Source organism: Caballeronia concitans (assembly GCF_001544615.1).
Classification (GTDB): domain Bacteria; phylum Pseudomonadota; class Gammaproteobacteria; order Burkholderiales; family Burkholderiaceae; genus Caballeronia; species Caballeronia concitans.
On sequence record NZ_FCNV02000007.1, the window covers coordinates 1 to 54,719 of the forward strand.

61 protein-coding genes and 1 pseudogene (1 of these 62 running past the window's edge) are annotated in these 54,719 nt (G+C 64.4%); 33 read left to right on the forward strand and 29 right to left on the reverse strand.

The genetic code is table 11. The annotated features are described in order from the left end of the window. The first annotated feature begins 191 nt into the window (after positions 1-191). From phbB to AWB72_RS16860, 3 genes are all read left to right on the forward strand, one after another. The gene (gene phbB, locus AWB72_RS16850) at positions 192-935 is read left to right on the forward strand and encodes an acetoacetyl-CoA reductase (RefSeq protein ID WP_040049041.1); all 744 of its coding nucleotides are present in this window, start codon (positions 192-194) and stop codon (positions 933-935) included. Positions 936-1,069: 134 nt separating this feature from the next. Next, entirely contained in the window at positions 1,070-1,288 is a 219-nt protein-coding gene (locus tag AWB72_RS16855; protein WP_040049216.1) for a hypothetical protein, read from the forward strand. A gap of 144 nt (positions 1,289-1,432) precedes the next feature. Continuing rightward, the gene (locus tag AWB72_RS16860) at positions 1,433-1,735 is read left to right on the forward strand and encodes a hypothetical protein (RefSeq protein WP_208863153.1); all 303 of its coding nucleotides are present in this window, start codon (positions 1,433-1,435) and stop codon (positions 1,733-1,735) included. 8 nt (positions 1,736-1,743) lie between these two features. Here the strand turns inward: AWB72_RS16860 and AWB72_RS16865 are convergent, their stop codons facing one another. The 6 genes from AWB72_RS16865 to AWB72_RS16890 all read right to left on the reverse strand — a co-directional run bounded on the left by AWB72_RS16865 (position 1,744) and on the right by AWB72_RS16890 (position 8,939). Further along, on the reverse strand, positions 1,744-2,037 hold the full coding sequence (locus AWB72_RS16865) for a DUF4148 domain-containing protein (RefSeq protein ID WP_040049042.1): 294 nt from the start codon (positions 2,035-2,037) through the stop codon (positions 1,744-1,746). Between the two features lie 133 nt (positions 2,038-2,170). Beyond that, positions 2,171-3,952: a dihydrolipoyl dehydrogenase gene (gene lpdA / locus AWB72_RS16870; RefSeq protein ID WP_084592737.1), complete on the reverse strand. Its 1,782-nt coding sequence runs from the start codon at positions 3,950-3,952 to the stop codon at positions 2,171-2,173. A gap of 115 nt (positions 3,953-4,067) precedes the next feature. Then, positions 4,068-5,012, reverse strand: a complete 945-nt coding sequence (locus tag AWB72_RS16875; RefSeq protein ID WP_040049043.1) for an ABC transporter substrate-binding protein — start codon at positions 5,010-5,012, stop codon at positions 4,068-4,070. Between the two features lie 80 nt (positions 5,013-5,092). Further along, positions 5,093-6,115 carry an ABC transporter permease subunit gene (locus tag AWB72_RS16880; RefSeq protein ID WP_040049044.1) on the reverse strand — a complete coding sequence of 341 codons (1,023 nt, stop codon included), beginning with the start codon at positions 6,113-6,115 and terminating at the stop codon, positions 5,093-5,095. 18 nt (positions 6,116-6,133) lie between these two features. Beyond that, the gene (locus tag AWB72_RS16885; protein ID WP_052449727.1) at positions 6,134-7,690 is read right to left on the reverse strand and encodes a sugar ABC transporter ATP-binding protein; all 1,557 of its coding nucleotides are present in this window, start codon (positions 7,688-7,690) and stop codon (positions 6,134-6,136) included. Further along, entirely contained in the window at positions 7,680-8,939 is a 1,260-nt protein-coding gene (locus tag AWB72_RS16890) for an ROK family transcriptional regulator (protein WP_040049045.1), read from the reverse strand. Before AWB72_RS16890 ends, AWB72_RS16885 begins: the two co-directional genes overlap by 11 nt. Positions 8,940-9,172: 233 nt before the next feature. Between AWB72_RS16890 and msrC the strand changes: the two genes are divergently transcribed. Continuing rightward, complete coding sequence (gene msrC / locus AWB72_RS16895) at positions 9,173-9,673, forward strand: free L-methionine (R)-S-oxide reductase MsrC (RefSeq protein WP_040049046.1); 501 nt, start codon at positions 9,173-9,175, stop codon at positions 9,671-9,673. 63 nt (positions 9,674-9,736) lie between these two features. After that, positions 9,737-10,726 carry a substrate-binding domain-containing protein gene (locus AWB72_RS16900; protein ID WP_040049047.1) on the forward strand — a complete coding sequence of 330 codons (990 nt, stop codon included), beginning with the start codon at positions 9,737-9,739 and terminating at the stop codon, positions 10,724-10,726. Between the two features lie 23 nt (positions 10,727-10,749). On the opposite strand, the gene AWB72_RS16905 is transcribed toward AWB72_RS16900, so the two are convergent. Beyond that, the gene (locus AWB72_RS16905; protein ID WP_040049048.1) at positions 10,750-11,931 is read right to left on the reverse strand and encodes a fumarylacetoacetate hydrolase family protein; all 1,182 of its coding nucleotides are present in this window, start codon (positions 11,929-11,931) and stop codon (positions 10,750-10,752) included. 124 nt (positions 11,932-12,055) lie between these two features. Between AWB72_RS16905 and AWB72_RS16910 the strand changes: the two genes are divergently transcribed. Continuing rightward, positions 12,056-12,802 (forward strand): IclR family transcriptional regulator, encoded by a 747-nt coding sequence (locus AWB72_RS16910; protein ID WP_040049049.1) that lies wholly within the window; start codon positions 12,056-12,058, stop codon positions 12,800-12,802. 19 nt (positions 12,803-12,821) lie between these two features. On the opposite strand, the gene AWB72_RS16915 is transcribed toward AWB72_RS16910, so the two are convergent. Then, positions 12,822-13,304: a universal stress protein gene (locus AWB72_RS16915; RefSeq protein ID WP_084592752.1), complete on the reverse strand. Its 483-nt coding sequence runs from the start codon at positions 13,302-13,304 to the stop codon at positions 12,822-12,824. A 96-nt stretch (positions 13,305-13,400) separates the two neighbouring features. Then, positions 13,401-13,640 (reverse strand): hypothetical protein, encoded by a 240-nt coding sequence (locus AWB72_RS16920; RefSeq protein ID WP_040049050.1) that lies wholly within the window; start codon positions 13,638-13,640, stop codon positions 13,401-13,403. A gap of 242 nt (positions 13,641-13,882) precedes the next feature. Here AWB72_RS16920 and AWB72_RS16925 point away from each other — a divergent pair, with 242 nt between their 5' ends. Continuing rightward, entirely contained in the window at positions 13,883-14,338 is a 456-nt protein-coding gene (locus tag AWB72_RS16925) for a response regulator (RefSeq protein WP_040049221.1), read from the forward strand. 28 nt (positions 14,339-14,366) lie between these two features. Here the strand turns inward: AWB72_RS16925 and AWB72_RS16930 are convergent, their stop codons facing one another. Next, positions 14,367-14,789 (reverse strand): hypothetical protein, encoded by a 423-nt coding sequence (locus AWB72_RS16930; protein WP_244285662.1) that lies wholly within the window; start codon positions 14,787-14,789, stop codon positions 14,367-14,369. Between the two features lie 202 nt (positions 14,790-14,991). Then, the gene (locus tag AWB72_RS16935) at positions 14,992-15,891 is read right to left on the reverse strand and encodes a serine hydrolase domain-containing protein (protein WP_159459377.1); all 900 of its coding nucleotides are present in this window, start codon (positions 15,889-15,891) and stop codon (positions 14,992-14,994) included. A gap of 199 nt (positions 15,892-16,090) precedes the next feature. Here AWB72_RS16935 and AWB72_RS16940 point away from each other — a divergent pair, with 199 nt between their 5' ends. Then, entirely contained in the window at positions 16,091-17,518 is a 1,428-nt protein-coding gene (locus tag AWB72_RS16940) for an AarF/UbiB family protein (protein WP_040049052.1), read from the forward strand. Between the two features lie 15 nt (positions 17,519-17,533). Here AWB72_RS16940 and AWB72_RS16945 read toward each other — a convergent pair whose 3' ends face one another. From AWB72_RS16945 to cyoA, 8 genes are all read right to left on the reverse strand, one after another. Next, positions 17,534-18,334, reverse strand: a complete 801-nt coding sequence (locus AWB72_RS16945; protein WP_040049053.1) for an IclR family transcriptional regulator — start codon at positions 18,332-18,334, stop codon at positions 17,534-17,536. 29 nt (positions 18,335-18,363) lie between these two features. After that, positions 18,364-19,089: an SDR family NAD(P)-dependent oxidoreductase gene (locus tag AWB72_RS16950; protein WP_040049054.1), complete on the reverse strand. Its 726-nt coding sequence runs from the start codon at positions 19,087-19,089 to the stop codon at positions 18,364-18,366. Positions 19,090-19,100: 11 nt separating this feature from the next. After that, positions 19,101-20,402 carry an MFS transporter gene (locus tag AWB72_RS16955; RefSeq protein ID WP_052449728.1) on the reverse strand — a complete coding sequence of 434 codons (1,302 nt, stop codon included), beginning with the start codon at positions 20,400-20,402 and terminating at the stop codon, positions 19,101-19,103. A 74-nt stretch (positions 20,403-20,476) separates the two neighbouring features. Further along, positions 20,477-21,004, reverse strand: coding sequence for a 2,4'-dihydroxyacetophenone dioxygenase family protein (locus AWB72_RS16960; RefSeq protein WP_040049224.1), 528 nt, complete (start codon positions 21,002-21,004; stop codon positions 20,477-20,479). Between the two features lie 187 nt (positions 21,005-21,191). After that, entirely contained in the window at positions 21,192-21,524 is a 333-nt protein-coding gene (gene cyoD, locus AWB72_RS16965; RefSeq protein WP_040049055.1) for a cytochrome o ubiquinol oxidase subunit IV, read from the reverse strand. Further along, complete coding sequence (gene cyoC, locus AWB72_RS16970; protein ID WP_040049056.1) at positions 21,524-22,129, reverse strand: cytochrome o ubiquinol oxidase subunit III; 606 nt, start codon at positions 22,127-22,129, stop codon at positions 21,524-21,526. The genes cyoD and cyoC overlap by 1 nt, the downstream gene beginning before the upstream one ends. Next, positions 22,130-24,139, reverse strand: a complete 2,010-nt coding sequence (cyoB, locus tag AWB72_RS16975; protein WP_040049057.1) for a cytochrome o ubiquinol oxidase subunit I — start codon at positions 24,137-24,139, stop codon at positions 22,130-22,132. A gap of 3 nt (positions 24,140-24,142) precedes the next feature. Then, positions 24,143-25,030, reverse strand: coding sequence for a ubiquinol oxidase subunit II (gene cyoA, locus AWB72_RS16980; RefSeq protein WP_040049058.1), 888 nt, complete (start codon positions 25,028-25,030; stop codon positions 24,143-24,145). Here cyoA and AWB72_RS29175 point away from each other — a divergent pair. The 8 genes and pseudogenes from AWB72_RS29175 to AWB72_RS17010 all read left to right on the forward strand — a co-directional run bounded on the left by AWB72_RS29175 (position 24,997) and on the right by AWB72_RS17010 (position 29,958). After that, positions 24,997-25,278 (forward strand): hypothetical protein, encoded by a 282-nt coding sequence (locus AWB72_RS29175; RefSeq protein WP_167550964.1) that lies wholly within the window; start codon positions 24,997-24,999, stop codon positions 25,276-25,278. The two genes, cyoA and AWB72_RS29175, sit on opposite strands and share 34 nt — an antisense overlap. Positions 25,279-25,449: 171 nt before the next feature. After that, a complete protein-coding gene (locus AWB72_RS16985; RefSeq protein WP_052449729.1) occupies positions 25,450-26,184 on the forward strand; it encodes a PA3715 family protein in 735 nt (244 codons plus the stop codon). Positions 26,185-26,318: 134 nt separating this feature from the next. Further along, positions 26,319-26,879, forward strand: a pseudogene (locus AWB72_RS16990) (MFS transporter); the annotation flags it as partial. Between the two features lie 3 nt (positions 26,880-26,882). Next, a complete protein-coding gene (locus AWB72_RS29795) occupies positions 26,883-27,137 on the forward strand; it encodes an ATP-binding protein (protein WP_244285670.1) in 255 nt (84 codons plus the stop codon). Positions 27,138-27,173: 36 nt separating this feature from the next. Then, positions 27,174-27,860: a response regulator gene (locus tag AWB72_RS16995; protein ID WP_040049059.1), complete on the forward strand. Its 687-nt coding sequence runs from the start codon at positions 27,174-27,176 to the stop codon at positions 27,858-27,860. 52 nt (positions 27,861-27,912) lie between these two features. Then, entirely contained in the window at positions 27,913-29,121 is a 1,209-nt protein-coding gene (locus tag AWB72_RS17000; protein ID WP_052449730.1) for an NAD(P)H-dependent flavin oxidoreductase, read from the forward strand. 73 nt (positions 29,122-29,194) lie between these two features. Continuing rightward, entirely contained in the window at positions 29,195-29,413 is a 219-nt protein-coding gene (locus AWB72_RS17005; protein ID WP_040049060.1) for a DUF3079 domain-containing protein, read from the forward strand. 113 nt (positions 29,414-29,526) lie between these two features. Next, positions 29,527-29,958 (forward strand): hypothetical protein, encoded by a 432-nt coding sequence (locus tag AWB72_RS17010; protein WP_040049061.1) that lies wholly within the window; start codon positions 29,527-29,529, stop codon positions 29,956-29,958. 13 nt (positions 29,959-29,971) lie between these two features. Here AWB72_RS17010 and AWB72_RS17015 read toward each other — a convergent pair whose 3' ends face one another. After that, a complete protein-coding gene (locus tag AWB72_RS17015; protein WP_040049062.1) occupies positions 29,972-30,274 on the reverse strand; it encodes a hypothetical protein in 303 nt (100 codons plus the stop codon). A gap of 128 nt (positions 30,275-30,402) precedes the next feature. On the opposite strand from AWB72_RS17015, the gene AWB72_RS17020 reads away from it, so the two are divergent. After that, complete coding sequence (locus AWB72_RS17020) at positions 30,403-30,723, forward strand: HNH endonuclease (RefSeq protein ID WP_040049063.1); 321 nt, start codon at positions 30,403-30,405, stop codon at positions 30,721-30,723. On the opposite strand, the gene AWB72_RS17025 is transcribed toward AWB72_RS17020, so the two are convergent. Continuing rightward, positions 30,690-31,001: a hypothetical protein gene (locus AWB72_RS17025; RefSeq protein ID WP_244285663.1), complete on the reverse strand. Its 312-nt coding sequence runs from the start codon at positions 30,999-31,001 to the stop codon at positions 30,690-30,692. The genes AWB72_RS17020 and AWB72_RS17025 overlap by 34 nt on opposite strands. Positions 31,002-31,386: 385 nt before the next feature. Here AWB72_RS17025 and AWB72_RS17030 point away from each other — a divergent pair, with 385 nt between their 5' ends. The 5 genes from AWB72_RS17030 (at position 31,387) to AWB72_RS17050 (ending at position 37,034) form a co-directional block, all read left to right on the forward strand. Next, the gene (locus AWB72_RS17030) at positions 31,387-32,445 is read left to right on the forward strand and encodes an NAD(P)-dependent alcohol dehydrogenase (RefSeq protein ID WP_040049064.1); all 1,059 of its coding nucleotides are present in this window, start codon (positions 31,387-31,389) and stop codon (positions 32,443-32,445) included. A gap of 150 nt (positions 32,446-32,595) precedes the next feature. Further along, the gene (locus AWB72_RS17035; protein ID WP_040049065.1) at positions 32,596-33,933 is read left to right on the forward strand and encodes a glycosyltransferase family protein; all 1,338 of its coding nucleotides are present in this window, start codon (positions 32,596-32,598) and stop codon (positions 33,931-33,933) included. Between the two features lie 138 nt (positions 33,934-34,071). Continuing rightward, the gene (locus tag AWB72_RS17040; RefSeq protein ID WP_040049066.1) at positions 34,072-34,419 is read left to right on the forward strand and encodes a hypothetical protein; all 348 of its coding nucleotides are present in this window, start codon (positions 34,072-34,074) and stop codon (positions 34,417-34,419) included. A gap of 124 nt (positions 34,420-34,543) precedes the next feature. Beyond that, entirely contained in the window at positions 34,544-36,289 is a 1,746-nt protein-coding gene (gene araD, locus AWB72_RS17045) for an L-arabinonate dehydratase (RefSeq protein WP_087128396.1), read from the forward strand. 13 nt (positions 36,290-36,302) lie between these two features. Continuing rightward, positions 36,303-37,034, forward strand: a complete 732-nt coding sequence (locus AWB72_RS17050; protein WP_040049068.1) for a ribonuclease activity regulator RraA — start codon at positions 36,303-36,305, stop codon at positions 37,032-37,034. Here AWB72_RS17050 and nudC read toward each other — a convergent pair whose 3' ends face one another. After that, positions 37,035-37,976 carry an NAD(+) diphosphatase gene (nudC, locus tag AWB72_RS17055; protein ID WP_040049069.1) on the reverse strand — a complete coding sequence of 314 codons (942 nt, stop codon included), beginning with the start codon at positions 37,974-37,976 and terminating at the stop codon, positions 37,035-37,037. A gap of 172 nt (positions 37,977-38,148) precedes the next feature. Here nudC and AWB72_RS17060 point away from each other — a divergent pair, with 172 nt between their 5' ends. After that, entirely contained in the window at positions 38,149-38,490 is a 342-nt protein-coding gene (locus AWB72_RS17060; RefSeq protein ID WP_040049070.1) for a hypothetical protein, read from the forward strand. A 52-nt stretch (positions 38,491-38,542) separates the two neighbouring features. Here the strand turns inward: AWB72_RS17060 and AWB72_RS17065 are convergent, their stop codons facing one another. Beyond that, positions 38,543-39,070 (reverse strand): response regulator, encoded by a 528-nt coding sequence (locus AWB72_RS17065; protein WP_159459378.1) that lies wholly within the window; start codon positions 39,068-39,070, stop codon positions 38,543-38,545. 265 nt (positions 39,071-39,335) lie between these two features. Here AWB72_RS17065 and AWB72_RS17070 point away from each other — a divergent pair, with 265 nt between their 5' ends. From AWB72_RS17070 to AWB72_RS17085, 4 genes are all read left to right on the forward strand, one after another. Next, on the forward strand, positions 39,336-39,995 hold the full coding sequence (locus AWB72_RS17070; RefSeq protein ID WP_040049072.1) for a glutathione S-transferase family protein: 660 nt from the start codon (positions 39,336-39,338) through the stop codon (positions 39,993-39,995). Between the two features lie 22 nt (positions 39,996-40,017). Continuing rightward, complete coding sequence (locus tag AWB72_RS17075) at positions 40,018-40,725, forward strand: DUF899 family protein (RefSeq protein WP_040049073.1); 708 nt, start codon at positions 40,018-40,020, stop codon at positions 40,723-40,725. A 121-nt stretch (positions 40,726-40,846) separates the two neighbouring features. Next, complete coding sequence (locus AWB72_RS17080; protein WP_084592740.1) at positions 40,847-41,524, forward strand: septal ring lytic transglycosylase RlpA family protein; 678 nt, start codon at positions 40,847-40,849, stop codon at positions 41,522-41,524. Positions 41,525-41,609: 85 nt separating this feature from the next. Continuing rightward, entirely contained in the window at positions 41,610-42,671 is a 1,062-nt protein-coding gene (locus tag AWB72_RS17085) for a phytoene/squalene synthase family protein (protein WP_040049074.1), read from the forward strand. On the opposite strand, the gene AWB72_RS17090 is transcribed toward AWB72_RS17085, so the two are convergent. Continuing rightward, a complete protein-coding gene (locus tag AWB72_RS17090; RefSeq protein ID WP_040049075.1) occupies positions 42,649-43,500 on the reverse strand; it encodes a LysR substrate-binding domain-containing protein in 852 nt (283 codons plus the stop codon). The two genes, AWB72_RS17085 and AWB72_RS17090, sit on opposite strands and share 23 nt — an antisense overlap. Before the next feature lie 104 nt (positions 43,501-43,604). Between AWB72_RS17090 and AWB72_RS17095 the strand changes: the two genes are divergently transcribed. The 4 genes from AWB72_RS17095 (at position 43,605) to AWB72_RS28565 (ending at position 46,448) form a co-directional block, all read left to right on the forward strand. Further along, a complete protein-coding gene (locus AWB72_RS17095) occupies positions 43,605-44,474 on the forward strand; it encodes an alpha/beta fold hydrolase (protein WP_040049076.1) in 870 nt (289 codons plus the stop codon). Between the two features lie 146 nt (positions 44,475-44,620). Continuing rightward, positions 44,621-44,953 carry a hypothetical protein gene (locus AWB72_RS17100; protein WP_040049077.1) on the forward strand — a complete coding sequence of 111 codons (333 nt, stop codon included), beginning with the start codon at positions 44,621-44,623 and terminating at the stop codon, positions 44,951-44,953. A 157-nt stretch (positions 44,954-45,110) separates the two neighbouring features. Continuing rightward, positions 45,111-46,007 carry a fructose bisphosphate aldolase gene (locus AWB72_RS17105; RefSeq protein ID WP_040049230.1) on the forward strand — a complete coding sequence of 299 codons (897 nt, stop codon included), beginning with the start codon at positions 45,111-45,113 and terminating at the stop codon, positions 46,005-46,007. Between the two features lie 216 nt (positions 46,008-46,223). After that, on the forward strand, positions 46,224-46,448 hold the full coding sequence (locus AWB72_RS28565) for a hypothetical protein (protein WP_143754637.1): 225 nt from the start codon (positions 46,224-46,226) through the stop codon (positions 46,446-46,448). A 3-nt stretch (positions 46,449-46,451) separates the two neighbouring features. Here AWB72_RS28565 and AWB72_RS17110 read toward each other — a convergent pair whose 3' ends face one another. Beyond that, on the reverse strand, positions 46,452-47,393 hold the full coding sequence (locus AWB72_RS17110; protein ID WP_040049231.1) for a LysR family transcriptional regulator: 942 nt from the start codon (positions 47,391-47,393) through the stop codon (positions 46,452-46,454). Between the two features lie 124 nt (positions 47,394-47,517). On the opposite strand from AWB72_RS17110, the gene AWB72_RS17115 reads away from it, so the two are divergent. Both AWB72_RS17115 and AWB72_RS17120 read left to right on the forward strand, forming a co-directional pair. After that, on the forward strand, positions 47,518-49,029 hold the full coding sequence (locus tag AWB72_RS17115) for a CoA-acylating methylmalonate-semialdehyde dehydrogenase (protein WP_040049232.1): 1,512 nt from the start codon (positions 47,518-47,520) through the stop codon (positions 49,027-49,029). A gap of 85 nt (positions 49,030-49,114) precedes the next feature. After that, positions 49,115-50,206 carry an NAD(P)H-dependent flavin oxidoreductase gene (locus AWB72_RS17120; RefSeq protein ID WP_040049078.1) on the forward strand — a complete coding sequence of 364 codons (1,092 nt, stop codon included), beginning with the start codon at positions 49,115-49,117 and terminating at the stop codon, positions 50,204-50,206. 4 nt (positions 50,207-50,210) lie between these two features. On the opposite strand, the gene AWB72_RS17125 is transcribed toward AWB72_RS17120, so the two are convergent. From AWB72_RS17125 to AWB72_RS17140, 4 genes are all read right to left on the reverse strand, one after another. After that, on the reverse strand, positions 50,211-52,517 hold the full coding sequence (locus tag AWB72_RS17125; RefSeq protein WP_087128414.1) for a penicillin-binding protein 1A: 2,307 nt from the start codon (positions 52,515-52,517) through the stop codon (positions 50,211-50,213). Between the two features lie 129 nt (positions 52,518-52,646). Then, positions 52,647-52,988 carry a zinc ribbon domain-containing protein YjdM gene (locus AWB72_RS17130; RefSeq protein WP_040049080.1) on the reverse strand — a complete coding sequence of 114 codons (342 nt, stop codon included), beginning with the start codon at positions 52,986-52,988 and terminating at the stop codon, positions 52,647-52,649. Positions 52,989-53,078: 90 nt separating this feature from the next. Then, the gene (locus AWB72_RS17135; RefSeq protein ID WP_040049081.1) at positions 53,079-54,551 is read right to left on the reverse strand and encodes an efflux transporter outer membrane subunit; all 1,473 of its coding nucleotides are present in this window, start codon (positions 54,549-54,551) and stop codon (positions 53,079-53,081) included. Between the two features lie 4 nt (positions 54,552-54,555). Further along, positions 54,556-54,719, reverse strand: the 3' end of a protein-coding gene (locus tag AWB72_RS17140) for an MDR family MFS transporter (protein WP_040049082.1). 1,408 nt of this gene lie beyond the right edge of the window; 164 of the gene's 1,572 nt are visible here — the last part of the coding sequence; its start codon lies beyond the right edge, outside the window; its stop codon occupies positions 54,556-54,558.

The window sequence follows — 54,719 nt, forward strand, 5'->3', positions numbered from 1 at the left end:
GGCCTGGCGTCGCTGTGCATCGGCGGCGGCATGGGCGTCGCGCTGGCGCTCGAGCGTCCGTAAGGCGCGGCGAGCGTGCATCGAGCAAGGGCAGCATGAAGTAAGCATCTCCCGGCGTCGCACAATAAAAAACAGTCGATGCGCCGCCGGGATTGAAACGAGTGGCAAGAACCTGAGAGAGGACTATTAGCATGACTAAGCGAATTGCAGTTGTAACCGGTGGCATGGGCGGTCTGGGCGAAGCAATCAGCATCAAGCTGAACGACGCGGGTTTCGCCGTCGTCGTGACGCATTCGCCGGGCAACACGATCGTGTCGGAGTGGCTCGCGCAGATGGATCGCGAGGGGCGCAACTTCCGTGCTTATCCGGTCGATGTCGCCGACTACGACGCCAGCCAGCACTGCATCGCGAAGATTCAACGCGAAGTCGGACCGATCGATATTCTCGTCAACAACGCGGGCATCACGCAGGACACGACGTTCAAGAAGATGACGAAGGTGAACTGGGACGCCGTGTTGCGCACGAATCTCGATTCCGTGTTCAACATGACGAAGCCGGTCTGCGAAGAGATGGTCGCGCGCGGATGGGGCCGCATCATCAATATCTCGTCTGTGAACGGATCGAAAGGACAGATCGGCCAGACGAACTACTCGGCGGCCAAAGCGGGCATGCACGGCTTCACGAAGTCGCTCGCGCTCGAAGTGGCGCGAAAGGGCGTGACGGTCAACACCATTTCGCCGGGCTATCTCGCGACCAAGATGGTGACTGCGATTCCGCAAGAGATCCTCGATTCGAAGATCCTGCCGCAGATTCCCGCGGGTCGCCTGGGCAAGCCGGAAGAAGTGGCGGCGCTCGTCGCGTTCCTGTGCTCGGACGATGCGGGCTTCGTGACCGGCTCGAACATCGCGATCAACGGCGGTCAGCACATGCACTGATGCACATGCGGCATTGAAGCCGCATCGCCGTATTCTCTTGGCAGCGCGGAGCGTTGGCTTCGCGCTGCGTCGTCAATTCACGAACGAACATCGCCGGCTGCGCGCGCAACGGCGCGTGCCGGCATCACTTCCAAATGGACGATTCCTGCACGGGCGCACGCCCTTATACCGTGAACCAACTCGACTCGGCCATCGCGCACCTCGAACAGGTGCTGAACCTCGATGGCGCGAACTCACTCTTTTCAAAAACCTACTGGCGCGCTCGCGTCGAACAGGCGATGTCGACGCCGGGAGTCATGCCGTCCCAGCATGCGCGGCTTCAACGGCTGATCGACCGGATCGAAACATCGTGAAGCGTCATGACAGCGGCCGGCGCGCATCACGTGCGCCGATCGCTTTCGTATGATCCGTGAAGGAATTCGAGGACGGTTGTACCATGCGTCCCTTTCGAATTTCAGTTTCACGAACGCATGATCGATCTCTTTACAAGCCGCACGATGAGTGCGTCGCTGCTGCTTTGCGCGCTCGCGGCGTGCAGCACCGCGAGCGAAATCACCGCTGGTCCGCAATCCGGCGTCTACAGCGTGACCGGCAAGGCGACCGGCACGCGCATGTCGTGGGTGACCGCGCGAAGCCGGGCGATGGACGCCGCCAACGATTACTGCAAGGAGCGCCAGCAACACGTTCTCGTGCGCTCGGAAAGCACGAGCGGCGTGCGATCGCTCGAAGAACAGACGTCCACCGTCAACTTCATTTGCGTGCCTGAATCGACGAGCGCGGCGAACGCAACCAGCGGCTGATCCGCGCGTTACTGACTCGCTCCTTGTCCGATGCCGGCCTTCTTCTGCGCGTTCTGTAAGTCCTGCGGATACGATGCATCGTCGCGACGCGCCGGGTTATAGCCTGCCGCTTCGAGCTTCTTCAGTTCGGCATTCTTCTTCGCGCGCGCCTCCTTGCGCGCGGCCTTCTTCTGCGCCTTCGTCTGTGGCGCCGCCTGCGTGGTGTCGCTCGCGTCCTGCGCATGCGATACCGGCGCGGCGGCGAGCGCGAACGCGGCCACGATCATCGACACAGTGAGTTTCTTGCCAGTCAGTGCGTTCATATCCTCTCCACGAATTGGTTGATACGTCGCTGCGGGGCTGAACGATCATCAGGCGAAGCCGATCGCCATCGACCGGCTGCATTCGCTGTTGCCCGTGCAAGCGCGGCGGCGAGTCTGACAAAAACGGCGCGCGTCAGATATTCAAGGCGCGCTTGTTCACCGCAAGCGCCGCTTCGCGCATCACTTCCGAGAGCGACGGATGCGGATGCGAAATGATGCCGATATCTTCCGACGCCGCCTTGAACTCCATCGCGACGACCGCCTCGGCGATCAGATCCGACGCGTTCGCCGAGATGATGTGAACGCCGAGAATCTCGTCGGTTTTCGCATCGGCGATGACCTTGATGAAGCCGTCCGTTTCGCCGATGCCGAGCGCGCGGCCGTTGGCCATCATCGGGAATTGGCCGCTCTTGAAATCGCGGCCTTCGGCCTTCAGCGCCTGCTCCGTCTGCCCGACCCACGCAATTTCCGGATGCGTGTAGATCACCCACGGAATGCAGTTGTAGTCGATATGCGGCTTCTGCCCGTCGATGATCTCCGCCACCAGCACGCCTTCGTCCTCGGCCTTGTGCGCGAGCATCGGGCCGCGCACGACATCGCCGATCGCGTAGACGTTCGGGACTTTCGTCGCGCAATGGCCATCGACGGGAATGAAGCCGCGCGCATCCACAGCCAGGCCGATCGAATCCAGCCCGAGATTGTCCGTGTTCGGCACGCGCCCGATGGAGACGATCAGCCGGTCCGATTCGAGCGTCTGCGCGCCGCCGTCCTTGTCGGTATAGGAAACGGACACGCCTTTATCCGACGACTCGACCTTCTCGATCTTCACGCCCAGATGAATGTTCAGCCCTTGCTTCTTGAAGAGCTTGGCGGCTTCTTTTTGCAGCGCCGCGTCCGTGGTGCCGAGGAAGTCGGGCAGCGCTTCGAGAATCGTCACGTCCGCGCCGAGCCTGCGCCACACCGACCCGAGTTCCAGCCCGATCACGCCCGCGCCGATCACCGTCAGCTTCTTCGGCACGGAATCGAATGCGAGCGCGCCTTCGTTATCGGACACGATGCGGTTGTCAACAGGCACGTTCGGCAGATGCCGCGCCTTCGACCCCGTCGCGATGATCACATGCTTCGCGGTGTGGCTGCCGCTCGTGTCGCCGCCGCTCACGTCGATGCGAAAATTGCCGCCGTCCTTGCCCGCGAGCTTGCCGTGGCCCTTGAGCCACGTAATCTTGTTTTTGCGAAAAAGAAACTCGACGCCGCCCGTGATCTTCTCGACGATCGCTTCCTTGCGGCCGATGAGTTTGCCGAGATCGAGACTCACCTTCTCAACGTTGACGCCGTGATCGCTTAAGTGCAGGCGCGCGTTCTCGAATTGCTCGGACGATGCGAGCAGCGCTTTCGACGGAATGCAGCCGACATTGAGACACGTGCCGCCGAGCTTCGGCTTGCCGGCCGGATTGATCCACTCTTCGACGCACGCCACCGACATGCCGAGTTGCGCGGCGCGAATCGCGGCGATGTATCCGCCGGGGCCGGCGCCGATCACGATGACATCGAAGTCGGCTTTTTCGGTGGAAGAGGAGGGCGCGGGCGAAGTCTGCGCGGCGGGTCTTTCAGGCGCGGCGGGCTTCGCTGCGGCAGGAGCAGGCGCGGAAGGAGTGGAAGGTGCAGCGGCTTTGGCGTCGGTGTCGATAGCGGCGAGCAGTTCATCGGCGTGAACGATATCGCCTTCCTGCTTCAGCACTTCCGCGAGCACGCCCGACGATGGCGCGGGCACTTCGAGCACGACCTTGTCGGTTTCGAGCTCGACGAGAATTTCGTCTTGCGTCACGGGGTCGCCCGCTTTCTTTTTCCACGGCAGCATGGTTGCTTCCGTGACGGACTCGGAAAGCTGCGGAACCTTGACTTCGACCCTGGCCATTCAGTTTCTCCTGTGAGCGCTGCTTGCGATGGGACCGCGAGAAGCCACAGGATACGCCGTGTGCCCGGCGGGCGTACGAAACGCCGCGCCCGCCGCGCATGCACGGCAAGACCGCTTAGTGCGGCGACGACCAGCCCTTGTAGCTGCCGACGTTTTCGCGCGTGACGAGCGTCGACGGCATCAGGATCATCGTGCTGCTCGGCTTCTGGCCGTTCATCAGGCCATAGCCGACGCTCACCGCCTGCTGCGCCATCGACCACGGGTCCTGGCTCGCGGACGCCTGGACGAGCGTGTCGCTCTTCAGGGCGGTTTCGATATCCGGCGCGCCGTCCACCGACGTGATCACGATGTTCTTGCGCTGCAACTGCTTTGCTGCGAGATCGGTGCCGATGGCTTGCGGATCGTTGATCGCGAAGACGCCGTCGAGCTTGGGAAAGCGCGTGAGATAGCCCTGCATCGCGTTCATGCCGCCTTCGCGCGAGCCTTTCGCGTCCTGATCGTCGGACAGCACCTTGATGCCGGGATTCTTCGCGAGCACCGTCTTGCAGCCGTTCACGCGGTCGATCACCGCCGACACCTGCGGCCCGTTCTCGATCACCACGTTGCCCTTGCCGTTCAACTTCTTCGCGAGATAGTCGCACGCGAGTTCGCCCGCCTGCACGTTGTTCGTCTGCACGGTGGCGTCCGCGCCCGCCGCCGCGACATCGACCGCGACCACGACGATGCCCGCCGCCTTCGCCTTCTTGATCGCCGGTTCGATGGCCTTCGGATCGACGGCGTTGATGAGGATCATGTCCACGTGCGCCGAGATGAAGTTGTCGATCTGCGTGAACTGCTTGTTCATGTCGTAATCGGACGATACCGACGTGACCTTCACGTTCGGATTGATCGTCTTGGCTTTCGCTTCCGCGCCCTTCGCAATGGTCACGAAGTACGGATTGCCGAGCGAGCCGACCGTGATGCCGATGGCCTTCAGCGGCTTGTCGGCGGCGTGGGCTGAAAGCGACATCGTGAATCCGAGCGCGAGTGCGACGCTCGCGAGTAGTTTCTTCTTGCGCATGTTTGTTGTCTCCGGATGGGTCCGTTCGTGTTGGCCGGACGCGCGCGGACCTGCGCGCGCCCGGATGATGCAGATTCGGATTACGTGCGCGCCGATCCGCGCTGGCGGTAACGATCGAGCGCCACCGCGCCGATGATCACGAGCCCCTTGATGATGTACTGCCAGATGTCCGACACGCCGAGCAGCACAAGACCGTTCGAGAGCACCGCGATGATGAGCGCGCCCACCAGCGTGCCGACGATCGACCCGACGCCGCCGACGAAGCTCGTGCCGCCGAGAATGACCGCGGCGATGGCATCGAGTTCATAAGACTGGCCGAGTTGCAAACCGTTCGCCGCGTAGAGCCGCGCCGCCGACATCACCGCGCCGAGACCCGCGAGCAGGCCGGACATCGCGTAGACGAACATCTGGATGCCCCACACCTTGATGCCCGAGAGACGGGCCGCTTCCGGATTGCCGCCGACCGAATAGATGCGCAGGCCGAGCACCGTTCGCCGCAGGATGAACCACGAAATGATGACGACCGCGAGCGCGATGATGACGAGCCACGGCACACCGAGCACCGTTTCGTTGCCGATGAACGCGAACGGCAGTTGCGGGTTGAAGATGGTCGTGTCGTGACCGATGAGCCGCGCAATGCCGCGCACGGCGGTGAGCGAGCCTAAGGTCACGATGAACGGCGGCAATTTCAGGAGCGCGATGAGCGCGCCGTTGATGACGCCGAATCCCAAACCGACCGCGAGCGCCGCCGGTACGCCGAGCCATCCCATGCCCGGCAGGTTCGATGCGAGCAGCGCCGTCACCGCCGCCGCCGACAGCACCGATCCCACCGACAGATCGATACCGCCCGTCAGAATCACGAAGGTCATGCCCGCCGCGAGCACGATGTTGATCGACGCCTGCTGCGTGACGATCGACATGTTCTGCAGGCTGAAGAAGCCGTCCGTGACGATGCCGAATCCGATGCACAGCAGAATCAGCACCGGCAGCATGCCGGCGGTGCGCATCAGCACCTGCATGCGTTCGCGATGTTCGATGCGCGTCTGGCGTTCGGCCACGCTCGGTGCGCCGACCTTGTCGTGCTGCTTGGTCAAGTTGCTCATGTCTCTCTCCGATATGTGCTATGCCGCCTGATCGAGCGCGGCCCGCGAGCCGGTCGCCAGTTCGATGATGCCTTCCTGCGAGATCGGCTTGCCCGAATGCCCGCCCAGCTCGCCCGCGATTTCGCCTTCGCGCATCACGAGCACGCGATCCGCCACGCCGATCACTTCAGGCAGTTCGCTCGATATCACGATCACGCCGACGCCCGAGCGCGCGAGATCGTTGATGATTCGATAAATCTCCGACTTCGCGCCGATATCGACGCCGCGCGTGGGTTCGTCGAGGATCAGCACGTGCGGGCGCGTTTCCAGCAGACGCGAAAGCAGCACCTTCTGCTGATTCCCGCCCGACAGCGCGCCCGCGTTCACGCGCGCGTTCGGCACGCGAATCGACAGCGCGGCGATCGCGTCGCGCGCACGCGCATTGCCGCGCGCGATGTCCATCACGCCGGCTTTCGCATCGCGCCCGGCAACCGCGACGTTGATGTTGTCGCGCACGCTCATGTCGAGAAAAAGCCCCTGGCCCTTGCGGTCTTCGGTGAGATAGACGAGGCCCGCGTCGATGGCGTCGCGCGGCGTGCGCAGCTTGAGCGGCTTGCCGTGCATCGACACTTCGCCGCGCTTGCGTTCCTCCGCGCCGAAGATGAGGCGCGCGAGTTCCGTGCGTCCCGCGCCGACCAGTCCCGCGATGCCGAGCACTTCGCCCGCGTGCAGATCGAGACTGCAGCCGCGCACGCGGTTGTCGTCGGCGATATCGCGCACGGACAGCACGACGTGGCCCGGATCGTAGGGCGCATGCTCCTTCTTGTAGAAGCCGGAGATGTCGCGGCCGACCATCATGCGCACGAGACTTTCGGCGGACAGTTCGTCACGCATCAACGTGCCGACATACGCGCCGTCGCGCAGCACGGAAACGCGGTCGCTCAACTCGTAGATTTCGGCCATCCGGTGGCTGATATAGATGATCGCGATGCCTTCCGCGCGCAGTTGCCGCACGAGTTCGAACAGGCGATCGGTTTCGCGCGAGGAGAGCGGCGTGGTCGGTTCGTCCATCACGAGGATGCGCGCCTTCGCATGCACCGCCCGCGCGATTTCGACGAGTTGCCGCTCCGCAATCGACAGATCGCCGACGAGCGTATGCGGCTTGAACGCCGCGCCCAGGCGCGTGAGCACGTCCAGACAGCCGCGCTCCATGCCCGCGCGATCCACCAATCGGCCGCGCCGCAGTTCGCGTCCGGCGTAGATGTTTTCCGCCACCGAGAGATTCGGCGCGAGGCTCAACTCCTGATAGATCACGGCGACGCCGAGGGAACGTGCGGCGAGCGGTCCGTCGATGGTGACGGGCTGGCCGTCGATCAGAATCTGCCCGCCGGCGTCGGCCTGATACGCGCCGGACAGGATCTTCATGAGCGTGGACTTGCCCGCGCCGTTTTCGCCCATCAGCGAATGCACTTCGCCGGGATAGACGGACAGGCGCACGTCATTGAGCGCGCGCACGCCTGGAAACGTTTTGCTGATGCCGCGCATTTCGAGCAGCGGCGTGCCGGTGTGCGGCGATCCGGGGGATTCATGCGGCATGGTCGACCTCCTGCGATTTGACTGCCGCAGCGCGATGCAGCCCGACGCGCGGCGAGAAGTTGAAGAACATCGGCAGCGTGGCTGCGCCGATCGCGCCCGCGTCCGGGCCGAAACTGCCGCGCACGATGGCCGGCGTGCCGCGCGCTTCCGGCGCGTTGGCGGTCATCGTCGCGAAAAGACGTTGGATGATGCGGTCGAGCAGGCCGCCGTCGATATCGGCGTCGAGCACGACCATCGGCACGTCGAGCACGCAGAGCGCCGTGCGCAAGGCGGGCGCGAGCGCTTCGATGCAGTCGTCGATCCATTCGTCGACGGCGGGAAGACGCTGCTCGATGCACGCCTGCAAGTCGATGCGGTTGTCCGCCGGCGCGCCGCAATGGCGCAGATGCCGCGCGAGCGCATTGAGCGAGGCCCGCGCGAGCAGAATGTCCCACGCGCCCGGCGGCTGCGGCGCGGAGGGCAGGCGGCTCGGCGGCACGGGAATCACGCCGATGTCGCCCGCGTTGCCGGTCGCGCCGCGCAGACAGTCGCCGTCGATCGCGATGCCGCCGCCGATCGCCGAGCCGAGGAAAAGGTAGACGAAGTCGTCGCAGCGGCGTCCGTGGCCGTAGAACAGTTCGGCGGTCGCGGCGGCGTTGCCGTCGTTTTCGCCGAAGACGGGCAGGCCGATCGCGCGCGACAGCGCGGCGGGAAAGTCGGTTTCGTCCCAGGCGCGGAAGGTGTCGGCGCTGACGGTATCGGCGCTCACGCCCAGTTCGCGCAGCCAGCTGCCGAGGTTGTACGGCTGCGCGACGCCCACGCCCGTCAGCCGATCGCGCTCGGCGACGCTCAAGAGCCCGAGCATGCCGTCGATGTCGCGCTGAACGATTTCGAGCACGTCGGACGGATGCGGCAGCACGGTATCGATTGCGCTGCGGGCGAGCACTTCGCCTGCGAAATTGACGAGCACCGTCTCGATGCTCGTGCGATCCAGCCGCACGCCGATGCCGAACGCGCCGCGCGGGTCCAGCCGCAACATCGACGCGGGCTGGCCGCGCTGGCCGTCGAGCCGCCGTCCGGTGTATTCGATTAGACCCGCTTTCGCCAGCGAATCGACGATGCCGCCGACCGCCGTGCTCGTCAAATTGGCATGACGCGCCAGTTCGGCCTTGGATGCCGGTTCGGTGCGCCGCAGCGTCTGCAGAAGCAGACGCTCGTTGTAACGGCGCACGGTTGCTGAATTGCTGCCTCTGCCGCTCGGGGATTTCACGCGGTGTCTCCGGTGAGTGACCGTCGTCTGCGGCCATTAATTAAATCAAGTTGATTTATTTAAAGACGACGGCGCCTCGATGTAAACGAGGGAAATCCCGAAGAGCGTTGCCGGACGCGGCGTACCGCGTTCTTGCAAACAGTACGCGACCCGGCTTGCAGACGCCTTTCTGCCGCGCGAAACGCCGGAATCCGCGCTGTGCTATCGTCGATGAGACATTTTGAGACGCCGCCATGTATACGATTTCAAACGCCGCGCATGCCACCAAGGCCGCGCAATACGACGACCTCTTGCAGCAGGCTCGCTCGCTGATTGGCGACGAAACCGATTTCATCGCGAACGCGGCGAATTTCGCGTCGCTCGTCTATCACACGCTGCCGGAGCTGAACTGGGCCGGCTTCTATCTCTTCGACGGCGACGAACTCGTCGTCGGCCCGTTCCAGGGCAAGCCCGCGTGCGTGCGGATCGCGCTCGGACGCGGCGTGTGCGGAACGGCGGCGCGCGATCGGAAAACGCAGGTCGTCCCGGATGTCGATGCGTTCCCCGGCCACATCGCGTGCGATTCGACGTCGCGCTCGGAGATCGTCGTGCCGCTCGTGGCAAGCGATGGCACGCTCGTCGGCGTGTGGGACGTGGACAGCCCGCAGCCCGGCCGTTTCGACGAAGAAGACGCGGCGGGGATGGAAGCGCTCTGTGCGGCGTTCATCGCACTGGCGTGGGAAGAACGTCACTAAGCTTGAAGCCGCGCGCGTCTACGCGTCTACAATGGGCCGACCGCCAGTTCCCCGTCCGTCTCCATGAGAAGTCCCGCCCGCCGTCGTCTGCTCGCCGCCTGCGCCCTGAGCGCGTGCGGACTCGCGGCCAGCCGATTCGCCGCCGCGCTGTCCGATGGCAAGGCGAGCGTCGCGCTCGTGATGAAGTCGCTCGGCGATCCGTTCGTCACCTCGATGATCGACGGCGCGAAGAATTACCAGCGGCATTACGCATCGCAACTCGATCTGACGACGCACGGCACGCTCACGGACAACGACGTCGCGGGGCAGGCGCGCATCATCGAATCGCTCATCGACGCGAAGACCAGCGCCATCGTCATCGCGCCGACGGATTCGAAGGCGCTCGTGCCGGTGGCCGCGAAGGCGATCGCGGCGGGCGTCATCGTGATCGCCATCGACAATCCATTCGACGACGCCGCGCAGGAAGCCGCGCACGTGACGATTCCGTTCGTCGGCCCGGACAGCCGGCGCGGCGCGCGGCTCGTCGGCGCATATCTCGGCTCGAAGCTGAAACCGGGCGATGAAGTCGCGATCATCGAAGGACCGCCGAACGACCGCAACGCGCAGGAGCGCACCGTCGGCTTTCGCGAGGCGATGACCGCCGCACAGGCGCGCGTCACCGCGACCGATACCGGCGACTGGACCTTCGAGAGCGGCAAGTCGATCGCGCTGCAAATGCTCTACGCGCGCCCCGGCTTGCGCGGCATGCTGTGCGCGAACGACAACATCGCGATGGGCGCGATCGAAGCCATCCGCATCGCCGGCAAGAAAGGGCAGGTGCTCGTGACGGGCTACAACAATATCGACGCCGTCCGGCCGATGCTCGACGACGGCCGCATGCTCGCGACCGTCGAGCAGTTCGGCGCGCGGCAGGCGGTGTTCGGGCTGGATGTCGCGGTGAAGGCGCTGGTCGAACGGCGGCGTCAGCGGGATTTGTCGCCGTTCATGGAAACGCCGGTGCAAGTGGTGACGAAAGCGGCGCCGACGCGCAATTTCGGGCTGGGCAAAGGCTGAATAGCGGCTTTGCCCAGCGGCGTTCACTCGGCCGCGAGCAGACCGCGCGCCGCCAGATTCCGGTACAACGCGCGCACGCCGAAGGTCCACGGTTCGATTTCGGTCGACAGTTGCACCGTGTTGACGAGCGCGCCGAGCGTCGGCGTGGAGATCGTCACGACATCGCCGAGATGATGCGTGAAGCCGCCGCCTTCGGTATCGCGATCCTTGATCGGCGAGAACATCGTGCCGAGGAAGAGCACGAAGCCGTCCGGATATTGATGATGCGCGCCGTGCGTCTGCGCGACGAGATCGGCCGGGTCGCGGCTGATTTCGCTCATGTGGCTCACGCCTTCGAGCACGAAGTTATCGTCCGCGCCTTCGATGCGCAGCGACAGGCTCGTGCCGCGCACCGTGTCGAGCGTGAAGGTGCTGTCGAAGAGACGCACGAACGGGCCGATGGAACACGACGCGTTGTTGTCCTTCGCCTTGCCGAGCAGAAGCGCGCTGCGGCCTTCGATATCGCGCAGGTTCACGTCGTTGCCGAGCGTTGCGCCGACGATCTCGCCGCGCGCGTTCACCGCCAGCACGATCTCCGGCTCCGGATTGTTCCATTGCGACGTCGGATACAGACCGACCGCCGCGCCGAAACCCACCGACGACATCGGCTGCGACTTCGAGAACACTTCCGCGTCCGGCCCGATGCCCACTTCCATGTATTGCGACCACGCGCCGCGACGTTCCAGCTCGGCCTTCAGCTTCATCGCCGCTTCCGAGCCGGGCTTGATCTTCGAGAGATCCGCGCCGATCAGCTTGTTGATGGTGTCGCGCACTTCCTGGGCTTTGCTCGCGTCGCCGCCCGCCTGCTCTTCGATCACGCGTTCCAGCAGGCTCACCGCGAACGTGACGCCGCACGCCTTGACCGCCTGCACGTCGCACGGAGCGAGCAGGCGCGGGCTGCCGGCGGTCGAATCGAGCGTCGCCTGCAGCAGGTCCTGGACGGAACCGAGCGATTCGCCCGGCGCGTTGCGTGCGATATCGAGCGCGTCCGGACGATCGAAGAGATCGGCGGTCATCGGGGCGGCGCGCGTGATGTCGAACACTTCGCCATTGCGCACCGCGACGACGGCGGGACCATCGACGGGCGCGGGACGCCATACGCGGCCGATCAGCACGGCGTCGGCGAGGTCTTCGGGCAGGCAGGAGGCGATGGAGACGGGCTGCATGAGTGATTTACCGTGCGTCGGAAAAGGGAAATCGATCGTAGCTTGGGGCTGCGTGACTGTCCATCGGGTTGCATGTTTGTCCAATATGCTGGAGCATCGTGCTTCTTTCAGATGACCGGCTCTCATGGAAAAAGCCTACGACGTCCCCGCGCTGCGCCGCGCGAACGACATTCTCGAAGCGCTCGCCGCCGCCGCGAAACCGGTGCGCGCCGCGACGCTCGCGGAGCACACTGGTCTCTCGCGCAGCACGCTTTACCTGATGCTCGACACGCTCGCGCGCATGCAGTGGATCGAGAAGCGCGACGACGGCTACGTGATCGGCGTCGGCCTCTTCGAACTCGGCAACGCCTACGTGCGGCACGACAAGCTGCAGGCGGCGTTTCGCGAGGGCGCGGGCGCGTTCATCAACCAGCACAACGAGGTCGTGCAGCTGGCGGTGCTCGACGGCGTGCAGGTGGTGTATGTCGCGCGCGAGGACGCGCATCGGCCGGTGCGGCTCGTATCGGATCTCGGCTCGCGGCTGCCCGCGCATTGCTGCGCGCTCGGCAAGGCGCTGCTCGCGGGATTGCCGGACGACGCGGTCATCGAGCGATTGCCCGAGCGCCTCGAAGCGGTGACGCCGCGAACCATCACGCGCCGCGCCGCGTTGCTGCGCGAACTGGCGTCGATACGCGTGAGCGGCCTTGCGGTCGAACGCGAGGAAGTCGCCGAAGGGCTCGCGTGCTTCGCGGCCTATGTCGGCACGACGCCGGCGGGCAAGCGCGTCGCGGTATCGACGAGCGTGCCCATCGGCCGGCTCGATGCCAGGCGCGAGAAGCAGATTTGCATCGGCATCGTGCAGCTCGCGGAGCAGTTGCAGCGGGCGTTGTGAACCCCGCGTTGCAGGCCCATCACGCCAACGCATGCGCTTCGGCTTCCTCATGGACTTCCCGCGCGCGATGTGCCGCGATCAGCACGTCGCAGCGCGCTTTTGCGCACACCACGTCGCGCAGGCGCTCGCGGCCGTGCGCCCAGCCGGAATCCGTCTCGCCGCCGAGCACGATGAGGTCCGCGCCCGTTTCGACTGCCGCCTTCGCGATGGCTTCGCCGACCGTCGCGCCCGGCGGCAGCGTCATGCTGATGCCGGTTCCGTCGATGCCCGCGCTCTCGATCTGCCGCACGCTATAGCGCGTGAGCGCGCGGGCGTGGTCGTCAATGAGCGCGGCCGTATCGCGCGTGTTGCAGTCGCCGGTGACGACCGCCCACCACGGCGTTTTATCGACGACATGCAGCGCGGTCAGCCGCGCGTTGCACTCGCGCGCGCGAGCGATGGCGGCGCAAAGGGCGCTCTGGCTGAGGCTCGTGCCTACCGCGACGAGAATGTGCTTATACATGATGGCCTCCGGTTCGGATTGCCGCATCGGGATGAAAGCGGCATGGAGGCATGATCGGCGCGCAGAGTTAGCAGCAAATGAGGGTTCGGCGCGCAGTCATCGCCGCCGCTTCTTCCAGTCGTAACCGGCGGGCGGATCGGCCACGCCCGGCTTGCCGACCGACTGCGGATTCTCGCTGCACAGCGTGACGAAGCCGATCGCATCGCCTTCGGCTTGCCGCTTTCGTAATTCTTCGGCGAAGCGCAAGGCGTCGCCGAGCGCGGTCGGATCGAATTTTCGGTGGCGCGCCTGGCTTTGCGCGCCGGGATCGCCATCGAGCCAGTAGACGACGAACATCGTGTTGCCTCGCTATGTGGGAAGAACCGGCGACGCGCGCGGTCGTGCCCCGTCATGATCCGTTCCATTCGTGGTGCAAAAGCTTCGCAAAGTGTTCCTGCGATGCTCGCGTTCGGGCACCGGGTATTCCCGAAGTGCAAAGCGTGCGCCCCGCTTGCCGCCTGAGAATGCGCCGGGTGCTGCGGCGCGGTACACGGGTTGCTCGATACCACGGTCACTTCGAGGCCCACGACATGCAAACGATGCAACGACAGGCACACATCCCGGAAGAAGCCGTGTGGCAGATTCCCGTGCGCGCCGCCCACCACGATGAGCCGCGCGTACTCGTCGCCGACGACGATCTCGACGCCACCCGCGCGCTTTGTCTTGCGCTCGAAGACGCCGATTTCAGCGTGCGCGCCGTGCACACCGGCCTCGATGCGGTCACGCTCGCGCGCAAGTGGCGCCCCGGCGTGGTGCTGCTCGATCTGATGATGCCGCTCGGCGACGGTTGGGAAGCAGCGGAAGCAATCCGCGCGCTCGATCTTTCGATGATGCTCATCGCCCACACGGGCCGCACGTGCCCCGACGACCGGGCGCGCGCGCAGCGCACGGGCTTTAACGGCTATTTCATCAAACCGACGGAGCCGGAGCGCATGATCCACGTGATGCGCACGTATTTCGCGACGTACGAGCCGCATCGCGCGCGAGAATGTTGATCGTAGGGCGGCGGGAAATTGCGCGCGTTCAGGCGTTGACGCGTCGCGCGGGAATATCGTCGATGGCGACGGCAGTCTGTTCGGTCTCGCACTCGACGTGCTGTTTCAACACGTCATCCCAGTACTGGCAGTAGCCGGCCCAGAACGGCATCTGCGTCCGCGAGCAGGCATCGCTCGGCAGCGGATGCGGCAGCATGCGGCTCAGGCGGCCGACTTCCTTGCGCTTCCATTGCAGCAGCGCGCGCCGCGGGCCGCGGATTGCCGGACACAATTCGTTCATATGCGACACGGCGTGCCAAAAACCTTCGGCGGGGCGCGAGGCCATCGCCGTCAGAATGGCCGTGTTCGGGCGCGGTCCGCGTTCGTGACAAATGATCGCGCCGATTTGCCCGAGGATGAACATCGCTTTTTCGATAGATTGGTCGGCCGGCTGCTGCATGGCGTCCTTCATTTTTGATGATCGTGTTTGGCGCGGGAGGGTGCTGCTTAAGCATCAACGAGAGCCGATGGAAGTCTCGCTTCCGTCGTTCTCGATATTGATACGTTGTTGCGCGACGCCATAAAGATACAGTATCGAAAATGCTTCGCACCGCCGATCGACAAAAATATACGTTTTTGAGATAGCGTGTCTGACGATGAGCCGGGAGAGCGCATCAATCGCTGTCGATGCGCAGCACGTGCCGCTCGAACAACGCGCGGACGCCCTTGTGCACGACGTCGTCATCGCACGTCACGGCTGCGACGATGCGCTCTTCCGGCGCCACGAAGATGAACTGCTCGCCGAATCCCGCCGCGAAGAAGTAGCGCGGCGCGATCCACCAGAGATAGCCATAGCGCGCGTCATGCATCGGCGGGCCGCCTTCGCTGTGAACGGACACGGCGTCGTCTATGAACGATGCATCGATGATCTGCCCGCCACGGTCGAGCATCAGCGTGGCGAGCTTCGCCATGTCGCGTGCGCGCAGCAGGAGGCCGCGTCCGGCGAAGGTGTGGCCGGCTTCATCGGCGATCCATTCGTAGCTGTCGATGCCGAGCGGCGCGAACAGCTTCTCGCGCACGTACTGTTCGAGCGTCCGGCCGGCCACCGTTTCCACCGCGATGGAAAGCAGCTGCACCGCGTGCGTGTCGTAGACGAACTGCGTGCCGGGTGCATGCACGATGGGCCGCGACAGCACGAACGTCAGCCGGTCCTCGCCGCCCGCGAAGCGCTCGCACGGGCCGAGCACGCAATCGTCGATGGCGCCCTGATCCCACTCGAAGCCCGCCGTCATGTTCAGCAGATGCCGCAACGTGATGCTTCGCACGCGGTCGTCCAGCGCGGGGTTGCGCGCGGCGTCGATGAAGTCGCAGATGGGCGCATCGAGGCTCGGCAGCAATCCTTCGCCGAGCGCGATGCCGACCGCGAGTCCCACGACGCTCTTTGTCGCCGAGTTGATGTTTTCGAGCGTCTCGGGCGATGAATCGTGCCGATAGTGTTCGAAAGCTAGCTGACCATCGCGTAAGACAACGAAAGTGCGTACCGCGCTGCCTTCGGCTTCGAGTGCGTGACGCAAGGCAGTGAACGCATTATCCTGATGCCTGGCGCTTGATTCGTTTCTGGATTCTTTTTGCATGAGCGTGAAGGAACGGAATAAGCAGGGAATCGAATAAGCAGGAAACCGAAGCAGTGGCCGCGGCGGGACCGGATCGTGCTTGATGCGCAAGCAAGCCGGATGCCGCAGCCATCGATCGAAATCTATCAGGAACCCAACCGTGCCCGTTCGGCGACTCGCGACGCTGTGGCGTCTTGGCAGGGCATTCGTGCGTGAAAGCCGTTCGACGCAGGACGGCGCGTCGATGCAGCACGTCGCGCGTTTCTTCGCGCAGCACGGCGCGCGCGCCGCGCCGCTCAGCGCGGGCGTGCCGGCGCTCACGCAGTTGCCGCGCGTGCTGACGACGGTGTCGGGCGTGCTCACGCGTCATCCGGCGCTGGCGGAAACGGCGGTGCGCGTGGCGTTGACCGAGATGGACGGCCTCTTCGCGTCCTATGATGCCGAGCAGTTCCGCGTGGCGTGCACGCTCGCGCTGGCCGCCGCGCCGCGCGCCGATATCGACGGCGTGAGCCTTGCGCCACTGCGCTCGGGTATCGCGGAGCAGACGCACGCGGCGCGCATCGCTGGCGTTCCGGTGCGCATCACGCTGCTGCGCGCCGATGCGCGCGAGGAATTGATCGACGATCTCGATCTCGCGCTCGCCGCCGCGCGCTTCGCGGAGCGGCGTTCGACCACGGCGCGCGAACTGCATGCGGCCGAATGCGTGCGCCTTGCACGCGAGAACGTCGATTCGATGATCGACCTCCGCCAGCGCGCCGCTGATCAAAGCTATCTGCGTTACCGTCTGCGCGACGACGACCGCATCGCCGTGCCCGAAGTGCTCTGGGATTTCTGCAGCGACGCGATCTTGACGACGCGCGCGATCGATACCGTGCCGCTCGCCGACGCGCACGCGCTCGCATCGCACGGTTTGCAACAGGCGGATCTCGTCGCGACGCTCATCGAAGCGTTCTTCGAAATGGCGCTCGGCCAGGGTTTCTATCACGCGGGACTGGACGCGGCGGGCGCGCGCGTGAGCATCGAGCCGGGGACGTTCGGGCAGATCGTGCTCGAAGCCGATAACCCGATGACCTTCTTCGCCGCGCACGAGCGCGAGTTCATGGTGGGCGTGTCGAATGCTTTGCTCGACGGCGATCACAAGGCGGCGGCGCGCACGCATCTCGAGCACGGGCGGCCGGACGCGCACGCGGCGCATCACGAGGTGCGCGTGGAAGCGACGTATCGGCGGGAGGCGGAGCGGTTCTCGTCGCCGCAAGCGTGCCGGGCGACGAACGTGTCGCATCTCTTCGGCGCGATCGGCGCGGCGCCCGCCGAGCATAAGTTCAGCGCGGCGCACGGGCGGATTGCGTCGCGAGCCGTGATGCTCTCGCGTTCGATGGAAACGATCGAGCGCATGGCGCACGCCGTCGCGCCGGATGTCGATGTGTGGGTGATCGCGCGTCGCGTGATTGCGCGGCTCGCGGCGGACCAGTTCGGCTTGCACGGCCTCGTCGCGCATCTCGCGCGTGAAGCGACGCACTGGCCGCACATGCTGCCGCGCTTGCCGACGCTCATCGCCAAGCGCGCGGGCGCCGCGCAAAGCGGGTAGGTATCGTCACGCGCTTTAAGCGCGCGTGCCCGGACTCATGCGCTCCGCGATCGCGCGGCACGCTTCGCAGAGCGGTGCGACGTAGGTTTCCATCGGCGTTTCGCTCTTGCGGAACAACGGAATGCTGACGCTCACGCAGCCGAGCGTCGCGCCGTTCGCTCCCACGATCGCGCTGCCGTAGCAGAAAATCTGCGCTTCGTTTTCTTCGCGATCTTCCGCATAACCGCGCGCCTGGCAGGCATCGAGTTCGGCGTCGAGCGCGCTTCGCTCGATGATCGTATTCGGCGTGAAGCGCTCGAACGCGATGCCGTGCAGCAGCGCATCGCGCTCGGCGCGTGGCCGCGTCGACAGATACGCCTTGCCGACGGAACTCGAATACAGCGTGACGCGCGTGCCGATGCGCGAGGCCATCCGCACGGCATGCGGGCTTTCGAGCTTTTCGACGTACACCATTTCCGCGCCGCTGCGCACGGCGAGGTGCACCGTTTCCTGCGTGACGTCGCGCAAGGTTTGCAACGCGTCGGCGGCGGCGATGCGCAAGTCCGACCGCTCCCAGCTCCGGCTCGCGAGCGACATCAGGCGCGGACCGAGCGCGTAGCAGCCGCCGCGCGCGCTTTCCGTGACGAGGCCTTCCGCCATGAGCGCGCCGACGATGCGGTACACCGTCGGGCGCGGATAGCAGCTCGCCGTGACGAGACGCGCGATGCTCGGCGGTTCGGCGGCATCGGCGATCAACTGAAGCACCGCCATGAACTTCGAGAAGGCTGCGGTGCCGGTGGCCTTGGCGGCGTCGAGAGAAGCGGGATCGATGGACATGGCTTGCGAGGTGAGGTCGACGCCCGAATTTACGCGACCAGATAGCCGCCGTCGACCGGCACGATCGCGCCCGTCATGAACGACGCCGCCGGCGACGCCAGAAACGCGACCACGCGCGCGACGTCTTCTGGCAAGCCCCAGCGCTTCATCGGCGTGCGATCGAGAATGGCCTGCGAGCGGCCGCCGTCGTCCTGAAGCGCCTGCGTGAGCGGCGTCGCGATCCAGCCGGGCGCGACCGCGTTCACGCGAATGCCGTCCGCCGCATACGCGATGGCGAGCGACTTCGTCAGTTGCGCGACCCCGCCCTTGCTCGCGCTGTACGCGGGCACGAGGCCGCCGCCGAAGAACGTCAGCATCGACGCGGTGTTCACGATCGTGCCGCCCGTTTTCGCGAGCAACGGACGCGCGGCGGCGCACATGCGCATCGTGCCGTTCAGATTGACGGCGATCACGCGCTCGAACGTCTCGATGTCGTGCTCGTCGCCGCGCTTGATCATGCCCGCGCAGTTGACGAGCACGTCGAGCGTCTCGAGGCGCGCGAAGAGATCGGCGGTGCTCGCGGCATCGGCGACATCGAGCGCGGCCACTTCGATGCCACGGAGCGCGTCGCGTTGCGCATCGGTCGGCGCGATGCCGGCGGCGATCACGCGCGCGCCGAGCGCCGCGAACTGCTGCGCGATGCCCGCGCCGATGCCTTGTGTGCCGCCGGTCACGACGACGGTCTTGCCCTTGAAGAGATCAGCTTGAAAAGTCATGTCTGCGAGCCTCAAACGACGGGAACGGGCGACGCGTTTTGCTCGGTATCCTGAATCGGCGTGCGGACGACGAACATATAGACGAGCGCAGCCGCGAACGCGACGGCGGCGGAGATCAGGAACGCGTTCACGAACGAGTGTGTCTTGTCGACGACGAGCCCGGTGATGAACGGCGCGAACGAGCCGCCGAAGTAACCGCCGAAGTTCTGAATGCTGCCGAGCGACGCGACCATGTGGCGCGGAGCCGCCACCGACACGAGCGCCCATGCCGCGCCGCTCGCCATGTTGACGAAAAACATCGCGGCGGAAAGATAGACGATCGCGAGCGTCAGGTTCGGCGTGAACGCGGCCGGCACGGTGAAGAGCGCCGCGCCGATGAGACCGGAGCAGATCGGCCACTTGCGGCTGCGGATCGGGGCGACGCCGCGCGCCATCAGGCCATCGGCGATGAAGCCCGACGACAGCATGCCGAGCGTGCCCGCGAGATAGGGAATCGATACGATCCAGCCCGTCTTCGCGATGGTCAGATGCCGCTCATGTTCCAGATACGCGGGCAGCCACGTCAGATACAGCCACACCATGTAGATGACGCCCATGAAGCCGAAGATCATGCCCCAGGTCGTCGCCTTGCCGAACAGACCGCGCCACTCCGCGAAGCTCATGTTGCGTTCCGCGCGCTGTGCCGGTTCGCCTTCGGTCAGGTGCGCGAGTTCCTGCGGTTCGAGCGCGACATCCTTGCGATTGCGATAAACGATATACCAGCCGATCGCCACCGCGATACCGAGCACGCCCATGATGACGAACATGTTGCGCCAGCCGAACGAGAGCAGCAGCACGGTGAGGATCGGCGGCGCGAGCGCGGGTCCGATCGTCGATGACGTGACGAAGATGCCCGTCGGCTTGCCGCGTTCGCGCTGCGCGAACCATTCCGAGACCACTTTCGCGCCGGCCGGAAACTGCGGCGCCTCGCCGATGCCGAGCGCGACGCGGGCGAACAGGAACTGCTGCAGGTTCGTCACGAGGCCGCCGAACAACTGCGCGACGGACCACACGAACATGCCGAGGCCGAGCATGATGCGCGCGCCGAATCGATCGAGCATCACGCCGATGGGCAACTGCGAGAACGCATACGCGAACGAGAACGCGGAGAGCAGCAAGCCCATCTGCGAAGCGGACAAGCCGAGTTCCTGCGTGACCGAATGATTGGCGATGGACAGCGTGCTGCGGTCCAGATAATTCACGATCCCGGCGAGCGTCAGGAACGTGAGCGCGACCCATTGAATGCGCTTGAGGCGCGGCGATTTGCTCTGCATGTTGTCTCCTCCGAAGTCGCTTCGATGAGGCTTCGGTGTGGTTTATCGAATGCTTTGTTCGAGCCGGGCGGCGATTAACGGATGAACTGATCGACGAAATCCGCGCCCAGGCCGACCGCCTCGTAATGCTTGCGGCACATGTCCACCTTGGTGAACACGTCTTCGTAGCCGGTGTAGTTGCCGTAGGGATCGCAATAGAACATCACGCCGTTCACCTGGAAGTACGTGATCATCTCTTCGACGTCTTCCGGCACGTAGAGCGTGTGCGTTTCGCCGGGCGGCTCGAAGACATAGCTGCCTTCGGTCGCGACCCAGTCGTGTTCGAGATAACGCCAGCGGCCCTTCAGCACCATGCCGTGCACCGCTTGCGGATGACGATGCCGCGACAGCACGCCGGACTTGCGCACGCGCAGCAGGTTCATCCAGTAGCCGGTGGAGACGTTCAGGCAGAGCGGGCGAAACCACACGTTTTCGGCTTGCGGCACCCACTCGCGCTCGTCCGTGGGAATGGCGTTCCCGATGACGATTTCCTTCTGCGCTTCCTTGGGATTGGGATACTGATACGGCGTCATGGCGTCCGCCGTGGGTTTGGGCGCGGGCATCGCGTCTCCTTTGTCCATATTGTGGATTAATGAATCAAATTATGGACAGATGTTCGCGCCAGCTTTCGTGATTGTCAAGATTTGCAACAGTCAGGGAAAACGCGAACAAAAAAAGGCGGGTCCGAATCCGGACCCGCCTTTTCGTGCCGATGAATCGGCTAAAGCGACTTGCTTAACGACTTGCTGCTTAACGCGCCATCATGAGCATGTGGACGTTATGCATGACCCACACCGTGCCGACGATGATCACGAGCGACATGATGATCGTGTAGGCAAAGGACATGGCGTTCCAGCGTTGTTCCTTCGACGAGTTCACGTGCAGGAAGAACACCACGTGCACGACGACCTGAACCGCCGCCAGCACCGCTAGCCACACGAGCCCTTGCTCGCCCGACAGCTTGCCGGCGGTCACGAGCCAGAACGATGCCACCGTGAGAACGACAGCCAGCACGAAGCCGATCAGATATCCGCCCACGGTGACGTGCGGAATATCGCTATGCGTTGTATGCGTATGTGCCATTAGACGACGCTCGCAAGGTAGACGAAGGAGAACACGCAGATCCAGACGATGTCGAGGAAGTGCCAGAAGAGGCTGAGGCAGGCGAGCCGGCGCAGTTCGCGTTCGCCCAGAGCCGGCTTCTTCATCATCTGCACGGCGAGCACGACGAGCCACACCATGCCGAGCGTGACGTGCAGGCCGTGCGTGCCGACCAGCGTGAAGAACGCCGACCAGAACGCGCTGCGCTGCGGACCCGCGCCTTCAGCCACGAGATGCGCGAATTCCTGCAGTTCGAAGCACAGGAAGCCCGCGCCCAGCAGAAACGTGACGGCCAGCCACAGCAGCACGTCGCCCTTCTTCTGGCGATGCGCGGAGATCATCGCGAAGCCGAACGTCAAGCTGCTCGTGAGCAGCAGGCCGGTTTCGATCCCGACATCGCTCAGCTTGAACAGGTCTTTCGCCGTGGGACCGCCCGCGAACTGACTCGCAAACATCGCGAACGTCGCGAAGAGGGAAGCGAACAGCAGGCAGTCGGTCATCAGGTAGGACCAGAAGCCGAATACCGAATGCGACGGCTGGTGCTCGTGCTCGTGCGCGTGTTGCGCGGAAAGTGTCGATTGCGACATTTACAGAACCTCCAGTTCCATTTCGCGGCCCGCGCCTGCCTTGGCCGGGGCCTTCGGCGGACGGTTGCGCTCTTCGGTCGCCTTCACGGTGGCGGCGGGGATGATGTAGCCAGCGTTTTCCGCGAAGCTGTAGCCGATGACGACCGCCGCCGCGCCGATCAGACCGGCGATAGCCAGCCACCAGATGTGCCAGATCGCCGCGAAACCGAGAGCCAGCGCGAACACGCCGACCAGGAAGCCCGCGCTCGTGTTCGACGGCATATGAATGTCGCGCAGCGGACGCGTCTCTACGCGGCCCGTTTCTTTCGCGTTCGCGAAGTCGTCGAGCTCACGAACGGCCGGGACGTGCGCGAAGTTGTAGACCGGCGGCGGCGAGCTGATCGACCATTCGAGCGTGCGGCCATCCCACGGGTCGCCCGTGACGTCGCGATAAGCCGGCTGGTTGCGGCGAATCACGCTCACCACGATCTGCGCGACCTGGAACACCACGCCCAGCGCGATGATGCCCACGCCGCATGCAGCGACGACCAGGTACGGCTGCCATGCGGGGTTGTCGTAGTGCTGCAGACGGCGCGTCATGCCCATGAAACCGAGGATGTAGATCGGCACGAACGCAACGAAGAAGCCCACGAACCAGCAGATGAACGCGTTGCGGCCGAGCTTTTCGTCGAGCTTGAAGCCGAACACCTTCGGCCACCAGTACTGCACGCCCGCGAAGTAGCCGAACACCACGCCGCCGATGATCGCGTTATGGAAGTGAGCGATCAGGAACAGCGAGTTGTGCAGCACGAAGTCCGCGCCCGGAATGGCGAGCATCACGCCCGTCATGCCGCCGAGCGTAAAGGTGATGATGAAGCCGACGGTCCAGAGAACCGGCGTGGTGAACTGCACGCGGCCGCGGTACATCGTGAACAGCCAGTTGAAGATCTTCACGCCCGTGGGAATGGAGATGATCATGGTCATGATGCCGAAGAAGGCATTGACGTTCGCGCCCGAGCCCATCGTGAAGAAGTGGTGCGCCCACACGAGGAACGACAGAACCATGATGCAGCACGTTGCCCACACCATCGTCTTGTAGCCGAAGAGCGGCTTCTTCGAGAACGTCGACACGACTTCCGAGTAGATGCCGAACGCCGGAAGAACCAGGATGTAGACCTCGGGGTGACCCCAGGCCCAGATCAGGTTCAGGTAGACCATCGGGTTGCCGCCGCCGTCATTCGTGAAGAAGTGCATGCCGAGGTAACGGTCCAGGCCGAGCAGCGCGAGCGCGACGGTCAGGATCGGGAACGTCGCCATGATCAGCACGTTCGAGCAGAACGCCGTCCACGTGAACACGGGCAGCTTCATCCACGTCATGCCGGGTGCGCGCATCTTCACGATGGTCACGAAGAAGTTCACGCCGGTCAGAAGCGTGCCGACACCGGACAACTGCAGCGCCCAGATGTAGTAATCCACGCCGACGCCCGGGCTGAACTGCGTCTCGGAGAGCGGCGGATACGCGAGCCAGCCGGTCGTCGAGAACTCGCCGATGAACAGCGACAGGTTGATCAGGATAGCGGCCATGGCCGTCATCCAGAACGAGAGCGAGTTGATGAACGGGAACGCAACGTCGCGCGCGCCGATTTGCAGCGGCACCACGAGGTTGAAGAACGCCACGAGCAGGGCCATCGCCATGAAGAAGATCATGATGGTGCCGTGCGCCGTGAAGATCTGGTCGAAGTGATGCGGCGGCAGATAGCCGGGCGCGTCCATCGCGAGCGCCTGCTGCGCGCGCATCATGACGGCGTCGGCGAAACCCCGCACGAGCATCAGCCCGGCGACGACCAGATACATGATGCCGATGCGCTTGTGGTCGGTCGACGTCAGGTACTCGCGCCAGAGCCAGCCCCATTTTCCGAACTTCGTGAGAGCGGCGACCGTACCGAGCGCGAGGATCGCCATGAGGACGGTCGCCCCCATGATGATCGGCTCGTGATACGGGATCGCCTCAAGCGTTAATTTGCCGAACATGGCTTACCCCTTGGTTACACAATTCGCACCAACGGCAACATTCCCGTTGTTGTACTTGCCGACGATGTTGTTGAAGAGCTTCGGATCGACGGTGGAGAAGTAGCGCACCGCCACCTTCTGGCTCGGACGCGCGACGCCTGCGTAGACGTTCATGTCGAGGCCTTCCGGCGCGGTCTTGACCTTCTGGACCCACGAATCGAAGTCAGCCTGCGACATGGCGAGCGCGCGGAACTTCATGTCGGAGAAGCCTGCGCCGCTGTAGTTGGCCGAGATGCCCGCGTAGTCGCCCGCGTGATCGGCGAGCAGATGCAGTTGCGTCTGCATGCCGGCCATCGCGTAGATCTGGCCGCCGAGTTGCGGGATGAAGAACGAGTTCATCACCGAGTCCGAGGTGATGCGGAAGTTGACCGGCGTGCCGACCGGGAACGCGAGCTGGTTGACCGAAGCGACGCCCAGATCCGGATAGATGAAGAGCCACTTCCAGTCGAGCGCCACGACTTCGACGTTGATGGGCTTCACGTTCTCGACGTTGATGGGCTTGTACGGGTCGAGTTCGTGCGAGGTCCGCCACGTCAGCATGCCGAGATACAGGATGATGGCCGCCGGAATGGCCCACACCACGACCTCGATGGCCGTCGAGTGCGCCCATTTCGGCGCGTAGGTCGCGTTCTTGTTGGATGCGCGATAGCGCCAGGCGAAGATCAGGGTGAGCAGGATCACCGGAACGACGACGAGGAGCATCGTGTAAGTCGCGGTGGCGATGAGCGAGCTTTCCGCTACGCCGATCACGCCTTTCGAATCGAGCACCTCGAGTTTGCATCCCGAGAGACAGACACTGGCCAACAAACCCGATAACAATGGCGCTGCTAAACGGTGAGTATTTTCATTCATTGCATTCGCTGGTTTTTTGGATCGAAGCGTCCTGGGAAGAACGCCGTTTCACGGCGTTGCGCCGCGACGCGATGATGCCACGCGAGATTTATCGCGATATTGCGAAAGTATGGAATTTGGTCTCAAAAGACGCGATTGCGACGCTGTGTCGCGCACGTTCAATCGTCTCGAGAAGTCGTATGGAAAACAGTGACTTTTGTGAACTCATTATTTTGACGGGGCCGCGCGCAGTTGGGGAGTGCGTATGAAACACACTCTTTGCGATGTATCAATTTTTTGCATCGGTGCAGACTTCTATTACGTGTTTCGTCAAATCATGTGGCGACGCCTTTTCGAATGAGTCTGAGCCGTCAAAATGTGAAAGCCGGTGTGGCTCATTCTGGCGAGTTATCCGGTTTTTAATGACCAATATCAAAGAAATGAAAAAGAAGCTATTCATTGCGGCTGCCATTCTGGTAATGCCGATGCTCGCTCGCGCCGCTTGCGAGGACATGATGACGGGGTGGATGACCAAGCTGCATCCGGAGCGCTCCGTCGATACCGAACGCAGCGCGTGCAAGGCGTGGCCCGCGAATCCGCAACTGACGCTCGCGGCGATCACGCTGCCCCACGACGATCAATCCGCCGCGGTGGATCTCGAAGTGCTCGTCGCGGATAGCGCGTCGGGGGCGATCGTCGCGCATCTGTATCGTCCGAACGCGATCACGGACGATGCAATCCGCTTCTCGGACATCGCGATCGATACGGCGCGCTATCAGCTCACGCCGGCGATCCGCGCGTTCGGCGTGCGCGTGAGTCATGAGGGGGCGTCGCGTGCGAATCCGTATGGCGAGACGTCGCTGAGCCTTTACGTGCTCGAAGGCGACACGTTGCGGCCGGTGCTCGACTCGATCGCGGTCGATCACGCGACTGGCGAATGGAACACGCAATGCGAAGGCTCCTACGACTCGACCACCCGAACCATCGCGATGGGCCCCGCCGGCCGCGATGGCTACGCATCGCTGAAGATCGCGGAAAAGACCGTGCGCAGCGACACGCGCATGGTGAAAGACGAATGCGTCAGCAAGAGCGCCGCGCCGAAGCAGTCGAATGTCACGCTCGAATACCGCAATGGGCGATACAGCGTGCCGAAGAGCATGCAGGCCGGCAGCTAACCGCTAACCACGAGCGCGCCGACTACTCCTTTCTGACTAGCGGCTAACCGTCGCGCTCCTCCGCCCGGCGGATAGTCGCCCAACCTCGCGCTCCCTATCCTCGCGATGAAACCTTTCATCACGAGGACAGGACGATGAGCGTCGTCAACTCACCCGCGGCATCGTCGGTCACGGCCGACACCACTGCCTGGCGCGTGCTCTCCGCGAGCACGTTCGCGTTCAACATCTGCTTCGCGGTCTGGATGATGTTCGCGATTCTCGGCATTCCACTGAAGCAGCAGCTTCATCTCACCGACACCGAATTCGGCCTCATCGCCGCCACGCCCGTGCTGACGGGATCGCTTGCGCGCGTGCCGCTCGGCATCTGGACCGATCGCCACGGCGGACGCATCGTTTTCTTCTGCACGATGGCGGTCACCATCGTGCCGATATGGCTCATCGCGTATGCCACCGCGTTCTGGCAATTCCTCGTGCTCGGGCTATTCGTCGGCATTGCGGGCGGATCGTTCTCGGTCGGAACGCCCTGTGTCGCGCGATGGTTTCCGAAGGCGCGACAGGGCCTCGCGATGGGTGTCTTCGGCGCGGGCAACTCGGGCGCCGCGTTGAACAAGTTCGTCGCGCCGGTGTTGATGCTCGCGGCCGGCACGTGGGCCATCGTGCCGAGGGTCTATTCCATTCTTCAGGAAGCGCTCTCGAACGTGCGCAAGCATGCAGAGGCGCGTCACGTGAATGTGACGATCGTCAACGATAGTGGATTCAGTCTCTTGGTCGAGGACGACGGCCTGGGCTACGATCCCGGCGATATGGGCTTCCTCGACGAAAGGCACGTCGGTTTTCACATCATGCGCGAGCGAGCGGAGCGGCTCTCGGCCAGGCTTCAACTGACCGGGTCGCCCAGGCGCGGTGCGCGCGTCGAACTCATTCTGCCAACTCATGCGCGTCAGGCGGTCTGACGCGCGCACGGCATTCGCCGTCCGGGGATCTTCATCATGACCATCCGCATTCTGCTCATCGACGACCACACGCTGTTCCGGTCGGGCGTGCACGCGCTGTTGCAACGCACGCCGGATTTCGAGGTCGTCGGCGAAGCAGCGGATGGACACGAAGGCATCAAACGGGCGAAGCAGTTCTGCCCGGACGTCATCCTGCTCGACATCAACATGCCGGGGCTTTCCGGCCTGGAAACGCTGCGGCTGCTCGTGCAGGACGTGCCTCGGGCGGCCGTGGTCATGCTGACGGTGTCCGAGGACGTGGAGGAATTGTCGGTCGCGCTGCGTGACGGCGCGTGCGGCTTTCTGCTGAAGAACATCGAGGCGGACACGCTCGCCGCGGCCATCCGTAAGGCGGCGGCGGGTCGGCCCGTGATTGCCGACGACATGACCGCGAAGCTCGTCGCGAGCATGCGCCGCCCGGCCGCGCAGACGGATGTTGCGCCGGCCGCGAATGCGTCGGTGGCGGCGTCCAATCCGCTCACCTCGCGCGAACGCGACATCATCCGCGAACTGTCTCGCGGCGCGAGCAACAAGGAAATCGCGCGCACGCTGTCGCTCGCGGAAAGCACCGTCAAGATCCACGTGCGCAACATCCTGCGCAAGCTGAATTTCACGAGCCGCGTCCAGGTCGCGCTCTATGCAGCCGGGCGCGATGCTGCGTCCGTTCTCACCGAATCCATTTGAACGCCGCCGATGCCCCGAACGGGCCACGCGCGCGTCATTCGCCAGTCAGATCATGAATCGAAACCACGCTGAAACCTCAATCTCTTCGACGTCCGCACTTCATGGCTTCGCGCCGCTGACGATTCGCGGGCGCAGCCTGCTGCCCATCGTGCAGGGCGGCATGGGAGTCGGCATCTCCGCGCATCGGCTGGCGGGAAGCGTCGCGCGCGAAGGCGCCGTCGGAACGATCGCGAGCATCGACTTGCGTCATCATCACGCGGACCTGACCGCCGCGTGCAAGGCCGATCCGTCGCGCGAAACGCTCGAGCAGGCGAATCTCACGGCGCTCGCGCGCGAGATCCGCAGCGCGAAGGCGTTGTCGGAAGGGCGCGGCATGATCGCCGTCAACGTGATGAAAGCGGTCAGCGCGCACGCCGACTACGTGCGCGTGGCCTGCGACGAAGGCGCGGACGCCATCGTGATGGGCGCGGGCCTGCCGCTCGACCTGCCCGATCTGACCGAAGGCCGCGACATCGCGCTGATCCCGATTCTCTCCGACAGCCGCGGCGTCAATCTCGTCCTCAAGAAGTGGATGAAGAAGGGGCGCTTGCCGGACGCCATCGTGATCGAGCATCCTGCGCACGCGGGCGGACATCTCGGCGTGACGGACGTATCGGACATGAACAACGAGCGCTTCGGATTCGCGCGCGTGCTCGAAGAACTGGAGACGGTGTTCAAGACGCTCGGCATCACGAGAGCGGACGTGCCGGTGATCGTCGCGGGCGGCATCAACAGTCACGAAGCGGTGCGCACGTGGCTCGCGGCGGGCGCGAACGGCGTGCAGATCGGCACGCCATTTGCCGTCACCGAGGAAGGCGACGCGCATCCGGAGTTCAAGCGCGTGCTCGTGGAAGCCACGCCGGACGATATCGTCGAGTTCATCAGCGTGACCGGGCTGCCCGCGCGCGCGGTCAAGACGCCGTGGCTCACGCGTTATCTGCGCAACGAAGAACGCATTCGCACCAAGATCGGCGCGCGCAAGCAGACGTGCCCGACCGCACTCGAATGCCTGAGCGTGTGCGGTTTGCGCGATGGCATCGAGAAGTTCGGCCACTTCTGCATCGATACGCGGCTCGCGGCGGCGCTGCGCGGCGATGTCGGCAACGGACTCTTTTTCCGTGGCCGCGAGAAACTGCCGTTCGGCGCGGCGATTCGCAGCGTGCGCGAGTTGATCGAACTGCTGCTGACCGGTACGACGAAAGCGGCCGCCGCCGGCTGCTGAATCGAATTCGGTGGATCGTTGGTTGCCCGCCAGCCTCCTACGCTAAGGGCGATCAACAAAGAACCACGACGTCATGGCCAAACGATTCCCTCTGCATCCGAAGCATCCGGAACGCAATTGCTGGGGCTGCGACCACCATTGCGCGGCGAACGCCATGCGCTGCGGCAACGGATCGAACCGCACGCAACATCCGGCCGAATTGATGGGCGACGACTGGTACACGTTCGGCGATTGGGGCTTCGAAGTCGCCGACGACGCAACGTCGATCGAGACGTCAGCCACCAAGTCGTAACGCGTTTCGAAACAGACTGAACGCAAAAGCGTACTGCGTATTCGGTCTACTCCTACGCGGCCGCCCGAACGCGCTGCCTAGAATGGGACAACTCAAATCACCGCGTTGTCACCATGCCCATGAAGCTCGAATTCGAAACACCGGAAGGCCGTCTTTCGCTGCGCGTCGACGATGTCCAGTTCGTGGCCTACGACGCCGCCGAAACCTCGATGCGATCCATGTACACGTTCGTCGAGCGCATGCGTGACATGGGCCTCGGCGGTCTCGCCGAGACGCATGCGCGGCTGCTTGCACAGAACCGCGTCAACGTGATGGAACTGCGCGAAGCACACGACGACGCGCAAACGCTGCTCGCGTGCGGCGCGGTCGGCGACGCGATGGACGACACGATCTTGCCAAGGCTCGCGATATTGCGGGAGAACATCGGAGAGACGCATCGGCAGATGCGCGCGAGCGTCGACCGGCTGGCCGCATTGTCGGCGGCGTGCCATCGCGCATTGAGCCAGATTCCCGGTTACAGGCCGCCGAAGTCCGCGCGCGGTTGAAGAAGCCGAACCGTCAGCCGCCGGAGTACTTTCGCAACAGCGCGTTGACATCGATGCGCTGTCCTTGCAGCAAGAGCAGCCGCGCATGCAACACGAGATTCTCAATCAGAAGCAGCGCGGTCGTGAGCATGTAAGTGAGATTGACATCGCCGGCGTTCAGGCCGCTCGCCTGCAGATTACGATGTTTCTCCAGTAACGAAGTCAACACCAGACTGCGCAGTTCCGGTTCGCCGAACGGCAAATCGCCGTAATCGACGGGATCTTCACGTTCGAGTTCCGCGAGCAGGCCCGTCAATTCGCTGATGGTCACTTCCATGACGTCTCCGGCGTGAGGTTGCGTGGACGGTGAACAGCGCCTTCATGATGCCACGGGAACGCCCGCGGCAGCGTCGCGAGACGCGGCGTACACTGAATCGTCGACAATTTCCGCAGACGATCCGCACGATGGCCAGGCGCGCGACCGAACCGTGGTATCACCCGCCGCAGGAAGAAGTCTGCGCGCTATGCGGCCGTCCGGTGCCGCCGTCCGAACGCGACTTGCATCACCTCGTGCCGAAGTCGCAGGGCGGACGCGAGACGGCGGTGTTTCATCGTATCTGTCATCGGCAATTGCATGCGTTGTTCAGCGAAAAGCAACTCGCGCAGCAGTTTTCGACCGTCGAAGCGCTGCTCGCGGACGATCAGGTGCGCGGCTTCGTCGAATGGGTAAAGACGAAGCCGAACGGGTCCTATCAGCGCACGCGGCGTTCCTCGCGCAAGCCGTAGCCGCGCGGTTCCGGTGCGCTCCATCGCGCGCGCGGAACGTCTTTCTTCAGCGCCGACATGCCGAAGCGCTGCATGACGTAGCTCTCCAGCACGAGATACAGATCCGCTTCGCGCGCGCGGGTGCCCCATCGGCTATTGCCCGCGACGGACGCCACCGTGAACCACGAGTGCGGCGGAAAAAGCTCGACGCGCAGCACGTCGCGTTCCAGAATCCTGAGCCGCCCGGTATCGGGATGAAATTCCGCCGTGACGGTGCCTTCCGGTAAATCGATGCTCACCCTCGTTGCATTCGCCTGCATGATCTCGCCCTCTCTTTGGTTCCGATACGCTAGTCGCGCGTCTGTGACGACGTTATGACCGACGTTCGCTCTCGAATAGTCCTGCTCATGGAGGGCTCCAGAAAGAGGCCGCCCGCGGTTCAAGCAGAGATATTCTGATAGGCATACAGTAACGAGAGTCCGCGCCGACGCCGAAGTATCGGCAGCATCGGCTATCAAGCCCAAACGGACGCAAAGCGTGCTGGCGAACGTTGGCCTTCGCACATAAAATGCCGCGCCTCAGGCAGCCACGCACCTGATTCAGCCGCGCTTTCCTCTCGCGTTTTCCAACGCGTGAAGGCGCGGTTGCATGTCCTTACATCAAAATCAAAGAGGGAAATCGTTCATGTTGAAAGCGTATTCGTATGCAGCGTCCGCAGCCGACAAGCCGCTCGGTCCGCTCGAAATTCAGCGCCGCGATGTCGGCCCGAACGACGTGCGCATCGACATTCTGTTTTGCGGCGTCTGCCATTCCGATCTGCACATGGCGCGCAACGAATGGGGCGGCACGAACTATCCGATCGTGCCGGGCCATGAGATCGTCGGTCGCGTGTCCGAAGTCGGATCGGACGTAACGAAGTTCAAGGCGGGCGACCTCGCGGGCGTCGGCTGCATGGTGGATTCGTGTCGCGTTTGCGATGCCTGCAAGGAAGGTCTCGAACAGTATTGCGAAAGTCCCGAGAGCTTCACGCAAACCTACAACTCGCCGGACAAGAAGACGGGCGGCGTGACCTATGGCGGCTATTCGACGTCGGTCGTCGTCGATGAAGCGTTCACGCTGCGCATTCCCGAGAATCTCGAACTGGCCGCGGTCGCGCCGCTGCTGTGCGCGGGCATCACGACGTATTCGCCGCTGCGCCACTGGAACGTGAAGCCGGGCGACAAGGTCGGCATCGTGGGCCTGGGCGGACTCGGGCATATGGGCGTGAAGATCGCGGCGGCGATGGGCGCGCATGTCGTGCTCTTCACCACGTCGCCGAACAAGATCGACGATGCGAAGCGTCTGGGCGCGAGCGAAGTAGTCGTGTCGAAGGATCCGGACCAGATGGCCGCGCACGCGAACAGCTTCGATTTCATCCTGAACACGGTGGCGGCGTCGCATAACCTCGATCAGTTCATTGCGCTGCTCAAGCGCGATGCCACGATGACGCTGGTGGGCGCGCCGGAGCATCCGCATCCGTCGCCTTCGGTGATGAACATGATCTTCAAGCGCCGCTCGCTGGCCGGTTCGCTGATCGGCGGCATTGCGGAGACGCAGGAAATGCTCGACTTCTGCGGCAAGCACGGCATCACGTCCGACATCGAAATGATCCGCATGGACGAGGTCAACACGGCGTACGAGCGCATGCTGAAGAGCGACGTGAAGTATCGCTTCGTGATCGATATGGCGACGATGGAGCGGTAAGCGCTTTTGTTCGGCGGCGCGCGGCGGGCCGGCTGAAGCCGAGGCGGCCCGCCCGCCGCCGCTTGCAACAAACTGTCCTTCGGCTTGCTGACGAATGGGAAGGCGACGCAGAATCGAAAACTGCCTCGCCAATTTTCCATCGAGCATGCCATGACGACGAAGCTCATCAGTTTCTTCGCAGTCCGTGACGCGCACGCGTCTTTCGAGAATCATCGGCGCTATTGCGCGAGGCGCGGCTACGCGCACGAATATGTCGATGCGAGCGGTATCGGCTGGACGCATCTGCGCACGGTGCTGAAGTATCAGACGCTGCTGCGCAGGCTGCGCGCATCGGCTGAAGGCGATCTCGTGCTGCTGCTCACGCAGGACTGTCTGATCGTGCGCGACATCGCGTGCGAAGCGTTGCTCGGTGCGGGCCGCGACCATATCACCGTGTCGATGGGCGATGCAGAGACCGACACCGTCATCGGCGCATTCCAGTTGTGGCGCAACACGGCGGCATCGCGAGAAGCGGTGGAGCGCCTGTGCGCGCGTGCGAAATTCGGTGCGTCGGCCGCGAGCGAATCGGAACTGCTGCGCGCGACGTCGCCGTTCGGATACATGGCGTGCTTCGACGGCGTGCATCCGGTGACGCCCGCCGCGTGGCATATCGATCCGACGTGGACGCAATGGCGCGCGTTCACCATCGCGCTCGCCGATATTCCCGATGCGCCGCCCAATCAGCCCGTCCACGCCGATCTGCGCGATCTCTTCGCAGAGCACATCAACGATTGCCAGTCTAGAGCGCGGCCTTATCTGAGTCTGCCGCCGCCGTCCGCGCCGAATTCCGCCGAATCTGCCTACGAGGCGCTGAACCCCGACGCGCCTGTCGCGCTCGTCATGCTCTATACGCCGAACATCCGCGCGTACGGCGAGATCGCGGAGCGCAACCTGCGCCGATATTGCGCGCGACACGGCTACGCGCTGCATTTATATCGCGACGTGCCATCCGATGCCGGTCACGGCGCGAGCGGCAACTGGCTGAAGCCGTGGGTGCTGCGACGTCATTTGCCGTCGCATGAGTGGGTCTTCTGGATCGATGCCGACGTGCTCGTGATCGACCAATCGATGCCGCTCGACACATTGCTCGCGAATCGCGATCGCGTGATCGCAATGGACATGAGCTGGCAGTTCAACTCGGGCATCATGGGCTTTCGACGCACGCAAGCCAATCTCGACGTGCTCGCGGAAGTGGAAGAGGCGATCGGCGGCGTGGCGGATAAGTCATCGACTTACGCGAGCGGCGGCGATCAGGAAGCGTTCATCAAGGTGCTGACGCGGCACGGCATGGCAAGCGACGCGGACCTTATCGACTGCATCACGCTGAACACGCCATATCAGCTTCAGCGACCCGACAGCTTCATGGTTCACTACATGCACATGTGGCCGTCGCTGCGCGCGCTGGCGATGCATTGCGGCGATCTCGCGAGCCAGATAAACGAAAGGTAAATGTAATGCGTCCGCGTTTGCTGCGACGCAAAAGGCTGAAAAGCCTAGAGAACCTAGTCGTAACTGCGGCTTTCGGTCAACTGTCGGGGACCGCGCGTGAAGTAAAATGCGAACCTCATTCCACGATAAAACGGACGCATGTTGCGTAAGGCCTGGCGCGGGGAAGAACGGTTCTGGAAAGTCTGGTGGCTGCTGGGCCTGCCGCTGCACCTCGCATGGTGGGCGGTGTATCTGTACCTCTGGGGCACCGGCGTCTCGCCCGAATCGTTCCTCTTGATCACCATCTGGTTCTGGCCCGGCATGCTGGGCCTGTTCGCGGCCTGCGCGGCGCTGTACCTCGCGTGGTGCACGGCGGCGTGGCGATGCTCCGGCAATGTCGATCGCCGCATGTGGACCTATGTCGCGCGCGTGCTGATCGGCGTCGGCCTTGGGTCGTTTCTCACCGAATGCGTGCTGATTCTCGCCGCGCCGTTCGTTTCGGGTTGACGCGCCGATCGCCTTCATCTGTCTCACCCCAAGTAAGCGTTCTCGTAAAAGCCCCAAGCGACGGTGCGCGATGACATCGCTACCATCACGCACATCCAGACGGTAACGTGAAGGGAGACGTCGCTTGGCCTACGATCCGACCATCCGCAAGACGCCGGAAGAATTGCGCAGCCATCGCTGGTACGGCGTGAACGATCTGCGTTCGTTCGGCCATCGCTCGCGCACGGCGCAGATGGGCTATCACCCGTCCGATTACATGGGCAAGCCGGTGATCGCTGTCATCAATACGTGGAGCGAAATCAATCCGTGCCACACGCATTTCAGGCAGCGCGTCGAGGAAGTAAAGCGCGGCGTGTGGCAGGCGGGCGGCTTTCCGGTCGAAATGCCGGTGATGACGCTCGCCGAGCCGTTTCAGAAGCCGACGACCATGCTCTATCGCAATTTCCTCGCGATGGAAGTCGAAGAACTGCTGCGCTCCTATCCGTTCGACGGCTGCGTGCTGATGGGCGGCTGCGACAAGACCACGCCCGGCTTGCTGATGGGCGCGATCAGCATGGACCTGCCCGCGATCTATCTGCCCGCCGGCCCGATGCTGCGCGGCAACTGGAACGGCCGCACGCTCGGCAGCGGCTCCGACACATGGAAGTATTGGGCCGAGCTGCGCGCGGGCCGGATCACGGAGGAGGAGTGGAAGGGCGTGGAGAGCGGCATCGCGCGATCGCCGGGCCATTGCATGACGATGGGCACCGCTTCCACCATGACGAGCGCCGCCGAAGCGCTCGGCCTCACGCTGCCGGGCTTCGCGTCGATTCCGGCGGTCGATTCGCGGCATGCGCAGTACGCGTCGCTGACCGGACAGCGCATCGTCGAGATGGTGTGGACGGATCTGAAGCCGTCCGACATTCTCACCGCGAAGTCCTTCGATAACGCCGTCACCACCGTGCTCGCGATGTCCGGATCGACGAACGCGATCGTGCATCTCGTCGCCGTCGCGCGGCGCGCGGGCGTGCCGCTCACGACCGCGCGCTTCGACGAGCTATCGCGCGTGACGCCGGTCATCGCCAATGTGCGTCCGGCGGGCAGCTATCTCATGGAGGACTTCTTCTACGCGGGCGGACTGCGCGCGCTGCTCGCCGAACTCGGCGATTTGATCGATGGAAGGCAACTAACGGTCAATGGCGCGACCCTCGGCGAGAACATCGCGGGCGCCGAAATTTTCGACGACGACGTCATTCGACGGCGCAGCAATCCGCTCGTGCCGAACGATGGCCTCGCAGTCCTCACCGGCAACCTCGCGCCGGACGGCGCCGTCATCAAGCCGGCGGCGATGGAAGCGCGTCTGCTCAGGCATCGCGGGCCGGCGGTCGTGTTCAGGGACTACGCGGACATGGCGGCGCGCATCGACGACGAAGCGCTCGACATCACCGCCGATTCGGTCATCGTGCTTCAACATGCGGGGCCGGTGGGGGCGCCCGGCATGCCGGAGTGGGGCCAGTTGCCGATCCCGCAAAAGCTGCTGAAAGAGGGCGTGCGCGACATGGTCCGCATCTCCGACGCGCGCATGAGCGGCACGAGCTACGGCGCATGCGTGCTGCACGTCGCGCCGGAATCGTTCGTCGGCGGGCCGCTTGCCTTCGTGAAAGACGGCGATATCGTCGAACTGGACGTGCCCGCGCGCCGCCTGCATCTCGATATCAACGACGATGAACTCGCCGCGCGCCGCGCCGTCTGGACGCCGCCGAAGCGTCCGTTCGAGCGGGGCTTCGGCGTGATGCATCAACTGCATGTGACGCAGGCGGACAAGGGCTGCGACTTCGATTTTCTCGAAGAAAAGTCCGAAGCCGACGGCGGCGAACCGGAAATCCACTGAACGAATATCGACCATGACGACTCAAGACATCGCCGTTTCGGATGAAACGCTCGACCTGCTGCGCGGCGTCAGCACGGCAACCCTCACCACGCAGCTTTTCAAGCGCGGTCTGCGCAACGTGTTCCTGCAAGGCGTCGCGCCGCTCGTGAAGCCCGCGAAAGGCGCGCCGAATCTCGTCGGGCCGGCGTTCACGCTGCGCAACATTCCGGCGCGCGAGGACATCGATCAATTGAGCGTGTTTCAGAATCCCGATCACCCGCAGCGCAAGGCCGTCGAAAGCGCGCCGCCGGGCAGCGTGCTCGTGCAGGATTGCCGAGGCGATCGCACGGTGGCGTCGACCGGTTCGATTCTCACGACGCGCCTCAAGGTGCGCGGCGTCGCGGGCATGGTGTCGGACGGCTGCGTGCGCGATAGCGGCACCATCGGCGATATCGGCCTGCCGCTCTTCTGCGCGGGCGCGAGCGCGCCGCTGAACCTCGCGAAGCATCACGCGGTGGATATGAACGTGCCGATCGCGTGCGGCGGCGTGGCGGTGTATCCGGGCGATATCGTCGTCGGCGACGTGGACGGCGTCGTGATCGTGCCGCGTCACATGGCCGAGCAGGTCGCGAAGGACGCCGCCGAGCAGGAACGGCTGGAAGCGTTCATCGCCGAGCGCGTGGAAGCGGGCGCGGTGCTGCGCGGCACGTATCCGCCGAACGACGAAACACTCGCGGCCTACGCGAAGTGGCGCGAACAGAATTGATCATTCGCCCTGCACGAACGCCTTCAACAAGTGATGCGCGATGGCGAACGGCTTCGGCGCTGAAAGCCCGTCGGCGTGCGTGCCGTCGAGCATCGCGGCGGCTTCGGCGCGCGTGAACCAGCGTGCGTCTTCTAGCTCGTTTTGATCGATGGCGATCTCCGTCCCGCCCGCGCGCGCGAAGCAGCCGATCATCAGCGACGACGGAAACGGCCACGGCTGCGACGCGAAATAGCGCACGTCCGCGCAGCGGATGCCCGCCTCCTCCAGCACCTCGCGATACACCGCGTGCTCGATCGTCTCGCCCGGCTCGATGAAGCCCGCGAGCGCCGAGTACATGCCCGGCGCGAATTGCGGCTGCCGGCCCAGCAGGCAGCGGTCGCCATCGGTGACGAGCATGATGACGACCGGATCGACGCGCGGAAAATGCTGCGCGCGGCAGTTGCCGCAGATGCGCCGCCAGCCCGCGCCTGCGTCGTCGGTCGGATGGCCGCAGTTCGCGCAGAAGCGATGCCGCGTGTGCCAGTCGAGCATCGAACGCGCTTCGCCGAGCGCGCTGACGATCGGCGCCGCGACGAGACCCTGCATCGCGATGGGCCGCAGTTCGACCGCTTCCACCGGCACGCCGTCGAGCGCGCTGGCGGCGGCTTCGGCGGTGGCGTCGAACGTGGAGGCGAAGAGCGCGCGTTCATCGGCATCGCGGCCGAGCAGCACCGTTTGGCGCGGCACGCCGAGCTTCGCGGCTTCGTCGGCATCGAAAAGTGCATCGAAACTCGCCTCGCCGCCCGCCGTGCGCTTCACCAGCGGCACGTTGCCGACAAAGAGAAGGAAGCGCGTGGCGGCATCGTCGCGCAGACGGGCGACGAACGCGGCGTCATCGCGTTTCTCGGACATGCGGTCGAGCGGGTCGAATGTGAAACCGATGGTTTGGGGCAACGTGGGCATGATGGCTGGAAAGTGGCGTCGGCGCGGGAAAGGCCAGCGAGCATCCTAGCGAAGTTGGCGCATCCTTGCTGACGGAGCCGAGACAACCGATGCCTTTCGGATTTTTCCAGTGGCGGCGGCCTTAGGACGACTTCTAAAGTTTCATTCCTGCCATTCGAACAAGGAGAGACTCATGGGGCCGAATGTGACGGTATCGGTGAACGAAAAAGGCCACGCGGTGGTGACGCACGCGATGCCGCTCGTCGATTACTGCGTGCATCGTGCGCAAACGCTGCGTGCGATGGTCGAGGCGCTGAGCGCCGCGAAATTTGCCGGCGACGGCGGGTGCGCCGCGTCGTCGGCGCTGGCGAAACCGTTGATGGAACTGATCCGCACGCAGGTCAGTGAACTCGAGCCGCTTTTCAAGACGCTCGATCAGCGCGCGTACGAGAAAGGTTTCGAGGACGCGAGGATCGTGGGCGGCACGAAGCGTGGCCAGCTCGAATCCGTGAAGGATCCGGTCGTCGCCGCCTGAGGGCGCGGACCATTTCACCGCGATGCGCCGGAGAGCGCATCGCGGTGGAACGTCAGCTTTTCGCGCTGAACGGCTTTACGCTCACGCGCACATCGCCGTATGTCGCGGTCGCGCTGAACGCCTGGCGGACGGGCGGATCATCGCTCGATTCGAGGCAAGCCGCGATGCGGCGCGAAACCAGCCCCGTCACCCCCGACAGCACGCGATCGCAAATGCGCCCGAACTCGCGCAACTCGTCCCGCGTACTCGCGATGCCCGCCGCGCCCGCGCGCTGCATCGCCCGCAACGTGCGCGCGCCGGTGTCCGCCGTGAGGACGACGACCGGCGTCTCCGGATGGCGCTGACGCAGCAGGCACAGCAGCTCGACACTGTCGTCGCTGGCGGGCGCGTTTGCATCGAGCGCGCCGCCGATCACGATGATGTCGCCCGTCGTGTCCTGAAGCTTCGCGAGCAATTCCTCCGTGCTCGAAGCGCTCGCCGCGATGCTGTAGCGCCCACGCGCGCCGAACCAGTTTTGCAGTCCCGCGACGATCACGGGTTGCCCGTCTGCAACGACGAGTCTTATCTTTTCTGTACGCACCAATTTTTCCCTCGACCGTAGGAAGGTTGGAATTCCGGCCGCGCGATTCTTCGACCGCCTCGTGCCGGAACTCGTCACGGTAGCAAACGCGCGCGCCGCCGACAATCGAATGAAGAATGCATCCGGTTTCATCCTTTAACCGTTGCCTTGCATGACGAAATGTTGCCGGTCGGCTTCACGACTTGTCGATTCACCGTGACGCCGATCGTCGTCAATAGCCGATACAACTGATATCAGTAAAACAACCCGTCCGGAGGCCGAAACGATGAGTCTCATGCTCTACGCCCACCCGTTTTCGTCGTACTGTCAGAAGGTGCTGGTCGCGTTGTACGAGAACGGCACGCCGTTCGAATGGCGGCCGCTCACGCCGGAAACGCCGCAATCCATGCGCGAACTCGCCGAATTCTGGCCGATGAAGCGCTTTCCCGTGCTCGTCGACGACGGCAGGCCGGTGATGGAAGCGACGGTCATCATCGAATATCTCGGGCTATTTCATCCCGGCCCGGTGCGGCTGATTCCCGACGATCCGCGCTCCGCGCTCGACGTGCGCTGGATGGATCGGTTCTTTGACAACTACATCTCGACGCCGCAGCAGAAAATCGTCGCCGATTCGATGCGGCCCGCCGATGAACGCGATGCGCGCGGCGTCGCCGATGCCCGCGCGATGCTCGACACGGCGTACGCGTACCTCGACCGCCTGATGGCCGCGCGCGAATGGGCGGCGGGCGACACGTTCAGCCTCGCCGACTGCGCCGCCGCGCCGTTCCTGTTCTACGCGGACTGGTCGCATCGCATCGGGGAGGCGCATGCCAACGTGATCGCCTACCGCAAGCGGCTGCTGGCGCGGCCGTCGTTCGCGCGCGCGGTGGACGAGGCGCGGCCGTATCGGCGATTGTTTCCGCTCGGCGCGCCCGATCGCGACTGACGTTTCTCAAAGGAGCACACGCATGGCATCGACACCTTCACTGATTCCCGCCGCCGAACTCGCGACGCGGGCCACGATGACCTTCCCGAACGAGAGCGCGGAGTATCGCCGCGCGCGCATCGCGCTGCTGGCCGAGGAGATCGAGTTGCGGCGGCATATCGAGCGCGTCGCGCGGATGCGGCGCGCGCTGCCGCCCGGCGGCGAAGTCACGGGCGATTATCTGTTCGAGAGCGAGAGCGGTCCCGTCGATTTCGCCGGTCTCTTCGGCGACCGGCAAACGCTCGTCACGTATAGCTACATGTTCGGGCCGCAACGCGAGCGGCCGTGTCCGATGTGCACGTCGCTTTTGTCGGCCTGGGAAGGCGAGGCGCGCGACATCGAACAGCGCGTGGCGCTCGCGGTGATCGCGCGCTCGCCGATCGAAAAACTCGTCGCGTTCAAGAAAGAGCGCGGCTGGCGCGATCTCAAGCTGTACAGCGACACGAACGGGCACTTCAGCCGCGACTATCACGCGATTTCGAAAGAAGGCGGCGACGAACCCGCGCTCAACGTGTTCACGCGGCGCGACGGCGTGATCCGTCATTTCTGGAGCGGCGAGATGGATTTCGCGACCGCCGATCCGGGCGAAGATCCGCGCGGCGCGCCCGACCCGATGCCGCTCTGGACCGTGCTCGACATGACGCCGGAAGGTCGCGGTTCGAACTGGTATCCGAAGCTGGATTATTCCTAAAAGCGCGTTACTTCTGTCAACTTGAGTCATATCTCCGCCCGGGTGGTCAACTTCTGCCCGGGAGCAGCGTTATGGGCGAGCCGTTTCGCGGTGAATCGGTATTTCGTGGAGAAGTTCGCTCATGGTTGCAAACGCATTCATCCGACGCGCGCGGGTCGCGGGACTCGCCTCCGTCGGCGCGGTGGTCGTGCTCAATGGATGCGCGGCGCAGCGGCTCGTCACGCCGACCGCGCCCATGAAGCCGCAGGAAGCGCCTCGCGACGAGCCGCCGCAAGCGGAGGCGGCAACGGCTTCTCCGGCCGATGCTTCGGCTCCGGTGGCTCCGGAGGCATTGGAAAGCGCCGGGTCGCCGATTGAAGCCGAAGCGGCGTCGAAGCCGTCGCAGGTCGGCGAGGCGTCGTACTACAGCAGCAAGTTTCAGGGACGCCGCACGGCGAGCGGCGAGCGATACGACATGCACGCGCTGACCGCGGCGCATCGCACGTTGCCGCTCGGATCGTATGTGCGCGTGAGCAATCTCTCGAAGACGCGCTCGGTGGTCGTGCGCATCAACGATCGCGGGCCGTTCGTGAAGGGACGCATGATCGATCTGTCGTTCGCCGCCGCGAGCGTGCTCGGCCTGCAGCATGCGGGGCGCGCGCGCGTGGTGCTCGAACCGGTCGAGCGCATATCGCTGACACTCGCGCAACCGGGCGCCGCGCCCGCCCGGCCGCACGTTCATCGCGTGAAAACGAAAGCCAGGCCCATGAAACTGCATCTCGCGCATTCCCGGCATCACGCGGCGCGGCTGCACGCGTAAGCGGAAGCGAAGCAATTTCACCGGACGGATACAATGCGGCGACGCGCATCACGGCGCGCCTTCGCCGAGTCATCCGATCCGACACATGAATTCATCGCCCCGGGCCTTTCTTCTCGGCCCGCTCCTGAAAAGCGTTTCGCGGTCTTTCTATCTGACGCTGCGCATCCTGCCGCCCGCGATGCGCGATCCCATCGGCCTCGCCTATCTGCTCGCGCGCGCGGCGGACACCATCGCCGATACATCGCTCATTCCGCCCGGACGCCGCCTGAATCTGCTGCTTGCGCTGCGCGCGCAAGTGAACGGCGAGCCGGACGACGGCGCGCTCGGGCGTATCGCGGGCGAAGTGGCGGGGCAGCAGGCGCAGCCGGACGAGCGCGTGCTGCTCGAATCGCTCGGTCCGGCGCTTTCCATTCTCTCCGAGCTTTCCGCCGCCGACCGCGCCGCCGTGCGCGAGATCGTGACCACGCTCAGCACCGGCATGGAGTTCGATCTCCGCACGTTCCCCGACGAAACCTCCGGCGATATCGCCGCGCTCGCCAGATTCGACGAACTCGACCGCTACACGTATCTCGTCGCGGGATGCGTCGGCGAGTTCTGGACGAAGATGACCTACGCGCACATGCCCGGCACGCTCGCGGCCGCGCCCGACGCGATGCTCGCGCTCGGCGTGCGCTTCGGCCAGGCGCTGCAGATGACCAACGTGCTGCGCGATTGCGCACGCGATCTGCGCATCGGCCGATGCTATTTGCCCGCCGACATGCTCGCGCGTCATGGGCTCGCGCCGCGCGATCTGCTCGCGGCGGATGCGTCGTCGCGTGCGCGGCCCGTGCTCGCCGAACTGCTGCGCGCGACGCTCCCGCTATTCCAGGACGCGCTCGATTACACGCTCGCGATTCCGTCGGGCGCGGTGCGTCTGCGGCTCGCGTGCCTGTGGCCGATCATGATCGGACTCGACACGCTCGTGCTGCTCGCGCGCAACGACGCGTGGCTCGACCCGGCGCGCATCTCCAAGATCCGCCGCAACGACGTGTACCGCATCATGGCCGTGTCGATGCCGCTCGTCGCGTCGAACGGCATGGTGCGCGCGTGGGCGTCGCGCCGGATGAAGGCGATCGAATCCGCCTTCAGCGACGTAATTCCGCGATAATCCGCTCGGCCAGAAAATCGCAAGGCGGCCGTTGCGACGCGGCGCTGCGCGCGAGCACGACTTCGAGCGCGGCGATTTCCGGCAGCCCTTGCGCCTGCCCGAGCAGCGTGAAGTGCGAAGGCACCGCGCATTTCGCGAGCGGCGTGACGGCGAGTCCGGCTTCGGCCATCGTCAAGAGACCGAGCAGGCTCGGACTCTCGTACGACGTGCGATAGCCGATGCGCGCGCGCTCCAGGCTCCGAATGGCGTTCTCGCGCGCGACGCTGCCCGGCAGGAACACCGCGATCGGCAGCGGCCGCTCGCGCCAGATATCCGTTGCGCCGGGCGCGGCGGCCCAGACCATCGGTTCGTGGCGCAGGAATTCGCCGGAAATGCCTTTGACGCGCGTCGCGCAGACGAGATCGACGTCGCCGTCTTTCAGCATCGGCGCGAGCGCGGCGCTCGGCAATCCGACGACCTGAATCTCCACCTTCGGATACGTCGCCGAGAACTTCTTGAGAATGGGCGGAAAGAGCGACGACGCGTAGTCGTCCGGCACGCCGATCACCACGCGCCCGGTCACGTCAGGCCGCACGACGGCAGCCCACGCTTCGTCGCGCAGCGCGATCATGCGGCGCGCGTAGGCGAGCAGCACTTCGCCGTCCTGCGTCGGCACCACGCTGCGCGGCTTGCGCACGAAAAGCGCCTTGCCGAGCGCGGTTTCCAGCGTCTTGATCTGCATGCTCACCGCCGATTGCGAGCGATGCACCAGCCCCGCCGCGCGGCTGATGCTGCCGGTATCGGCGACGGCGATGATCATCGAGAGAACGTCGAGGTCGAGGGCTTTCATGGTTCGGCGAATGCTGGTATCAGAAAATCTGAACGATCCTATCAATATTATGCGATTTTCTTTTGGATTCGCGCGCGGCATAGTGCCGGAAAAGGAGTTCACCGATGAACGCGCGTACCGATCCCGCTGTCCTCGCCGCCGTGCAAGCCATGCCTGAGCCGTCGTTTGCGACGACCGCATCGGGCATTTCCGTCCCTTACGTCGAGTGCGGCGATGGCGAGCCGCTCGTGTTCGTGCACGGGTCGCTTTGCGACTACCGCTACTGGGACGCGCAACTCGCGCCGCTCGGCAAGCACTTCCGCGCGATCGCGCCGAGCCTGAGCCACTACTGGCCCGCCGTCGATGCGTTCGTGCAGGGCGAGTTCAGCGTGCAGGCGCACGTCGCCGAGATGGCCGAGTTCATCGTCGCGATGGACCTCGCGCCGGTTCATCTCGTCGGGCATTCGCGCGGCGGCTGCATCGCGTTTCATCTGGCGCGCGAGTATCCGCGCCTCGTCAAGACGCTGACGCTCGCGGACCCCGGCGGTCCGCTGCAGACATCGCCACAGGCAACGCCGGCCGCGCTGCCGCCCGCGACGAACGCGCTGCGTGCGCGCGTCGCGGAACTCATCGAACAGGGCGATCTGGACGCGGGCCTCGAAATGTTCGTCGATTCGGTCAGCATGCCGGGGTTCTGGCGCAAGAGCACCGAGAGTTTTCGCCGGATGGCGCTCGACAACGCGCTCACGCTGCCGAAGCAATTCCGCGATCCGTTGCCCGCGTACACCCGCGAGGCCGCGCGCGACATCAAGTGCCGCACGCTGCTCATCGACGGCCAGAAAAGTCCGCGCATGTTCCGCAACAACGTCGAAAAGCTCGTGGAGTGGATCGAGTTCGCCGAGCGGCAGACCATCGCGGGGGCATCGCACGGAATGAATGCGGCGAGTCCCGGCGCCTTCAATCGCGCAGTGCTGAGCTTCGCGGGCGCGTGGTGATCATCGCGAAACGAACGGTCATGCTTTAGGCGCGTCGTGCGCATCTTTTCGTCCGACTTTTTCGAGACGTGTTGTGACCGCACAACCGAAAGCATGCGGCGCGCGGGCTAACATCGTTGCCAACTCATTGCCTGCGAGAGGCACTTGTGAGCACCGGCCACGACGATCTCGACGCATGGAAGCGCCAGCGCACGGTCACGCTGGCGTTAGAACTGGCCGATAGCGGCCGCTGCGAGAACTTCGGCGACATCGCCTACGCGCTGCAATTCGAGCGCGGCCTCGCGACCACCCTCATCGACGATCCCGACATGCGCCGCCAGCTCAACGAGCGATGCGCCAACGCCCGCGAGAGCGCATCCGCCGAAACGCCGCCAGGCGCCGTCATTCCAGATAATGCGCCTTCGTTCTTTCGCCGCGCCGCATCCGCGCTGTGGCGATCCGGCTCGCCCGTCGCCGAACTCGATTCCGCCGCATCCTGATCGTATTTACGTCGTTCAAAGACAAATCGCCGGGCAAATGGCGGATTTGCACGAGAGTCGCGCGCGTCAAAACCATTAAACTTGAGAAAGTTGAACCAGAAGCCCGGATCGTGCCAAGCGCGCGTTCCGGCGTTTGAACTTTGAGGAGGAATTGCTCGTGGCTAACGAAAAAATGCTGGCGCAGATGGCGGAGAAGCAGGGTTTCATCGCCGCTCTGGATCAAAGCGGCGGTTCGACACCCGGCGCGCTGCGCCAATATGGCATTGCCGACGACGCCTATAACGGCGAAGCCGAAATGTTCGCGTTGATGCATGAAATGCGCGTTCGCATCATGACCGCGCCGGCCTTCACGGGCGAAAAGGTCATCGGCGCGATTCTGTTCGAACGCACGATGGACGGCGAAGCCGAAGGCAAGCCGGTGCCGACGTTCCTGTGGGAAGACCGCGGCGTCGTGCCGTTCCTGAAGGTCGATAAAGGTCTCGAAGCCGAAGCCGACGGCGTGCAGATGATGAAGCCGATTCCCGGCCTCGACGCGCTCCTGCAACGCGCGGCGAAGCTCGGCGTGTTCGGCACGAAGATGCGCTCGGTGATTCATCAGGCGTCGGAGAAGGGCATCGCGGCGGTGGTGAAGCAGCAGATCGAAGTGGGCGAGCAGATCATCGCGCAAGGCCTCGTGCCGATTCTCGAACCGGAAGTCTCGATCAAGAGCCCGGACAAGAAGGGCGCGGAAAAGATTCTGCGCGACGAGCTGCTGAAGGGCCTCGACGCGCTGCCCGAATCGAGCCGCGTGATGATCAAGCTGACCATTCCGGACGAAGCGGATTTCTATCGCCCGCTGATCGAGCATCCGCGCGTCGTGCGCGTGGTGGCGCTGTCGGGCGGGTACACGCGTACCGACGCGTGCAAGCGCCTCGCCGAAAACCACGGCATGATCGCGAGCTTTTCGCGTGCGCTCATCAACGAGCTGAAAAAGTCGATGAGCGATAGCGAATTCAATTCCACGCTCGCGAAATCGATCGACGAGATTTACGAGGCATCGGTCGAGAAGGTTTAAGCGTTAATCGCGTGCGCCGGATAATTTCGGGCGCACGCGTATCGGCGTGTAAAGCGCTCAAAACGGCGCTTCAGAGATTCAACCTCTTATCCGCGTCGCCAATCCATCGGATTATTGATTGGGGTTTGTCTGCTTCAATCGCGCGCTGCCCGCTTTCTATACTGATGCCACTGACATCCGAACGGCGAGCAAGCCGTATCAATAGCGGCACCCATCATGCGCGAACTGGCCTGGCAGATATGTATTTCGGTATCCTTTTTATCTGCGATAGTCATGCTCGCATGCACGATCACCACTTACCTCGATCTCTGGCAATTTCACGGCGATGCCGCGCGCCATGACGAACCCATGCGCTTTCGTATTCTGCGCTCCACCTGGTTCTTTTATTTCAGCGCCGGCACTTGCCTGACAGCCGTGCTGGGCCTGCTTTGCGTCACATAGAAATTACAGCGGAAATCCGCCCGCGAACGCCTCGCGCAAATATCCGATGAAGAGCGCGACCGCGCGCGGCACATGCGGCGCATACGGCCGCACGACATAGAGCTGATCCGCGAACGCGCCCACCGGACGCCAGTCCGGCAGCAACACCACGAGCTTGCCCGCCTGCACGGCCGCCTGCGCGCTGAAGTCGGGCAAGAGTGCGATGCCGAGATCGTCGAGCGCCGCATCGCGAAGCAACTCGCTGTTGTTCGCGGAAAACGCGCCGTTGACCGCGAGCGTGTACGGCCCCGATGCCGTCTTGCGCGCGCCCTTGCGCACGAACGACCAGATGCTCGCCGCCTGCGTGCGCGGATAGAACAGGCAATCGTGGACGGCGAGGTCCGCGGGCGTCATGGGCGTGCCGCGCCGCTTCAGGTAAGCGCGCGTCGCGACGATGACCGAGTACGTATCGCACAGCTTCCATGCGACGTGCGTCTCCGGCGCCTGCGCGCTGTGGCGGATGGCGAGATCGAAGCCTTCGGTGGCAATCGACGTGAGCCGGTCCGATGCCTCCAGTTGCACCCGCACTTCGGGATGCGCATGCAGAAAACCCGCGAGCTTCGGCGTCAATTGCTGGCGCGCGAACGCCACCGGCGCGGTCACGCGAATCATTCCGCGCGCGACGCCCGCCATCTCCCGCACGCCGGAAAAGCTCGCGGCGATATGCTCGTACTGCTCGCGCGTTTCATCGACGAGACGCCGGCCCGCCTCCGTGAAGCGCACGCTGCGCGTCGTGCGCGTGACGAGCGGAACGCCCGCCGCGCGCTCCAGTTCGGCGATGCGCTGGCTCATCGCCGCCTTGCTGACCCCCAGCCGCGCCGCCGCCGCCGTGTAGCTGCCCTGCTCGGCGAGCACGGTCAGCCAGTGCAGATGCGTCCACAGCGCTTCGATCTTTTGCTCGTCCATGTACAGATTGTTTGCCGATATGAACAATGAGTTCAATCATAGCGTCTTTGCGCTGCCCGAAACGCTTCCTAAACTGACGACATTACCAGTTCGATAGCCCAACATTCCGCAGACGGGAGACATGATGCAAGCATTCAGCGATACGGCCGACGTCGTCCACTACATTCACGGCAAGCGCGTGAACGGTTCGGGCACGCGCTCGCAGCCGATTTTCAACCCCGCGACGGGCGAGCGTCCGCGCAAGCTCGTGCTCGGCGAAGCCGCTGATGTCGAAGCCGCCGTCGCGAGCGCGAAGGCCGCGTTTCCCGCCTGGCGCGACCTGCCGCCGCTGCGCCGCGCGCGCGTCATGCAACGCTTCCTCGAACTGATCAATCAGCATCGCGACGAACTCGCCGCGATCATCACCGCCGAGCACGGCAAGGTGTTCACGGACGCGCAAGGCGAAGTGTCGCGCGGCATCGACGTGATCGAGTTCGCCTGCGGCATTCCGCAACTGCTCAAGGGCGATTACACCGAGCAGGTTTCCACGGGCATCGACAACTGGACGACGCGTCAGCCGCTCGGCATCGTCGCGGGCATCACGCCGTTCAACTTCCCGTGCATGGTGCCGTGCTGGATGTTCCCCGTCGCGATTGCCGCGGGCAACGCGTTCATCCTGAAGCCGAGCGAGCGCGATCCGTCGGCGTCGCTCTTCATGGCGGATCTGCTCAAGAAAGCGGGCCTGCCCGATGGCATTTTCAACGTCGTGCAGGGCGACAAGGTCGTCGTCGATGCGCTGCTCGAACATCCGGAAGTGCGCGCGATCAGCTTTGTCGGCTCGACGCCGATCGCCAACTACATCTACGAAACCGGCGCGAAGCACGGCAAGCGCGTGCAGGCGCTCGGCGGCGCGAAGAACCATATGGTCGTGATGCCGGACGCCGACATCGACCAGACCATCGACGCGCTGATCGGCGCGGGCTACGGTTCGGCCGGCGAGCGCTGCATGGCGATCTCGGTCGCGGTGCTCGTGGGCGATGTCGCCGACAAGATCGTGCCGCGTCTCGCGGAGCGCGCGCGTCAGCTCGTCGTGAAGAACGGCATGGAGCTGGACGCGGAAATGGGCCCGATCGTCACGCGCGCCGCGCTGGAGCGCATCGAAGGCTATATCGCGATGGGTGTCGATGAAGGCGCGCAACTCGTCGTCGATGGACGCGGCCTGAAGGTCCCGGGACACGAAGACGGCTTTTTCACCGGCGGCACGCTGTTCGACCGCGTGACCCCGAACATGCGCATCTACAAGGAAGAGATTTTCGGACCGGTGCTCGCGTGCGTGCGCGTGAAGGACTTCGCGGAAGCCGTCGATCTCGTCAACGCGCACGAGTTCGGCAACGGCGTGGCATGCTATACGCGCGACGGTCATATCGCGCGTGAATTCGGCCGACGCATCGAAGTGGGCATGGTCGGCATCAACGTGCCGATTCCGGTGCCGATGGCATGGCACGGCTTCGGCGGCTGGAAGCGCTCGCTCTTCGGCGACATGCACGCTTACGGCGAAGAAGGCGTGCGCTTCTACACGAAGCAGAAGTCCATCATGCAGCGTTGGCCCGAGAGCACGGAGAAGGGCGCGGAGTTCGTGATGCCGACGTCGAAGTAAGCGCGCCGCGTAGAAAGGTGACGCCCGCTTCTCCGCGATGGAGAAGCGGGCGTCGTGCGTTGAGCCCTTGAAACAGGACACTTTCATGATCAACAGCTTGATGAAATCGCTCGGCATCGCGAAGCCGATCATTCAGGCGCCGATGGCAGGCGTCAGCACGCCCGCGCTCGCGGCGGCGGTATCGAACGCGGGCGGGCTCGGCTCGCTCGGCGTCGGCGCGATGAACGCCGAAGCCGCGCGCAAGACGATCCGCGAGACGCGCGCGCTCACCGACAAGCCGTTCAACATCAACGTGTTCTGCCATCGGCCGGCACAGGCGAACGCGGCAATCGAAAAAGCGTGGACGGACTGGCTCGCGCCGCTCTTCGCGCAATACGACGCGAAGCCGCCGCAAACGCTCGGCGAAATCTATACGAGCTTCGTCGTGGACAAGGACATGCTCGACGTCTTTCTCGAAGAGAAGCCGGCGATCGTGAGCTTTCACTTCGGCTTGCCGTCGAACGAGACGATCGATGCGTTGCGGCGCGCGGGCATCACGCTGATCGCATCGGCGACGAACGTGCGCGAAGCCGAAACGCTCGCGTCGGCGGGCATGGATGCGATCGTCGCGCAGGGCATCGAGGCGGGCGGTCATCGCGGCGTCTTCGATCCCGATGCCGACGACGATCATCTCGGCGTGTTCGCGCTCACGCGCCTCTTTGCGCGCAAGTTCGACATTCCGGTGATCGCGGCGGGCGGCATCATGGACGGCGCGGGCATCGCGGCGGCGCTCGCGTTGGGCGCGCAGGCGGCGCAACTGGGCACGGCGTTCGTGCCGTGCGCGGAGACATCGATCGATGCGGGCTATCGTCGCGCGATTCTGAGCGATGCCGCGAACCATACGACGTTCACATCGGCGATCTCAGGGCGCATGGCGCGCGGGCTCGTCAACAAGTTCACGGACCTCGGCCGCCGCGTCGATGCGCCGCGGAATCCCGACTACCCCATCACCTACGACGCGGGCAAGGCGCTGCACGCGGCGGCCAAGGCGAAGGGCGACTTCGGCTACGGCGCGCAATGGGCGGGGCAGGCGGCGGCGCTCGCCCGCGAAATGCCCGCAGCCGAACTGATGGCGCGGCTCGTCGCGGAGCTGGACGAAAGCATCGCCGCGCTCGCGCGCTATTCGAGCGCGGGCTAGCGAATCACGGCGCCGATGCAGGCGCCTCGCTCGCCGCATCGGAAGCCGTGGGCAAGAGCGGCGGCATTGTCTGGAACACCGGCGGCTGCTGCGGCGCTTCTTCCGTCACCTGCGCTTCCGGCTCGGCGGGCGCACGCTTCACGCGCACCGGCTTTTGCGTGGCCGTTTGGCCCGGCTTCGGCGCAGTCGGCTTCGATGACTTACCGAACGTCTGGTCGATCCAGTCGCGCAAGCGCGTGACCGCCGTTTGCCATGCGCCCGGCGGCGCTTGCAGGTCGAAGCGCGCGCGTGCATCGATCAGATGCGAACGCAACGCGCGTTGCGTGAAGTCGCCGACCATCGGCAACGCGCTATGCGCGCCTTGTCCCCAGTAATCGCTGCGCAAGGTGACGCGGCTATCGTTGAAGCCGACCCACGCGCCCGCCACCAGTTGCGGATGCATCAGGATGAACCAGCCGTCCGCGTTGTCCTGCGTCGTGCCGGTCTTGCCCGCGACATCGGCGCGAATGCCGAAGCGCGTGCGAATGGTCGAGCCGGTGCCGCGATTCACCACGTCGCGCATCACGTCGATGAGCTTGTGCGCCGCATCGACGGATAACGCGCGTTCGGGCGTGCTGTCGAACTGCGCGAGCACGTCGCCCTGCCGGTTCTCGATGCGCGTGACGAGCAGCGGTTCCATGTAGTTGCCGTCGTTCGCGATGCTCCCGTACGCCGACACCATCTCCTTCAGCGTGACCGGGCTGGTGCCGAGCGCAAGCGACGGCACTTCGTCGAGCGGACTTTCGCGCACGCCCATGTTGCGTGCGAGCCGGGCGACGCGCGCCGGGCCCACGGTCTGCATCAATTGCGCGGTGATGCGGTTCTTCGAATACGCGATGCCGTCGCGCAAGCTGACCGGGCGGCCGCTCGGCGGCGCTTCGTCGGTCGGATGCCAGGTTTCGTTGCCGGCCACGGGAATGGTGACGTCCTGATCGATGAACGTGTCGGTCGGCATCGCGCCGCGCTCGAAGGCCGCGCCGTACACGAAGGGCTTGAACGTCGAGCCGGGCTGACGGCGCGCCTGCTGAACGTGATCGAACGGGTCCTGCGTGAAGTCGCGGCTGCCGACCCACGCCTTGATCTGACCGTTGCGCGGATCGAGCGCGAGAAACGCGGCCTGCACGCGCGTCTTGTTTTCGCAGACCGTCCGCATGAAACTGCGATCCGCGACGAGATGCTTCAGGGCATCCGCATCGTTCGCGCCGGCATCGCGGGCCGCGCGATACTCGCCCGTCTCGCGGACGAACGCACGCGCGAGATCCCCGTTCGCATTCGCGCAGCCGCCGCGCCCGCCCCACGCGGCATTCGCGATCGACTGCAACTGATTGCCCTGCCACATCAGCGATTGCATCGCCATCGACTGAAGGCGCGAATCGATCGTCGTGCGCACGAGGAGGCCATCGGAATAGATATTGAAGTCGTGGTCGTCGGCCCATGCAATCAGCCATTTGCGCAACTGCTGCGCGAAATGCGGCGCGCGTCCCGGCTCTTCCGTCTGCCGCTCGAAGTCGATGCGCAGCGGACGCTTCTTCAGCGCGTCGAGCGTCGCGGGCGCGAGATGACCGAAGCGCACCATCTGCCCGAGCACGATGTTGCGCCTGTCCAGCGCGCGCTCGGGATTGATGACCGGGTTGTAATAGCTATTGCCCTTCAACATGCCGATGAGCGTCGCGCTTTCGAGCACGTCGAGCTGACCGGCGGATCTGCCGAAGTACGTGCGCGCGGCCATTTCGATGCCATACGCGTTGTAGAGAAACGGCACCGTGTTCAAGTACGTTTCGAGAATCTCGTCCTTCGAATAGACGGCTTCGATCTTGAACGCGGTGATCGCTTCCTTCAGCTTGCGCGTGAGCGTTTGCGAGCGGCCGACTTCATCGGGATAAAGATTGCGTGCGAGCTGCTGCGTGAGCGTGGAACCGCCCTGACGATTGCCCGAGAACGTATGCAGCGCCGCCGATGCCGTGCGCCGCCAGTCGATGCCGTGATGCTCGTGGAAGCGCCGGTCTTCGGTGGCGATGAGCGCATCGACCACGTTCGGCGAAATCTGCTTCAGGCTCACCCATTCGCGATGCGTCGGCTTGAACTCGGCGAGCAGCTTGCCATCGGCGGAATAGATCTGCGCGGGTTGATCGACCTTGGCTTTGCGGATATCGCGGATGCCCGGCGTGAACGGAATCAGCACGATCACGTAAAGCAGGCACAACGCGGGCAGCAAGAGCAGTGTGCGGGGCCGCAGATGCGGACGCAGCCGGACCGCCAGTAGGGAGAGCATCGCTCGCGCGATGGCTTTGAATTCGGACGCGGTCAAAACGAAACGGCGGGGCCGGGCAGGGAAAAGACTGCATCGTAACGCATCTTTACGAATTCCCTGCCGATACCGCCCCGCGCGTTTATCGCGACGTCATGCCTTGCGGACGAACTCGGATTTCAGGCTCATCGCGCCGAAACCGTCGATCTTGCAGTCGATGTCGTGGTCGCTATCGACGAGCCGGATGTTCTTTACCTTCGTGCCCATCTTGACGACGCCGCCCGAGCCTTTCAGCTTCAGGTCCTTGATGACGGTGACCGTATCGCCGTCCTGAAGCATGTTGCCGGCCGAATCGCGATACACCTTCGCGGCGGTGTCGACGGCGGCGTCCGCTTGCGCGGTCCATTCATGCGCGCATTCGGGGCAGACGTACGCGCCGCCGTCCTCGTAGGTGAATTCGGAATGGCATTGCGGGCAGGGAGGCAGGGCGCTCATCGGTAATCCTGTGTTGCTGGGTGAAAGCGCGAGAGTATAGCGCCGCGCGCCTGCGCCTTTTTTGTTGCGCTTACTTGCGCTCATTTGCGCTTACGTGCCGGCGCTATCGCCTGATTGCCAGCCGAGCCCGAGGCTCTTCTGCAAGGAGACGAAGTCCTTCAGCAATTCCGCCTGCGCCGCGACCACGTCCTCTTGCGCGGCGAATTGCGTGCGCTGCGCATCTAGCAGGTCGATCAACGTCGATACCCCCGCCGTGTAGCGCTGACGCACGAGCGTCGCCGAGCGCTCCGACGACGCCTGCACCAACTGCAGCCGCACGACATGCTCGCGCTGGTTGCCGTATCGCGAGAGCGACGAATTCGCGTCTTTCAGCGCGGCGAGCACGGACTTTTCATAGCGCGCTTCGGCTTCGTCGCGCGATGCCTTCGCGGCATCGACACTGGCCGCTGTGCGCCCGAAATCGAACACGTTCCATTGCAGATACGGCACGCCCACCCACGAGAAGTTCTGCTTGCGCAAAAGATGGCCGGGGTCCGATGCGGAGAAACCGATATCGCCGAGCAGCGACACCTTCGGGAAATAATCCGCGATGTGCTCGCCGATCTGCGCATTGCTCGATGCGAGCCTGCGTTCAGCCGCGCGAATGTCGGGGCGTTGCTGGAGCATCGTCGCGGGATCGGTGATGGATACCGAAGCGGGCAGCGCCGGCAGCGGCGCTGACGGCGCGAGTTCGGCATCGAGTGCGCCGGGCGCGCGGCCCGTCAGCACGGCGAGTTGATCGAGCGAATCGGTGATCTGCACCTGCAACGGCACGAGCGTCGCGCGCGTGCTGTTGACCTGCGTGCTGAGACGTTCGACATCGACTTCCGCCGCCGTGCCGCGCGCGCGCCGCTGCTCGGTGAGCGTGAGCATCTGTTGCTGATAATCGGCGGTGCGTTGCGCGAGCGCGAGACGCGCCTGCTGATCGCGCAGATCGATATATGCCGAAGCCACTTCCGCCGCGAGCGACACTTGCGTGTCCGAAAGATCGGCTTGCACGGCATCCGCTTCGCCCGATGCCGCTTCGATCGCGCGCCGCGTGCCGCCGAAAAGATCGATTTCCCACGAGGCATCGAAGCCCACGGTGTAGAAATCGACGGGGCCGCGACCGCCGGAACCATCCGATTGCCCGAAGATCGCCGTATCGGGCGAGCGCATGCGCAACGCAGCCGCGGACGCCGACACCTTCGGCAACGCATTGGCCCGCTCGCCGCGCAATTGCGAACGCGCCTGACGCAAGCGCGCCTGCGCCATCTTGAGGTCGGGATTGTGCGCCAGGGCCGCTTCGATCAGCGCGTTCAGTTGCGGATCGCCGAGCGCGGTCCACCATGCAGCGGGCGCGTGCGTGGCCACGACACCCTGAATCGGCGCGCGCACGAACGCGCCGCTTTTCACGGAGTCGGCGGCGACAGCCGGCGCGCCGCGATAGTCGGGGCCGACGGTGCATGCAGCGAGCGCCAATGCCGCGAGCGGCAACAGGCGAGTGAAGCGAAAGTAGCGTGATGACATCTTCGAATGATTCATGGCGTCAGTGTCCGGCGGACGGCATTTCGCCGGGCTGGGGCGCGGGCGTCTTCAGAAGCAGCGCGAGCGGCAGGCACGCGAGAAGCGCGATAGCGAGTACATAAAACGTCTCCGAGTAAGTCATGACGATGGCTTGCTGGCCGATCTGCATCGACAACTGGCCGAGCG

Coding starts and splice junctions, on each gene's coding strand:
- phbB (WP_040049041.1), top strand. CDS start 192: ATGACTAAGCGAATTGCAGTTGTAACCGGTGGCATGGGCGGTCTGGGC.
- AWB72_RS16855 (WP_040049216.1), top strand. CDS start 1,070: ATGGACGATTCCTGCACGGGCGCACGCCCTTATACCGTGAACCAACTC.
- AWB72_RS16860 (WP_208863153.1), top strand. CDS start 1,433: ATGAGTGCGTCGCTGCTGCTTTGCGCGCTCGCGGCGTGCAGCACCGCG.
- AWB72_RS16865 (WP_040049042.1), bottom strand. CDS start 2,037: ATGAACGCACTGACTGGCAAGAAACTCACTGTGTCGATGATCGTGGCC.
- lpdA (WP_084592737.1), bottom strand. CDS start 3,952: ATGGCCAGGGTCGAAGTCAAGGTTCCGCAGCTTTCCGAGTCCGTCACG.
- AWB72_RS16875 (WP_040049043.1), bottom strand. CDS start 5,012: ATGCGCAAGAAGAAACTACTCGCGAGCGTCGCACTCGCGCTCGGATTC.
- AWB72_RS16880 (WP_040049044.1), bottom strand. CDS start 6,115: ATGAGCAACTTGACCAAGCAGCACGACAAGGTCGGCGCACCGAGCGTG.
- AWB72_RS16885 (WP_052449727.1), bottom strand. CDS start 7,690: ATGCCGCATGAATCCCCCGGATCGCCGCACACCGGCACGCCGCTGCTC.
- msrC (WP_040049046.1), top strand. CDS start 9,173: ATGTATACGATTTCAAACGCCGCGCATGCCACCAAGGCCGCGCAATAC.
- AWB72_RS16900 (WP_040049047.1), top strand. CDS start 9,737: ATGAGAAGTCCCGCCCGCCGTCGTCTGCTCGCCGCCTGCGCCCTGAGC.
- AWB72_RS16905 (WP_040049048.1), bottom strand. CDS start 11,931: ATGCAGCCCGTCTCCATCGCCTCCTGCCTGCCCGAAGACCTCGCCGAC.
- AWB72_RS16910 (WP_040049049.1), top strand. CDS start 12,056: ATGGAAAAAGCCTACGACGTCCCCGCGCTGCGCCGCGCGAACGACATT.
- AWB72_RS16915 (WP_084592752.1), bottom strand. CDS start 13,304: ATGTATAAGCACATTCTCGTCGCGGTAGGCACGAGCCTCAGCCAGAGC.
- AWB72_RS16920 (WP_040049050.1), bottom strand. CDS start 13,640: ATGTTCGTCGTCTACTGGCTCGATGGCGATCCCGGCGCGCAAAGCCAG.
- AWB72_RS16925 (WP_040049221.1), top strand. CDS start 13,883: ATGCAACGACAGGCACACATCCCGGAAGAAGCCGTGTGGCAGATTCCC.
- AWB72_RS16930 (WP_244285662.1), bottom strand. CDS start 14,789: ATGAAGGACGCCATGCAGCAGCCGGCCGACCAATCTATCGAAAAAGCG.
- AWB72_RS16945 (WP_040049053.1), bottom strand. CDS start 18,334: ATGTCCATCGATCCCGCTTCTCTCGACGCCGCCAAGGCCACCGGCACC.
- AWB72_RS16950 (WP_040049054.1), bottom strand. CDS start 19,089: ATGACTTTTCAAGCTGATCTCTTCAAGGGCAAGACCGTCGTCGTGACC.
- AWB72_RS16955 (WP_052449728.1), bottom strand. CDS start 20,402: ATGCAGAGCAAATCGCCGCGCCTCAAGCGCATTCAATGGGTCGCGCTC.
- AWB72_RS16960 (WP_040049224.1), bottom strand. CDS start 21,004: ATGCCCGCGCCCAAACCCACGGCGGACGCCATGACGCCGTATCAGTAT.
- cyoD (WP_040049055.1), bottom strand. CDS start 21,524: ATGGCACATACGCATACAACGCATAGCGATATTCCGCACGTCACCGTG.
- cyoC (WP_040049056.1), bottom strand. CDS start 22,129: ATGTCGCAATCGACACTTTCCGCGCAACACGCGCACGAGCACGAGCAC.
- cyoB (WP_040049057.1), bottom strand. CDS start 24,139: ATGTTCGGCAAATTAACGCTTGAGGCGATCCCGTATCACGAGCCGATC.
- AWB72_RS29175 (WP_167550964.1), top strand. CDS start 24,997: ATGGCGCTGCTAAACGGTGAGTATTTTCATTCATTGCATTCGCTGGTT.
- cyoA (WP_040049058.1), bottom strand. CDS start 25,030: ATGAATGAAAATACTCACCGTTTAGCAGCGCCATTGTTATCGGGTTTG.
- AWB72_RS16985 (WP_052449729.1), top strand. CDS start 25,450: ATGAAAAAGAAGCTATTCATTGCGGCTGCCATTCTGGTAATGCCGATG.
- AWB72_RS16995 (WP_040049059.1), top strand. CDS start 27,174: ATGACCATCCGCATTCTGCTCATCGACGACCACACGCTGTTCCGGTCG.
- AWB72_RS17000 (WP_052449730.1), top strand. CDS start 27,913: ATGAATCGAAACCACGCTGAAACCTCAATCTCTTCGACGTCCGCACTT.
- AWB72_RS17005 (WP_040049060.1), top strand. CDS start 29,195: ATGGCCAAACGATTCCCTCTGCATCCGAAGCATCCGGAACGCAATTGC.
- AWB72_RS17010 (WP_040049061.1), top strand. CDS start 29,527: ATGCCCATGAAGCTCGAATTCGAAACACCGGAAGGCCGTCTTTCGCTG.
- AWB72_RS17015 (WP_040049062.1), bottom strand. CDS start 30,274: ATGGAAGTGACCATCAGCGAATTGACGGGCCTGCTCGCGGAACTCGAA.
- AWB72_RS17020 (WP_040049063.1), top strand. CDS start 30,403: ATGGCCAGGCGCGCGACCGAACCGTGGTATCACCCGCCGCAGGAAGAA.
- AWB72_RS17030 (WP_040049064.1), top strand. CDS start 31,387: ATGTTGAAAGCGTATTCGTATGCAGCGTCCGCAGCCGACAAGCCGCTC.
- AWB72_RS17035 (WP_040049065.1), top strand. CDS start 32,596: ATGACGACGAAGCTCATCAGTTTCTTCGCAGTCCGTGACGCGCACGCG.
- AWB72_RS17040 (WP_040049066.1), top strand. CDS start 34,072: ATGTTGCGTAAGGCCTGGCGCGGGGAAGAACGGTTCTGGAAAGTCTGG.
- AWB72_RS17050 (WP_040049068.1), top strand. CDS start 36,303: ATGACGACTCAAGACATCGCCGTTTCGGATGAAACGCTCGACCTGCTG.
- nudC (WP_040049069.1), bottom strand. CDS start 37,976: ATGCCCACGTTGCCCCAAACCATCGGTTTCACATTCGACCCGCTCGAC.
- AWB72_RS17060 (WP_040049070.1), top strand. CDS start 38,149: ATGGGGCCGAATGTGACGGTATCGGTGAACGAAAAAGGCCACGCGGTG.
- AWB72_RS17070 (WP_040049072.1), top strand. CDS start 39,336: ATGAGTCTCATGCTCTACGCCCACCCGTTTTCGTCGTACTGTCAGAAG.
- AWB72_RS17075 (WP_040049073.1), top strand. CDS start 40,018: ATGGCATCGACACCTTCACTGATTCCCGCCGCCGAACTCGCGACGCGG.
- AWB72_RS17080 (WP_084592740.1), top strand. CDS start 40,847: ATGGTTGCAAACGCATTCATCCGACGCGCGCGGGTCGCGGGACTCGCC.
- AWB72_RS17085 (WP_040049074.1), top strand. CDS start 41,610: ATGAATTCATCGCCCCGGGCCTTTCTTCTCGGCCCGCTCCTGAAAAGC.
- AWB72_RS17090 (WP_040049075.1), bottom strand. CDS start 43,500: ATGAAAGCCCTCGACCTCGACGTTCTCTCGATGATCATCGCCGTCGCC.
- AWB72_RS17095 (WP_040049076.1), top strand. CDS start 43,605: ATGAACGCGCGTACCGATCCCGCTGTCCTCGCCGCCGTGCAAGCCATG.
- AWB72_RS28565 (WP_143754637.1), top strand. CDS start 46,224: ATGCGCGAACTGGCCTGGCAGATATGTATTTCGGTATCCTTTTTATCT.
- AWB72_RS17110 (WP_040049231.1), bottom strand. CDS start 47,393: ATGGACGAGCAAAAGATCGAAGCGCTGTGGACGCATCTGCACTGGCTG.
- AWB72_RS17115 (WP_040049232.1), top strand. CDS start 47,518: ATGCAAGCATTCAGCGATACGGCCGACGTCGTCCACTACATTCACGGC.
- AWB72_RS17120 (WP_040049078.1), top strand. CDS start 49,115: ATGATCAACAGCTTGATGAAATCGCTCGGCATCGCGAAGCCGATCATT.
- AWB72_RS17125 (WP_087128414.1), bottom strand. CDS start 52,517: ATGCTCTCCCTACTGGCGGTCCGGCTGCGTCCGCATCTGCGGCCCCGC.
- AWB72_RS17130 (WP_040049080.1), bottom strand. CDS start 52,988: ATGAGCGCCCTGCCTCCCTGCCCGCAATGCCATTCCGAATTCACCTAC.
- AWB72_RS17135 (WP_040049081.1), bottom strand. CDS start 54,551: ATGAATCATTCGAAGATGTCATCACGCTACTTTCGCTTCACTCGCCTG.